Annotated in this window: 44 protein-coding genes and 1 pseudogene (1 of these 45 cut by a window edge); 28 read left to right on the top strand and 17 right to left on the bottom strand. The window is 69.0% G+C overall.

Going from position 1 to position 43,208, the window contains the following annotated elements; all coding sequences use genetic code 11:
• The 6 genes from ACIBTM_RS03900 to ACIBTM_RS03925 all read left to right on the top strand — a co-directional run.
• A protein-coding gene (locus ACIBTM_RS03900) for a lipid droplet-associated protein (protein WP_395875046.1) crosses the window boundary here: on the top strand, nucleotides 1-516 show its 3' portion. It extends 150 nt beyond the left edge of the window; 516 of the gene's 666 nt are visible here — the last part of the coding sequence; the start codon falls outside the window, past its left edge; its stop codon occupies nucleotides 514-516.
• Nucleotides 513-1,778, top strand: coding sequence for an exodeoxyribonuclease VII large subunit (xseA, locus tag ACIBTM_RS03905; RefSeq protein WP_395875047.1), 1,266 nt, complete (start codon nucleotides 513-515; stop codon nucleotides 1,776-1,778). The genes ACIBTM_RS03900 and xseA overlap by 4 nt, the downstream gene beginning before the upstream one ends.
• Nucleotides 1,775-2,176 carry a hypothetical protein gene (locus ACIBTM_RS03910; RefSeq protein ID WP_395875048.1) on the top strand — a complete coding sequence of 134 codons (402 nt, stop codon included), beginning with the start codon at nucleotides 1,775-1,777 and terminating at the stop codon, nucleotides 2,174-2,176. Before xseA ends, ACIBTM_RS03910 begins: the two co-directional genes overlap by 4 nt.
• Nucleotides 2,173-2,406 carry an exodeoxyribonuclease VII small subunit gene (locus ACIBTM_RS03915; protein ID WP_240599782.1) on the top strand — a complete coding sequence of 78 codons (234 nt, stop codon included), beginning with the start codon at nucleotides 2,173-2,175 and terminating at the stop codon, nucleotides 2,404-2,406. The genes ACIBTM_RS03910 and ACIBTM_RS03915 overlap by 4 nt, the downstream gene beginning before the upstream one ends.
• Nucleotides 2,407-2,490: 84 nt before the next feature.
• Nucleotides 2,491-3,561: a class II fructose-bisphosphatase gene (gene glpX, locus ACIBTM_RS03920; RefSeq protein WP_395875049.1), complete on the top strand. Its 1,071-nt coding sequence runs from the start codon at nucleotides 2,491-2,493 to the stop codon at nucleotides 3,559-3,561.
• A 9-nt stretch (nucleotides 3,562-3,570) separates the two neighbouring features.
• The gene (locus ACIBTM_RS03925) at nucleotides 3,571-4,341 is read left to right on the top strand and encodes a S1 family peptidase (protein WP_395875050.1); all 771 of its coding nucleotides are present in this window, start codon (nucleotides 3,571-3,573) and stop codon (nucleotides 4,339-4,341) included.
• 63 nt (nucleotides 4,342-4,404) lie between these two features.
• On the opposite strand, the gene ACIBTM_RS03930 is transcribed toward ACIBTM_RS03925, so the two are convergent.
• The gene (locus ACIBTM_RS03930) at nucleotides 4,405-5,394 is read right to left on the bottom strand and encodes an NAD(P)/FAD-dependent oxidoreductase (RefSeq protein ID WP_395875051.1); all 990 of its coding nucleotides are present in this window, start codon (nucleotides 5,392-5,394) and stop codon (nucleotides 4,405-4,407) included.
• A gap of 114 nt (nucleotides 5,395-5,508) precedes the next feature.
• Between ACIBTM_RS03930 and ACIBTM_RS03935 the strand changes: the two genes are divergently transcribed.
• Nucleotides 5,509-6,906 carry a class II fumarate hydratase gene (locus ACIBTM_RS03935; protein ID WP_395875052.1) on the top strand — a complete coding sequence of 466 codons (1,398 nt, stop codon included), beginning with the start codon at nucleotides 5,509-5,511 and terminating at the stop codon, nucleotides 6,904-6,906.
• On the opposite strand, the gene ACIBTM_RS03940 is transcribed toward ACIBTM_RS03935, so the two are convergent.
• The gene (locus ACIBTM_RS03940) at nucleotides 6,903-7,484 is read right to left on the bottom strand and encodes a TetR/AcrR family transcriptional regulator (protein WP_395875053.1); all 582 of its coding nucleotides are present in this window, start codon (nucleotides 7,482-7,484) and stop codon (nucleotides 6,903-6,905) included. The genes ACIBTM_RS03935 and ACIBTM_RS03940 overlap by 4 nt on opposite strands.
• 43 nt (nucleotides 7,485-7,527) lie before the next feature.
• On the opposite strand from ACIBTM_RS03940, the gene ACIBTM_RS03945 reads away from it, so the two are divergent.
• The gene (locus ACIBTM_RS03945; RefSeq protein ID WP_395875054.1) at nucleotides 7,528-7,983 is read left to right on the top strand and encodes an SRPBCC family protein; all 456 of its coding nucleotides are present in this window, start codon (nucleotides 7,528-7,530) and stop codon (nucleotides 7,981-7,983) included.
• Here ACIBTM_RS03945 and ACIBTM_RS03950 read toward each other — a convergent pair.
• A pseudogene (locus ACIBTM_RS03950) lies at nucleotides 7,981-8,940 on the bottom strand (DMT family transporter); the annotation flags it as partial. The gene ACIBTM_RS03945 and the pseudogene ACIBTM_RS03950 sit on opposite strands and share 3 nt — an antisense overlap.
• Between ACIBTM_RS03950 and ACIBTM_RS03955 the strand changes: the two are divergent.
• Both ACIBTM_RS03955 and ACIBTM_RS03960 read left to right on the top strand, forming a co-directional pair.
• Nucleotides 8,939-9,781, top strand: a complete 843-nt coding sequence (locus ACIBTM_RS03955) for a helix-turn-helix domain-containing protein (RefSeq protein WP_395875055.1) — start codon at nucleotides 8,939-8,941, stop codon at nucleotides 9,779-9,781. The pseudogene ACIBTM_RS03950 and the gene ACIBTM_RS03955 overlap by 2 nt on opposite strands.
• A gap of 37 nt (nucleotides 9,782-9,818) precedes the next feature.
• Nucleotides 9,819-11,330, top strand: a complete 1,512-nt coding sequence (locus ACIBTM_RS03960; RefSeq protein ID WP_395875056.1) for an ATP-dependent DNA ligase — start codon at nucleotides 9,819-9,821, stop codon at nucleotides 11,328-11,330.
• Nucleotides 11,331-11,400: 70 nt separating this feature from the next.
• On the opposite strand, the gene ACIBTM_RS03965 is transcribed toward ACIBTM_RS03960, so the two are convergent.
• The 3 genes from ACIBTM_RS03965 to ACIBTM_RS03975 form a co-directional block, all read right to left on the bottom strand.
• Nucleotides 11,401-11,778 carry a hypothetical protein gene (locus tag ACIBTM_RS03965; protein WP_395875057.1) on the bottom strand — a complete coding sequence of 126 codons (378 nt, stop codon included), beginning with the start codon at nucleotides 11,776-11,778 and terminating at the stop codon, nucleotides 11,401-11,403.
• A complete protein-coding gene (locus ACIBTM_RS03970) occupies nucleotides 11,775-12,212 on the bottom strand; it encodes a hypothetical protein (protein WP_395875058.1) in 438 nt (145 codons plus the stop codon). The genes ACIBTM_RS03965 and ACIBTM_RS03970 overlap by 4 nt, the downstream gene beginning before the upstream one ends.
• Nucleotides 12,213-12,296: 84 nt before the next feature.
• Nucleotides 12,297-13,124 carry an NBR1-Ig-like domain-containing protein gene (locus tag ACIBTM_RS03975; protein ID WP_395875059.1) on the bottom strand — a complete coding sequence of 276 codons (828 nt, stop codon included), beginning with the start codon at nucleotides 13,122-13,124 and terminating at the stop codon, nucleotides 12,297-12,299.
• 117 nt (nucleotides 13,125-13,241) lie between these two features.
• Between ACIBTM_RS03975 and ACIBTM_RS03980 the strand changes: the two genes are divergently transcribed.
• A complete protein-coding gene (locus ACIBTM_RS03980) occupies nucleotides 13,242-13,958 on the top strand; it encodes a Pr6Pr family membrane protein (protein WP_395875060.1) in 717 nt (238 codons plus the stop codon).
• On the opposite strand, the gene ACIBTM_RS03985 is transcribed toward ACIBTM_RS03980, so the two are convergent.
• Together ACIBTM_RS03985 and ACIBTM_RS03990 are read right to left on the bottom strand one after the other, a co-directional pair.
• On the bottom strand, nucleotides 13,902-15,131 hold the full coding sequence (locus ACIBTM_RS03985) for an NADH:flavin oxidoreductase/NADH oxidase family protein (RefSeq protein ID WP_395875061.1): 1,230 nt from the start codon (nucleotides 15,129-15,131) through the stop codon (nucleotides 13,902-13,904). The two genes, ACIBTM_RS03980 and ACIBTM_RS03985, sit on opposite strands and share 57 nt — an antisense overlap.
• A gap of 227 nt (nucleotides 15,132-15,358) precedes the next feature.
• Complete coding sequence (locus ACIBTM_RS03990) at nucleotides 15,359-15,829, bottom strand: DUF309 domain-containing protein (RefSeq protein WP_395875062.1); 471 nt, start codon at nucleotides 15,827-15,829, stop codon at nucleotides 15,359-15,361.
• Between the two features lie 35 nt (nucleotides 15,830-15,864).
• On the opposite strand from ACIBTM_RS03990, the gene ACIBTM_RS03995 reads away from it, so the two are divergent.
• Genes ACIBTM_RS03995 through ACIBTM_RS04005 form a run of 3 tightly spaced genes read left to right on the top strand, consistent with a single transcriptional unit; the run spans nucleotide 15,865 to nucleotide 19,975 of the window.
• On the top strand, nucleotides 15,865-17,304 hold the full coding sequence (locus ACIBTM_RS03995) for a GuaB1 family IMP dehydrogenase-related protein (protein WP_395875063.1): 1,440 nt from the start codon (nucleotides 15,865-15,867) through the stop codon (nucleotides 17,302-17,304).
• A 32-nt stretch (nucleotides 17,305-17,336) separates the two neighbouring features.
• Nucleotides 17,337-18,380, top strand: a complete 1,044-nt coding sequence (locus tag ACIBTM_RS04000; protein ID WP_395875064.1) for a glycosyltransferase — start codon at nucleotides 17,337-17,339, stop codon at nucleotides 18,378-18,380.
• Nucleotides 18,377-19,975, top strand: coding sequence for an alkaline phosphatase family protein (locus ACIBTM_RS04005; RefSeq protein WP_395875065.1), 1,599 nt, complete (start codon nucleotides 18,377-18,379; stop codon nucleotides 19,973-19,975). The genes ACIBTM_RS04000 and ACIBTM_RS04005 overlap by 4 nt, the downstream gene beginning before the upstream one ends.
• A 61-nt stretch (nucleotides 19,976-20,036) precedes the next feature.
• Here ACIBTM_RS04005 and ACIBTM_RS04010 read toward each other — a convergent pair whose 3' ends face one another.
• Complete coding sequence (locus tag ACIBTM_RS04010; RefSeq protein ID WP_016337181.1) at nucleotides 20,037-21,323, bottom strand: PhoH family protein; 1,287 nt, start codon at nucleotides 21,321-21,323, stop codon at nucleotides 20,037-20,039.
• Nucleotides 21,324-22,052: 729 nt separating this feature from the next.
• On the opposite strand from ACIBTM_RS04010, the gene ACIBTM_RS04015 reads away from it, so the two are divergent.
• The gene (locus ACIBTM_RS04015; RefSeq protein WP_395875066.1) at nucleotides 22,053-22,298 is read left to right on the top strand and encodes a hypothetical protein; all 246 of its coding nucleotides are present in this window, start codon (nucleotides 22,053-22,055) and stop codon (nucleotides 22,296-22,298) included.
• 60 nt (nucleotides 22,299-22,358) lie between these two features.
• Here ACIBTM_RS04015 and ACIBTM_RS04020 read toward each other — a convergent pair whose 3' ends face one another.
• Nucleotides 22,359-23,135, bottom strand: coding sequence for an isoprenyl transferase (locus ACIBTM_RS04020; protein ID WP_037306485.1), 777 nt, complete (start codon nucleotides 23,133-23,135; stop codon nucleotides 22,359-22,361).
• An 86-nt stretch (nucleotides 23,136-23,221) separates the two neighbouring features.
• Between ACIBTM_RS04020 and ACIBTM_RS04025 the strand changes: the two genes are divergently transcribed.
• The 3 genes from ACIBTM_RS04025 to ACIBTM_RS04035 all read left to right on the top strand — a co-directional run bounded on the left by ACIBTM_RS04025 (nucleotide 23,222) and on the right by ACIBTM_RS04035 (nucleotide 25,320).
• Nucleotides 23,222-23,908, top strand: coding sequence for a hemolysin III family protein (locus tag ACIBTM_RS04025; RefSeq protein ID WP_395875067.1), 687 nt, complete (start codon nucleotides 23,222-23,224; stop codon nucleotides 23,906-23,908).
• Between the two features lie 177 nt (nucleotides 23,909-24,085).
• Nucleotides 24,086-24,535, top strand: a complete 450-nt coding sequence (locus ACIBTM_RS04030; protein ID WP_395875068.1) for a pyridoxamine 5'-phosphate oxidase family protein — start codon at nucleotides 24,086-24,088, stop codon at nucleotides 24,533-24,535.
• A gap of 38 nt (nucleotides 24,536-24,573) precedes the next feature.
• Nucleotides 24,574-25,320: a potassium channel family protein gene (locus ACIBTM_RS04035; protein WP_395875069.1), complete on the top strand. Its 747-nt coding sequence runs from the start codon at nucleotides 24,574-24,576 to the stop codon at nucleotides 25,318-25,320.
• Here ACIBTM_RS04035 and ACIBTM_RS04040 read toward each other — a convergent pair.
• The 3 genes from ACIBTM_RS04040 to ACIBTM_RS04050 all read right to left on the bottom strand — a co-directional run bounded on the left by ACIBTM_RS04040 (nucleotide 25,277) and on the right by ACIBTM_RS04050 (nucleotide 29,214).
• Nucleotides 25,277-27,163, bottom strand: coding sequence for an acyl-CoA dehydrogenase (locus ACIBTM_RS04040; RefSeq protein WP_395875070.1), 1,887 nt, complete (start codon nucleotides 27,161-27,163; stop codon nucleotides 25,277-25,279). The two genes, ACIBTM_RS04035 and ACIBTM_RS04040, sit on opposite strands and share 44 nt — an antisense overlap.
• Nucleotides 27,164-27,228: 65 nt before the next feature.
• Entirely contained in the window at nucleotides 27,229-28,584 is a 1,356-nt protein-coding gene (locus tag ACIBTM_RS04045) for a glycoside hydrolase family 28 protein (RefSeq protein WP_395875071.1), read from the bottom strand.
• A gap of 69 nt (nucleotides 28,585-28,653) precedes the next feature.
• Nucleotides 28,654-29,214, bottom strand: coding sequence for a hypothetical protein (locus ACIBTM_RS04050; RefSeq protein WP_395875072.1), 561 nt, complete (start codon nucleotides 29,212-29,214; stop codon nucleotides 28,654-28,656).
• 155 nt (nucleotides 29,215-29,369) lie between these two features.
• Here ACIBTM_RS04050 and ACIBTM_RS04055 point away from each other — a divergent pair, with 155 nt between their 5' ends.
• Nucleotides 29,370-29,873 (top strand): hypothetical protein, encoded by a 504-nt coding sequence (locus ACIBTM_RS04055; protein WP_395875073.1) that lies wholly within the window; start codon nucleotides 29,370-29,372, stop codon nucleotides 29,871-29,873.
• Here ACIBTM_RS04055 and ACIBTM_RS04060 read toward each other — a convergent pair.
• A complete protein-coding gene (locus ACIBTM_RS04060; RefSeq protein ID WP_395875074.1) occupies nucleotides 29,854-31,872 on the bottom strand; it encodes a thioredoxin domain-containing protein in 2,019 nt (672 codons plus the stop codon). The two genes, ACIBTM_RS04055 and ACIBTM_RS04060, sit on opposite strands and share 20 nt — an antisense overlap.
• Nucleotides 31,873-31,935: 63 nt before the next feature.
• On the opposite strand from ACIBTM_RS04060, the gene ACIBTM_RS04065 reads away from it, so the two are divergent.
• The gene (locus ACIBTM_RS04065; protein WP_395875075.1) at nucleotides 31,936-33,303 is read left to right on the top strand and encodes a 3' terminal RNA ribose 2'-O-methyltransferase Hen1; all 1,368 of its coding nucleotides are present in this window, start codon (nucleotides 31,936-31,938) and stop codon (nucleotides 33,301-33,303) included.
• Nucleotides 33,300-35,792 (top strand): polynucleotide kinase-phosphatase, encoded by a 2,493-nt coding sequence (locus ACIBTM_RS04070; RefSeq protein WP_395875076.1) that lies wholly within the window; start codon nucleotides 33,300-33,302, stop codon nucleotides 35,790-35,792. Before ACIBTM_RS04065 ends, ACIBTM_RS04070 begins: the two co-directional genes overlap by 4 nt.
• A 72-nt stretch (nucleotides 35,793-35,864) precedes the next feature.
• Here ACIBTM_RS04070 and ACIBTM_RS04075 read toward each other — a convergent pair whose 3' ends face one another.
• Entirely contained in the window at nucleotides 35,865-36,194 is a 330-nt protein-coding gene (locus tag ACIBTM_RS04075; RefSeq protein WP_395875077.1) for a hypothetical protein, read from the bottom strand.
• Nucleotides 36,195-37,088, bottom strand: coding sequence for a mycothiol conjugate amidase Mca (gene mca / locus ACIBTM_RS04080; RefSeq protein WP_395875078.1), 894 nt, complete (start codon nucleotides 37,086-37,088; stop codon nucleotides 36,195-36,197).
• 146 nt (nucleotides 37,089-37,234) lie between these two features.
• Here mca and ACIBTM_RS04085 point away from each other — a divergent pair, with 146 nt between their 5' ends.
• The 3 genes from ACIBTM_RS04085 (at nucleotide 37,235) to ACIBTM_RS04095 (ending at nucleotide 39,285) form a co-directional block, all read left to right on the top strand.
• On the top strand, nucleotides 37,235-37,690 hold the full coding sequence (locus tag ACIBTM_RS04085; protein WP_395875079.1) for a DUF4307 domain-containing protein: 456 nt from the start codon (nucleotides 37,235-37,237) through the stop codon (nucleotides 37,688-37,690).
• Between the two features lie 199 nt (nucleotides 37,691-37,889).
• Nucleotides 37,890-38,390 (top strand): transcription elongation factor GreA, encoded by a 501-nt coding sequence (gene greA / locus ACIBTM_RS04090; RefSeq protein ID WP_016337198.1) that lies wholly within the window; start codon nucleotides 37,890-37,892, stop codon nucleotides 38,388-38,390.
• 91 nt (nucleotides 38,391-38,481) lie between these two features.
• Nucleotides 38,482-39,285, top strand: coding sequence for an MBL fold metallo-hydrolase (locus tag ACIBTM_RS04095; RefSeq protein WP_395875080.1), 804 nt, complete (start codon nucleotides 38,482-38,484; stop codon nucleotides 39,283-39,285).
• On the opposite strand, the gene ACIBTM_RS04100 is transcribed toward ACIBTM_RS04095, so the two are convergent.
• Entirely contained in the window at nucleotides 39,282-39,755 is a 474-nt protein-coding gene (locus tag ACIBTM_RS04100; RefSeq protein WP_038508367.1) for an Lrp/AsnC family transcriptional regulator, read from the bottom strand. The two genes, ACIBTM_RS04095 and ACIBTM_RS04100, sit on opposite strands and share 4 nt — an antisense overlap.
• A gap of 122 nt (nucleotides 39,756-39,877) precedes the next feature.
• On the opposite strand from ACIBTM_RS04100, the gene hppD reads away from it, so the two are divergent.
• The 4 genes from hppD to ACIBTM_RS04120 form a co-directional block, all read left to right on the top strand.
• Complete coding sequence (gene hppD / locus ACIBTM_RS04105; protein WP_395875081.1) at nucleotides 39,878-41,077, top strand: 4-hydroxyphenylpyruvate dioxygenase; 1,200 nt, start codon at nucleotides 39,878-39,880, stop codon at nucleotides 41,075-41,077.
• Nucleotides 41,078-41,287: 210 nt separating this feature from the next.
• The gene (locus tag ACIBTM_RS04110) at nucleotides 41,288-41,845 is read left to right on the top strand and encodes a YbaB/EbfC family nucleoid-associated protein (protein WP_395875082.1); all 558 of its coding nucleotides are present in this window, start codon (nucleotides 41,288-41,290) and stop codon (nucleotides 41,843-41,845) included.
• A 33-nt stretch (nucleotides 41,846-41,878) separates the two neighbouring features.
• The gene (locus ACIBTM_RS04115) at nucleotides 41,879-42,193 is read left to right on the top strand and encodes a type VII secretion target (protein WP_395875084.1); all 315 of its coding nucleotides are present in this window, start codon (nucleotides 41,879-41,881) and stop codon (nucleotides 42,191-42,193) included.
• Nucleotides 42,193-43,208 (top strand): WXG100 family type VII secretion target (locus ACIBTM_RS04120; protein ID WP_395875085.1); only part of this gene is annotated, 1,016 nt, incomplete at its 3' end. The genes ACIBTM_RS04115 and ACIBTM_RS04120, both read left to right, overlap by 1 nt.

Below are 43,208 nucleotides of genomic sequence, written 5' to 3' on the forward strand. Positions count from 1 at the left end.
GTCACCGAGCTCGCGATCAAGGGCGACGACGCGCTGTCGGGTCTCCGCCCGGTCGAGGACACGCCCAGCTGGGCGACCTTCGACGAGGATCTCCCGCCGGACCTGGGCGAACGCCGGTACGAACGCGACTCGTGCGTCATCCCGCTGCGGGACGACCGGGAAGACCCTGAGGTTCCCGAGCCGCGCGCCGAGACCAACGGCCACCTGCACGACCTCGAAGCGCTCACCGAGGACCCGTGGGCCGAGGAAGAGCGCGCGCTCGCCGAGGAGCACGCCGACGGCGAGTTCGACAGCGCGAGCGCGCCCGTGACCTCTGGTCCTGCCGGGCTGGACGACTACGACACGCTCACCTTGCCGCAGCTGCGCGCCCGCCTGCGCCGGTTCGACCTCGCACAGCTGGAAGAGCTGCTGACCTACGAAAAGGCGAACGCCGACAGGGCGTCGTTCGTCGGCATGCTCGCGCGGCGCATCGGGAACGTGAAGAAGGCCGACGGCGACAGCGCGGAAGGCCAGTGAGCGCCGAACCCACCTCCGCGGCGGCGGGTCCGTCCACCACCGCCGAAAACCCGTGGCCGGTCCGCACGGTCGCCCGCAAGGTCGGCGAATGGATCAACCGCCTCGGCGCGGTCTGGGTCGAGGGCCAGGTCACGCAGATCTCGGCCCGGCCCGGCACCAACACCGCCTTCCTGACCCTGCGCGACCCGTCCGCGGACGTCTCGATGTCGGTGACCTGCCCGATGGGTCTGCTGCGCACGATCGAACCGCCGCTGCGCGAGGGCGCGAGCGTCGTGGTGCACGCGAAGCCGACGTTCTTCATGAACCGCGGTTCGCTGAGCCTGCGCGCCAACGAGATCCGCGCGGTCGGCATCGGCGAGCTGCTCGCGCGGATCGAGCGGCTGCGACGGCTGCTGGCCGCCGAGGGCCTGTTCGCGCCGGAACGCAAACGCAAGATCCCGTTCCTGCCCAAGGGAATCGGGCTGATCACCGGACGCGCGTCGGCCGCCGAACGTGACGTGCTGGTGAACGCGCAGGCCCGCTGGCCGCATGTCGCGTTCAAGGTGATCAACACCGCCGTCCAGGGTTCGCTCGCCGTCCCGCAGATCCTCCAGGCACTGTCCAAACTGGACCGTGACCCGGACGTCGACGTCATCGTGATCGCGCGCGGCGGCGGCAGTGTGGAGGACCTGCTGCCGTTCTCCGACGAAGCGCTGTGCCGCGCCGTGTCCGCCGCCGAGACGCCGGTGGTCAGCGCGATCGGGCACGAGCCCGACACCCCGCTCCTCGACCACGTCGCCGACCTCCGCTGTTCGACGCCGACCGACGCCAGCAAGCGGATCGTGCCCGACGTGCGCGAGGAGACCCAGCGCGTCCACCAGATGCGCGATCGCGGCCGCCGCGCCCTGCACGGCTGGGTGGACACGCAGGTCAGGCTGCTGAACCAGATGCGCAGCCGCCCCGTGCTGGCCGATCCGCTCGGCCCGATCCAGCGGCGCTCGGACGACGTCGAGATCCACCGTGAACGCGGGCGCCGCGCGATGCTCACGCTGCTCGCGAAGGACCAGGCCGAGATCGCCAGCGCCCGCGCGCGGCTGACCGCGCTCGGCCCGGCGGCGACCCTCGAACGCGGCTACGCCGTGGTGCAGTACACCGATTCCGAAGGCAACCTCCAGGTACTCCGGTCCGTCTCCGAGGTCGTGGACGGCGCGAAACTGCGCGTCCGCGTGGTCGACGGCGCACTCGGCGCCGTCGTCTCAGGAGAGCCGGAGGAGGGGCGTTGACGGCGAGTTTCCTGCCTTTGACCATCGACGCCGCGAGACGGGCCGACGCGCCCGGGGTACTGCGCAACGCGCTGCTGACCGACCGCGCCGCGGCCGAGTGCTGGACGGTGCTGCTCGCTGGCTGCGAGTTCTCCACCAAACGCGGTCTCGACACCCAGCTGCGCAAACTCTCCGAAGCGACGGCCGAGCACGTCGGCACCCGATGGTGGTTCGCGGACGGTTCCGTGCACCGCAAACGGGTGGCGCGCGCCCAGGAGAACCTCGTCGCCGCGATCGCGGAGGGTGACGGACAGGAGTTCGCTCTCGCCTTCGTGGGTTACGACAACGCCATGGCCGGCGCGGTAGTGTGCGCGGGTATCGGCAAGCACCGACGTCCGGTAGAAGGAAGCACAGCGTGAGCAAACCCGGTGGCGAGACCGCCGAACTCGGCTACGAGCAGGCCCGCGACAGGCTGGTCGAGGTCGTCCGCGAGCTCGAAGCGGGCGGGCTGTCCCTGGAACAGTCGCTCGCCCTGTGGGAGAAGGGCGAGCAGCTGGCGAAGGTCTGCGAGCACCACCTCGAGGGCGCGCGTGAGCGGATCGAGGCCGCGCTGTCGTCCGTCGAGGACGAGGCCGGCGACGGTCAGTGACGTTCACCATGCTCCTGCGCCACCGAACCACCGTGGCCATCTGAGAGACTGGGACCCCGCCGAGTTCCTGACCCGGGAGGCCGCATGCCCACCCCCACCTCGTCCGCCAGCTCTTCGCGACGTCCCGAAGCCCCCGACCGCAACCTCGCGATGGAACTGGTCCGCGTGACCGAAGCCGCCGCGATGGCCGCGGGACGCTGGGTCGGCCGCGGGGACAAGATCGGCGGGGACGGTGCCGCCGTGGACGCGATGCGCCAGCTGGTCTCGACCGTGTCGATGCGCGGTGTCGTCGTCATCGGCGAAGGCGAGAAGGACGAAGCCCCGATGCTGTTCAACGGGGAAGAGGTCGGCAACGGCGACGGGCCGGACTGCGACGTCGCGGTCGACCCGGTCGACGGGACGACCCTGATGGCCAAGGGCATGCCGAACGCGCTGGCCGTACTCGCGGTCGCCGAACGCGGCGCGATGTTCGACCCGTCCGCGGTGTTCTACATGGAGAAGCTCGCCGTCGGCCCGGACGCCGCCGGCAAGGTCGACCTGGCCGCCCCGATCGCGGAGAACATCCGCCGGGTCGCGAAGGCCAAGAACTCCAGCGTCTCCGACGTCACCGTGTGCATCCTCGACCGGCCGCGCCACGAGCAGCTGATCAAGGAGGTCCGCGAGGCGGGCGCCCGGATCCGGTTCATCTCCGACGGCGACGTCGCGGGCGCGATCGCCGCGGCCCGGCCGACCACCGGCGTCGACATGCTGCTCGGCATCGGCGGCACCCCCGAAGGCATCATCGCGGCCTGCGCGATGAAATGCCTCGGCGGCGAACTGCAGGGCCGCCTGTGGCCGAAGGACGACGCGGAGCGCGAGAAGGCGCTGGCCGCGGGCCACGACCTCGACCGCGTGCTCGGCAACGACGACCTCGTCCGCGGCGACAACGTGTTCTTCTGCGCCACCGGCGTCACCGACGGCGACCTGCTGCGCGGCGTGCACTACCGCGCCGGCGGCGCCACGACCCAGTCGATCGTGATGCGGTCGAAGTCCGGCACGGTCCGGATGATCGACGGCTACCACCGGCTGACCAAGCTCCGCTCGTACTCGTCCGTCAACTTCGACGGCCACCTCGACGACACTCTGGAAGACGACGTCGTTCCCCCGCTCCCCTAAGGAGAAACCGTGCTCAAGCGCGTGCTCGTGGTCCTGCTCGCGGCGATGGTCCTCACGCCGGCCGGGCAGGCCACGGGCGCGGGCGACCTCGTCGGCGGCAGAGAGGCCGACGAGCCCTATCCGTTCATCGTTTCGCTGCATTCGGCCTCCGGTAAGGCTTTCTGCGCCGGAACGCTGATCGCGGCGGACTGGCTCGTGACGGCGGGGCACTGTGTCGAGGGCAAGAACCCGGCGAACCTGGGCGCGCGGATCGGCAGCAGCGACAACACCCAGGGCGGTGAGATCGCGAAACCCGCCGAGATCATCGTGAATCCGTCCTACAACCCCGAACCCGAGCACGCGGGCGGCGATCTCGCGCTGGTGCGGCTGGCCGCCCCGGTGAAGGCGGCGCCGATCACGATCGGTGCCGTCGTCGCGCCCGGGACGCCGACACGGCTGCTCGGCTGGGGCCAGACTTGCCCGACTTCGGGCTGCGGCAAGGGTCCGGCGAAATTGCAGCAGCTGGACACGAAGATCGTCGAAGGCACGCGCTGCACCGCGAAGTTCGACGGCGCCGTCGAGTTGTGCACCGACAACCCCGGTGGGAACACAGGTTCGTGCTACGGCGATTCCGGTGGACCGGAGATCGCCAAGGTCGACGAGAAATGGGTGCTGCTGGGCACGATCAGCCGGCCGGGCAACGCGGATCCGGTGTGCGCGACCTCGCCGTCGATCGCGACTTCGGTGGTGGCGTACGCGCAGTGGATCGCCGAGAAGATCACGCCGCCTACGCCCGCCTGAGAGATGCTATGAACGGGACGTTCCTTGCAAATTTCGCAAGGAACGCCCCGTTCATGGCACGCGCTACTCCGCGTTGCTCGAGTGACCGGGGAACAGATGCGCCTCCGGGTTCAGCGCCACCGCGATGTTGTTGACCGCCGTCGCCGCTTCCCCGAATCCGGTCGCGATCAGCTTCACCTTCCCCGGATACGCCGCGACGTCGCCCGCCGCGTAGACCCGCTCCCGCGGGGTCGCCATGGTCGAGTCGACGGCGATCGCGCGGTGGTCGATCTGGAGTCCCCAGCTTTCGATCGGCCCGAGATCCGCGGTGAAGCCGAGTGCGGCGACCACCGTGTCGGCGCGCAGCACCTCGGGCTCGGCTCCCTTGACCTGGACCTCGACCTCCGCCAGCACGCCGTCGCGGTCGCGGAAACGGGTGACTTCGGCGTCGGTGACGATCCGGACGCCGAGTTCCCGCGCCTGCCGCACGATCGACTCGGCCGCGCGGAACTTCGCGCGCCGGTGCACGAGGGTGACGCTCGCGGCGACCGGATGCAGGGCGAGCACCCAGTCGAACGCCGAGTCCCCGCCGCCGACGACGACCACGTGCTGCCCTTCGTGCGCCTTCAACGAGGGCACGAAATGGACCATGCCGCGGCCGAGCCAGCCGTCGCCCGCGGGCAGCGGCCGCGGGGTGAACTCGCCGATCCCGGCGGTGATCAGCACCGCACCGGCGCGCAGGACCTGCCCGCCGTCGAGAGTGATGGTGACGCCGCCTTCGACGCTTTCGAGTTTCTCGGCCTTGCGCCCGAGCAGATACCCGGGTTTGAAGGGCGCCGCCTGGTCGAGCAGGCCCCGCACCAGATCTCGGCCACGGACCTCGGCGAATCCGCCGACGTCGTAGATCATCTTTTCGGGGTACATCGCGGTGACCTGACCGCCCGCCTCCGGCAGTGAATCCACGACGGCCATCGAAAGACCGCGGAATCCCGCGTAGTAGGCGGCGAAAAGACCCGTCGGACCCGCCCCGATGATGACGAGGTCGTACGACGTTTCCCCAGCGGACTCGCTCATTCGGCACTCTCCCCGGCCGGTGGTGGGCGGCGTGATCGAGAACACAATCGATCCTAGCCCTCGCGTGCCGAAAGACACGGAGCGCGCCGAGAGGCACTGCGCGAGACTTGGAGTATGGCTGAACAGGAATACCGGATCGAACACGACACCATGGGCGAGGTGCGCGTCCCCGTTGACGCCCTCTACCGCGCGCAGACGCAGCGTGCCGTCGAGAACTTCCCGATCTCCGGCCGGGGCCTGGAGCGCGCCCAGATCCGCGCGCTCGGCCTGCTGAAGGCCGCCGCGGCGCGGGTCAACGCGCGGCTTGGCGTGCTGGACGCCGAAGTCGCCGACGCCATCGCGAAGGCCGCGGACGAGGTCGCCGACGGCAAGCACGACGCGCACTTCCCGATCGACGTGTTCCAGACCGGCTCCGGGACGTCGTCGAACATGAACGCCAACGAGGTCATCGCGACGCTCGCGTCGAAGGCGCTGGGCCGCGACGTGCACCCGAACGACCACGTCAACGCCTCGCAGTCCTCGAACGACACCTTCCCGACGACGATCCACGTCGCCGCGACGGAGGCCGTCCTGTCCGACGTGATCCCGGCGCTGGAGTATCTGGCCGCCGCCATCGAGACGCGCGCGGGCGAATGGGCGGACATCGTGAAATCCGGCCGCACGCACCTGATGGACGCCGTGCCGATCACCTTCGGCCAGGAGGCGGGCGCGTGGGCGTCGCAGGTCCGGTTCGGGGTCGAACGGCTGAAGTCGGGCCTGCCGCGGCTCGGCGAACTGCCGATCGGCGGGACCGCGGTCGGCTCCGGACTGAACGCGCCGGAGGGCTTCGGCGCGGCGGTCTCGCAGGAACTGGCTTCGGTGACCGGTCTTCCGCTGACCGAGGCACGCGACCACTTCGAGGCGCAGGCGACGCAGGACAGCGTCGTCGAGACGTCCGGGCATCTGCGCACGGTCGCGGTGTCGCTGAACAAGATCGCGAACGACCTGCGCTGGCTGGGTTCCGGTCCGCGCACGGGGCTCGCCGAACTCGCGCTGCCGGATCTGCAGCCGGGTTCGTCGATCATGCCGGGCAAGGTCAACCCGGTGATCCCGGAGGCGACGCTGCAGGTGGTCGCCCAGGTGATCGGGAACGACGCGGCGGTCGCCTTCGCGGGCGCGGCCGGCAACTTCCAGCTCAACGTGAACCTGCCGGTGATCGCGCGCAACGTGCTCGAATCGGCGCGGCTGCTCGCCGCGGTCTCGCGGCTGCTGGCGGACAAGGTGTTCGCGGGCGTGACGGTGAACGCCGACCGCGCGCGCGAGTACGCCGAGGGTTCGCCGTCGATCGTGACGCCGCTGAACAAATACATCGGCTACGAAGAGGCCGCCGCCATCGCGAAGCAGGCACTCAAGGAGCTGAAGACGATCCGCGAGGTCGTGATCGAACGCGGTCACGTCGCGAACGGCAAGCTCACCGAAGCGCAGCTGGACGAGGCTCTCGACGTCCTCCGCATGGCGCGCGGAGGACGCTAAGCGCCGAGAGCGGCCACAGCCGCATGAAGCGGTGAGGCGAGCGAAGCCGCCAGCCCACCCGAAGGCGGTGTCTCGGTGAACAGGTGCAGCCAGGTCAGCACCGGACCGAGCAGGATCGCGTGGACGAGAGCCGGATCGGGCCGTCGCGAGAGTTCCCCTCTTGCGACGGCCCGATCCAGCATCTGGACCAGATAGCCGCGTTCACGGCCGAGGAAGACCTCGCCGAACCGGGCCTCCAGCACCGGATCCGCCCGGACGTCGGCGAGCAGCGACGGCAGCGCCTGCCGCAGTTCCACACTGTCCAAAGAGGACTGGATCACTTCGAGGACCGCCGCCACGTCACCCCGCAGCGAGCCCGTGTCCGATGGCGGTTCGAGCTCGACGGGATGGATCACCGCGGCGAACACGAGTTCCGCCTTCGAGCGCCATCGCCGGTACACCGCGGCCTTGCCGACACCCGCCCGCGCCGCGACCGCGTCGATCGTGCAGCGCTGGTAACCGGTTTCGGTCAGCAACGCCCGCACGGCCACCCGGACCGCGTCGTCGATTCCTTCTTCCCTCGGCCTGCCTCTCGCCATGACCAGAGTTTACGAGACTGCCAGTTCCGTATATCGTCCGGGTATGACCTGGACCAGAACCTCCCGTGAAATCCTTCCCTGCCCGCCGTCGGCGCTCTGGGCGCCGCTGGCCGACTTCACCCGATGGCCGGACTGGGATCCCGACCTCGCCGGTATCGAACTGCACGGCCCCGCCGAAGTGGGCTCCACCGGTTTCCTCGTACCGAACGGATTCCGCGGCCGCGTGCACTCACGAGTCGCCGAGCCGTTCACGATCACCTCCCTGGTCCAGCACCGCGAGATCGCCTTCCGCCAGCCGATTCCCTTGGGCGCCATGGAGCTCGTACTGAACCTGACCGAGGTCGACGGCGGGACGGAATTCGTCCAGAAGGTCACCTTCGGCGGGCCGCTGCGCTCGGTCATGGTCGCGATCATCGGCGGTGACGTCGTCAAGCATTTCGACGTCAAGTGCGCCAGGCTCGCCGAGCTCGCGGCGGCGCAGGCCGATCACGACGCCTGAAGACACCAGCGCGACCCCGATCACCTGCGAGAAGCGGAAATCCTGCATACCGAGCAGGAGCGAGACGGCGAGCCCGGAGACCGGCATCAACCCCACCAGCACCCCGGCCCGGTCCGCGCCCAGCACCGAAACCGCCGAGTACCAAAGAAGAAACGCGATCGCGGTGACGACGACCGTCAGGTAGCCGAGCGCGATCAGTTCACGCCCGTCCGGCCAGGCCCAGGCGCCGGACGGGTCGGCGATCGTCCCGGCGACCGCTCCGCCGGCGCCCGCGGCGAAACACCCCCAGGTCGCGGTCGCCAACGGCCCGAGCCTTTCGAGCACACCGACGGCGAGCAGCGTGAAGAGCGCTTCGCACACCATGGCCAGCGCGGCGAGCACCAGCCCTTGCCAGCGTGCCGCACCGCCGCCGGAGAGCACGGCGATCCCGAGCCCGGCGAGCACCGCCCCGGTCACCGGCGCCCACGATGGCCGTTTCCCCTTCGCCAGCGGGCCGGCGAGCGCGAGCACGAGCGGTGTGCCGCCGAGGAAGGCGGCGACGAGGCCGGGTTCGGCATAGCGCTGCGCGAACAGCAGGCACGCTTGGAACCCGATCATCCCGGTCGCCGCGAGGGCGATCAGCGACGGCAGGTCGCGCGCGCCCGGCAACGGCAACGGTCGCCCGCTCAGCCGGGCCCACGCCAGCAGGAGCACCCCCGCCAGCGCGTACCGCAGCGCCTGTCCGGTGATCACGGGGTAGCCGTCGAGCATTCCCGTCACCGGCACGGACGCGCCGACGATCAGCACCCCCAGTACGCCGATCGTCACGCCTCTTCTTTCGTCGTCCATGCCTTTCACGATGGCGACTTTTTGGTCCGAAGCGAAGGGCCAAATCAAGCCTTCCTCACTGGACCATAAGTCGCCTGGGTCTGTCAGGACCAGGCACGCACCCACACGGTCCGGGATACTTGTCGACATGACCGAGACGGCCGGACTGGGCGACTTCCTCAAGGCACGCAGGGCCGCGCTGGAACCCGCGGACCTCGGCCTGCCGTCGGGGATCAACCAGCGGCGGGTCGCGGGGCTGCGGCGCGAGGAGCTGGCGCAGCTGGCCGGGATCAGCGTCGACTACTACACACGCCTGGAGCAGGGCCGGGCGCGCAACGTGTCCGACTCGGTCCTCGATTCGCTGAGCCGGGCGCTGCGGCTGCATCGCGACGAGGACACCTACCTGCGCAATCTCGCCGCCCCGAAACGCAAACGCGTCGCGCGGCCGAGGGCACAGCGGATCCGGCCGGAACTGCAGACGATGCTGAACGCGATCCAGTCCCCGGCGTTCGTCTTCGGCCGCTATCTGGACGTGCTGGCCTGGAACTCGCTCGGAGCCGCGCTCTCCTTCGACTTCGCCGCCTGCCGTCCGGGAGAGCGGAACATCCCGAAGATGTTCTTCCTCGACGAGAGCGCCCGCGAGATGCACCCCGAGTGGGAAACCGTGGCGAAAGAGGTCGTCGCGAACCTGCGCTCCGAGAGCGGGAAGTATCCGGACGACCCGTACCTCGCCCAGCTGGTCGGCGAACTCTCCCTCGGCAGCGAGGAGTTCCGGAGGCTGTGGGCGAAGCACACCGTGCGCGAGAAGGCGCACGCGTGGAAGGTGATGATCAACCCGATCGTGGGAGAGCTGCGGCTGCGCTACGAGACGCTGCGGCTACCCGACGATCCGGACCAGGCGCTGGTGATCTACACCGCCGAACCCGGCTCCGACAGCGAGCGGGCGCTCGGCCTGCTCGCCAGCTGGGTCGCCGATCCCGCGCACGCTTGAAGGAGAAACTGTCGGTGCCCGGGTCCATGATGGATCCATGTTGCTCACCGCGGTGGTGACCGCGTCGGCCGAACTGGCCGCCACGAGGTCCAGGAAGGCGAAGATCGCCACACTGGCCGCGGTGCTGCGCGCGGCGGGCGAGCTGGAGCTGCCCGCCGTCATCGCGTTCCTCACCGGGCAGCTGACGCAGGGCCGCATCGGCACCGGCTGGCGGACGCTGGCCGCGTTGGACGCGGCCCCGGCCGCCGAGCCGTCGTTGACCGTGGCCGAGGTCGACACGGCTTTCGACACGGTGGGGGCGGCGTCGGGTTCGGGTTCGGTGAAGCTGCGCGCGGAGACGTTGCGGGCGTTGCTCACCAAGATGACGAAGGAGGAGCAGGAGTTCCTGTTCCGGCTGCTCACCGGCGAGCTGCGGCAGGGCGCGCTCGAAGGGATCATGGTGGACGCCATCGCGGCGGCGGCCGAGATCCCGGCCGAGGACGTCCGGCGGGCGTTCATGCTGTCCGGGCAGCTCCCGGTGACCGGCCTGGCGGCGATGAACGGCGGCCGGGAACGGCTGGCGGAGTTCAAGCTGGCCTTGGGCACGCCGCTCCGGCCGATGCTGGCTTCCCCGGCGGAATCGCTGGAGGAGGCGATCACCGAGCACGCCGAGGCGCTGGTCGAGTACAAGATGGACGGCGCGCGGATCCAGGTCCACCGCGAAGGCGACGAGGTGCACATCTACACGCGGACACTGCGGGAGATCACCGGCAGCGTCGGCGAACTGGTGGACCTGGTGCGTTCCCTGCCGTGCACGTCGGTGGTGCTCGACGGCGAGACGCTGGCCCTGACCGACGACGGCAGACCCCGGCCGTTCCAGCAGACGATGAGCCGGTTCGGCAGCAGCCGCGAGGAGCAGGTCAAAGCGCTGTTGCTGCGGCCGTACTTCTTCGACTGCCTGCACCTCGACGGCACCGACCTGCTGGACGCGCCGCTCTCCGAGCGGAACGCCGCCCTGCGCCGGGTCGCGGGTGAGCACGTCATCCCTGGCGAGCTCAGGCCGGCCTCGGCCGAGGGAGTGCTGGAAGCGGCGATGGCCGCCGGGCACGAAGGCGTGATGGTCAAGGACCTCGCTTCGCCGTACGCGGCGGGACGGCGAGGGCGCGCGTGGCTCAAGGTGAAACCGGTGCACACGATCGACCTGATCGTGCTCGCCGCGGAATGGGGGCACGGCAGGCGCACCGGCACGCTGTCGAATCTGCACCTCGGCGCCCGCGACCCCGACGGCGGCCCGCCGATCATGGTCGGCAAGACGTTCAAGGGTATGACCGACGAGCTGCTGGCCTGGCAGACGAAAACGTTCCAGGAGATCGAGACCCACCGCACGGACTGGGCGGTCCACGTGCGGCCGGAGCTCGTCGTCGAAATCGAACTCGACGGGGCACAGGTGAGCACGCGGTATCCAGGCGGCCTGGCGCTGCGCTTCGCGCGGGTCGTGCGCTACCGGCCGGACAAGGAGGCCGCGGACGCCGACACCATCGACACCGTGCGCGGCCTCCTCAAGCCCTGATTTCCCCGCATTCAGTCCTCTGAATGCGGTCCTTGCGCGTGCAACGACCGCATCCAGAGGACGAAACGCGTCAGTAGCAGCGATCCGAGGAGATCTTGTACGTGTAGTTGTTCGAGAGGTCGGAGGTCACCTCGAAGCGGATCTTGTGATACACCGGCGGCTCCCCGAGGACGCCGTGCTTCACGGTGCGCTCCTTGCCCGGCGCGATGGCCCCGCTCCAGAGCCCCTTGTCGAAGACGTCGTCGATGATCTGGACGAGCATTCCCCGGTAGTCGTGGTTGTGCACGGTGATGTCGATGCTCTGCCCAGCGCTCACCTCGACGACCTTCGTCTTCCCGCCCATCAACGGTCCGCCCTCACAGACCTTCGACGCCGCCGAAGCGGACGGTGCCATCAGCAGGGTGCCGGCCAGCGCGACCGGGACGACGGCGAACAGCTTCTTCTTCATCGGTTCCCCACAACGGTCTTGACGACATTGGACTGGACGGCCAGATCGAGGCCGATCTTCATGTTCCCCCCGCAATAGGCCTTCTCGCCGTTCTTGAAATGCACCGTCAGATCCCCGGCGCATTCGAACACCTTGACGTCCCAGGTGCGGGTGCCCGGCTTGAGGCAGATCGCATCCTTCCCGGCCCGGCGCATCCAGCCGTGATAGCCGGATTCGCAGGTAATGATCGGATCACTGCCCGAAGCGGGCGCCGGAGCCGCCTGTGCGGCGGTGACCGGCAGGAGCGCCACGGTGAGCGCGGCCCCGGCCAGTGCGGCGACCTTGACGTACGGACGCATGGATTCCCTTTCCGCAAATAATGTGAGAGTGTTTCGGAAAATCCCCGTCCGGAATTCCCGGACGCCGATGACGTTAAGGGCGCCGGAAGCCGCCACGGAAGCGATTCACGGCCGCGAAATGGCCATGGCCGAACGAATAATGTCCACGCAGGTCAGCGCTTTGGCCATCGGCCCGGAAAGTCAAATGACGCGGACCGAGAAGAACACGGCGCGGGCGTTCGGCAGCAGGATGTGCCCCTGTTCGTCGGCCATCTTCCAGTACACCTGGCAATGGCCGGGACGGTCGGGCGCACGCACCTCGACGGAGACGCGCACATGCTCGCCAGGCGCGGTCTGCGGGACGGGTACGCGTTCGGGCGTGCCGCATTCGCCGGGATTCCCGAACGAACCGGCGCGGACCAGATAGCGGCCGACCCATCCGACCGATCCCGCGTTGCGGAACTCCCAGGTCTTCACGAAGACCGACCCGGCCGCGACCTCGCTGCCGTCGGGCACGGTCACGTCGGCGACGAATTCCGACGCGTCACCGGCCGGCGCGGCGGGCTCGGAACCGAACGAGGCGGTGAAGACGAACACCAGCGCCGCGACGAGCACGAGCGCCACCGCCCCGGCGAGGACGAACGCCGTGCGGCGTGACCGCTCCGGCGCGGATCCGGGCAAGGGTTCGGCCAAGGCCCCGGCGGTCAGCGCGTCCCGCGCGCGTTCCCACTCGCCGCGCCATTCATGGCGGACCGCGTCCTCGTCACCGCCGAGCACCCCGGCGGCCAGCACCCGGACGAACTCCCATGAGGTTTCCCAGCTGGGCAGACGCTCTCCGCGGGCCGCGGCCGAAAGCGCCGATTTCGACGCGAGCGCGCCGTACTCGTCACGCATCCGGTCGTAGGAAGGGTCACCGGCGGCCCGTTTCAGCTCCCACAGCCGTCGCGCGAACCCGGCGATGGGTCCGCTGTCCTCCGCCGGACCCCGCGCGACCCGGCCGCGGCGTCCGGGCCTCCGCTCGACGTCCATCGCTTCCCACGATATGACCCGATGACCGGGAAGTCCCAGCGGCGTCCCGCCCCCGATCGAGTGGCGGCGTGCGGTGGTGACGGGACGTCCCCGACCGATCACCCATAAAGTGGGCGAATGCAGGCTTCCAAGATCGCGCGCGCCTGGTTCGGCGTGACGGCACTGGTGGTGATCGCCGGTCTCGCCGCGCAGATCCCGGTCTCCGCGGGCACCACCGGCGGCACGTTCCACACCCCGGCCGGCCGGGTGGCCAACCTGCTCGCGTTCTTCACCATCGACTCGAACATCCTGGTCGGCGTCGGCAGTCTCCTGCTCGCGCTCGGCGTCGCGGGCAAGTCGATCCTGTTCGGCGTGCTGCGGCTCACCGGGCTCGTCGGCATCACCGTGACCGGCGTCGTCTTCCAGGTCGCGCTCGCCGACCTCTACGAATTGCACGGCTGGGCGGTGTTCGCCGACACGATGCTGCACAAGGTGTCGCCGTTGATGTGCGTCGCGGGCTGGCTGCTGTTCGGGCCGCGCGGCCAGCTGTCGTGGCGGATCCTGTGGTGGTCGCTGCTGTACCCGCTGGCCTGGCTCGCCGTCACGCTGGTGCGTGGCGCGGTCATCGGGTTCTACCCGTACCCGTTCGTCGACCCGGGCATCAACGGCTACGGCGGTGTCGCGTTCAACTGCGTGCTGATCGGCGTGCTGTTCATCGGCCTCGCGGCGGCCGCGGTCGGCTTCGACCGCACCTTCAGCCGCCGGGACGAGGTGGACGACTACCTGGCCCCGGACCCGTCAGCCCCGGACCCGGCGGAAGGCGTTGAGCGGATCCGCGACGCCGGCACGTACTAGCGTCCGCACCGCGCCGAGCCGCCGGTCCACCGGTTTCCCGGCCGCCACCCGGTGCATCTGCTGGGTGTGCCACTGGATTTCGAGCAGGCTGTCGGCCAGCCGGATGCCGGTCTTCGGCGCCGTGCGCTGGGCACGGACCTCCTCACCGCCGAGCAGCCGCGAGGGCAGCGCCGGGTCGACGACCAGCGGCCTGCCGAGGCCGATGACGTCCAGCGCGCCGAACCGCAGCGCGTCCGCCATGCCCTCCGGGCTGGTGAAGCCGCCGGTCACCATCAGCGCGACGTCGGTGACCTGCCGCGCCTTCGCGGCGTAGTCGAGGAAGTACGCCTCTCGGCTGGCGGTGCTCGCCTTGCCGGAGCCCATCATGGCGGCCTTCTCGTAGGTGCCGCCGGAGACTTCCAGCAGGTCGATGCCCGCTTCGCCGAGTTCGCGGACGACTTCGAGCGAGTCCTCCTCGCTGAAGCCGCCGCGCTGGAAGTCCGCGCTGTTGAGCTTGACCGCGATCGGCACGGCGTCGCCGACCTCGCTCCGGATCCGGGCGACCACCTCCAGCAGGAACCGGCGCCGCCGGAGCGCGTCGCCACCCCAGCCGTCGGTGCGCTGGTTGGTCAGCGGCGAGAGGAACTGCGAGACGAGGTAGCCGTGCGCGCCGTGGATCTGGACGCCGGCGAATCCGGCGTCGACGACGGTCCGCGCGGCCACGCCGAACCGGTCGATGATCGCCTCGATCTCGTCGACGGTGAGCGCGCGCGGCGCCGCGAAGACCGAGCGGATGCCGCGGTCGCCGAACGGCACCGCCGACGGCGCGACCGGCTGACGGGACAGGAAACGCGGGCTCTGCCTGCCCGGATGGTTGAGCTGAACCCACAACCGGGTCTCGGTTCCATCGGCGGACCGTGCCCACGGCTTGAACTCGGTCGCGTCCGGTTCACGGGGCACCGCGACGTTGCGCGGTTCGCCGAGCGCGGTGGGATCGACCATGACGTTGCCGGTGATCAGCGTCCCGGCGCCGCCATGGGACCACGTCCGGTACAGCTCGGCCAGTTCGGCGGTCGGCCGGTTGCGACGGTCGCCGAGTTGCTCGCTGAGCGCGGCCTTGGCCAGCCGGTTCGGCAGGGTCGCGCCGCATCGCAGTTTCAGCGGCTCGGCCAGCAGTTCCTTGGGCTCGCTCATCGCGCTCTCTCCCGCCGTTACCTACTGATCAGTATCCCTACTCGAAGTAACATACTCGCGGTATGTCGAGTACTCAAGGCGTGGCGATGCCGAAGGAGTTGTCGATCACGTAGCGCCTGAGCCCGTCCTCCCCACGCTTCGCGACGTCGGTCACCGGCGACGTGCCCCTGGCGCGGCGTTGCCTTGATCGCCCGCTGCTGATCGAGCTGTACCGCTCGGGCTCGGCTCTACTGGCCCAGTAGGCGGGGCGCGACCGGCTCCACGCGAGCCCGCACCTTCACCTCTTCGGCCATCGCCCGCGCCCAAGCCTGCAGGCCCGGGATGTCGATCCCGTGCGGCCCGGCCGCACGGAACGGCTCGATGTTGTCCGCGCCGCGCCCCAGCAGTGAGGCCCCGCCGTTGCCGTTCCCCCTGGCCACGTGGGTCAGGCCCACGGCCAGTTGCGCGAGACCGCGCCACAGCTCCCGCTCGGGCCCGTCGGTGGACTTCCACGCGTCTTCGAACACCTCGTGCGCGTGAAACGGGCGGCCCGCGTCGAGCAGGCGCTGAGCCTCGGAGATGGTGTCCTCCGGGCTGCGTTCGATGCCCTCGGGCTGCCGTTCGACACCGTCGGCGCCGTACGGGAGCGGCCTGCCGAGACCGTCTCGCGGGCGCGCGTTGCGGGCTCGTCCGGCTTCGTCACGGTCCCGGTCCGTCATGCCGTCATTGTCCCACGCGGGTATCCTGGGGCCTCGTGCGCTTTCTCGACGGGCATCGGCCCGCTCACGACCTGACCTACGACGACGTGTTCCTCTTGCCGAACCGGTCGGACGTCGAGTCCCGCTTCGACGTCGATCTGTCCACTGTGGACGGCACCGGCGCGACGATCCCGATCGTGGTCGCCAACATGACCGCCGTCGCGGGCCGCCGGATGGCCGAAACGGTCGCCAGGCGCGGCGGGCTCGTCGTCCTGCCACAGGATGTCGACGTGGCCGCGGTCGCCGACATCGTCACCTGGGTCAAGAGCCGTCACACCGTGTGGGACACCCCGCTCGTGCTGACCGGCGGCGACGCGGTGGCCGACGCGCTGAACCTGGTCGGCAAACGTGCCCATGGCGCCGTCGTCGTGGTGGACGAAGACGGCAAGCCCGTCGGCGTCGTGGACGAAGCGGCCTGCGCGGGCGTAGACCGCTTCGCGCGGCTGGCCGACGTCGCGGAGCCCGCGGTCGTCACAGTCCCGCTGGACACTCCGCCCCGCGAGGTGTTCGAGCGTCTGCACGACCACGGCGGCCGCCTCGCGCTCGGCATCGACGAGAACGGCAGGCTCGCGGGCGTCCTGACCGAGATCGCGGCGCTGCGCGCGGAGATCTACACCCCGGCCGTCGACGACGGCGGCAACCTGCGTGTCGCCGCCGCGATCGGCGTGAACGGCGACGTCGCGGCGAAGGCCGAGGCCGTCCTCGCGGCGGGCGTCGACGTACTGGTGGTCGACACCGCGCACGGCCACCAGGAGAAGATGATCTCCGCGCTCAAGGCCGTCCGGTCGGTGAACCCGCGGGTCCCGATCGTGGCGGGCAACGTGGTCACCGCGGAGGGCACACGCGACCTGATCCACGCGGGCGCGGACGTCGTCAAGGTCGGCGTCGGCCCCGGCGCCATGTGCACGACCCGGATGATGACCGGGGTCGGACGGCCGCAGTTCTCCGCCGTCGCCGAATGCGCGGCCGCGGCGCGTGAGCTGGGCAAACACGTCTGGGCGGACGGCGGCGTGCGGCATCCGCGCGACGTCGCGCTCGCGCTGGCCGCCGGCGCGTCGGCGGCGATGGTCGGCTCGTGGTTCGCCGGCACCCACGAATCTCCCGGCGACCTGCGCTACGACGAGCAGGGCAAGCCGTACAAGGAGTCGTTCGGCATGGCGTCGAAGCGCGCCGTCGGCGCCCGCACGCGCACGGACAACGTCTTCGAACGAGCCAAGAAGGGCCTGTTCGAAGAGGGCATCTCGGCGTCGCGGATGGCCTTGGACCCGGCTCGCCCCGGCGTCGAGGACCTGCTCGACTCCATCGGCTCCGGTGTCCGTTCGGCCTGCACGTACGCGGGCGCCCGGACGCTGGAGGAGTTCCACGAGCGCGCGCTGCTCGGGATCCAGTCCGCCGCGGGCTTCGCGGAAGGGCGTCCGCTGCCGTCGGGCTGGTGATTCGGCGCACCTGAAGCACTAAGGTGCACCGGGTGAGACGGCTGAGACGCATCGTGGCGGCGGCGAGGGACGACCGCCGCCACGCGGAAAACGGGGAAATCGCCGAGCTGCGGTCCGCGCTCGCGGAGCAGGCGGCGGAGATCGAGCGGCTGCGCGCGGCGCTGGACCATCGCACCGCCTGGCTCGAAGATCACAGCAAGGCCCTGCGGGACGGCGACGCGCGCATCACCACCGTCGAGGACAGGCAGTCCGCCCTCGACGCACGGCAAGGCGCGCTCGACGGCTGGCTCAGCAGCCACGACGTCGCGTTCGAAGGCCTGCACCTCCGCACCGAAAGTCTCGAAGCCGCTCGTGACGTCCGCACGTTCACGCACTGGCTCGAACAGCACGAACTCCTTGCCTCACCGAAGATCTCGATCGTCCTGCCCACGCACGACCGGGCCGCGCTGCTGCCGCGCGCCGTCGCTTCGGTGCTGGCGCAGCGTTACGAGAACTGGGAACTGGTGATCGTCGACGACGCCAGTTCGGATTCCACGCCGAAGGTGATCGCCGGCTTCGAAGACCCGCGGATCCGCTCGATCCGGGTCGAGCACGGCGGTGTCTGCGCCGCCCGCAACGCCGGGCTGGCCGAGGTCACCGGCGACGTGGTCGCCTACCTCGACGACGACAACACCATGCATCCCTTGTGGCTCAAGGCCTTGGGCTGGGCGTTCGGCGAGCATCCGGAGATCACGGCGGCCTACGGCGGCTTCGTCATCGACGACATCGGCGGGCTGCCGACGTTGTTCCTGCGCCGCTACGACCGGAAGACCCTGGTGCAGGAGAATCTCTCCGACATCGGCGCCGTCGCGCACCGGGCGGGCCTTCGAGAGGCCCGGTTCGACGAATCGCTGGTCGAGATGGGCGACTGGGATCTGCTCCTGGCGCTGACCGCGGACCGCGCGCCCCTGGTCGTCCCGGCGATCTCCTGCTACTACACGACGACTTCCGAGGACCGGCTTTCCCACGGGCCGACCTACGACGACGACTTCGCCGCCATCCGCCGCAAGCATTCAGGACCGGAGCACCGATCATGACCGAGCCCGCCAAGATCCTCGTGGTCGCACTCGACGCGTGCGATCCCGGCACGATCCGCGATCTGGCCGCCGCCGGCGAAGTTCCGACGCTGGCGCGCCTGCTCGAAACCAGCGCTTCGGCGACCACGCACAATCCCTACGGCCTGTTCGTCGGCTCGCTGTGGAGCAGCTTCTTCACCGCGCGCACCGCCGCGCGGACCGGATTCCACTGCTGGGAAGAGGTCGACACCAAGACCTACGAACGGCGGCTGACCAGCCCGCTGGAGATCCGGGGGACCCCGTTCTGGGAGACACTTTCCGACGCCGGGAAACGGGTCGCCGTGCTCGACGTCCCGCATTCCCGTGCGGACAAGCCGATCAACGGGGTCATGGTGAGCGAATACGCCTGCCACGACCGGCATTTCGGCTTCCACACTTCGCCACCGGAGCTGGCGAAGGAGATCGAGGCCGACTTCGGGCTCACTCCCATCCTCACCGCCGAGCCCGACCTGGTCCGCGACTGGGCGCCGGACGACTATCTCCACCGCGAAGGCCCGCACCGCACGGCGGACGAGGAACGCGCGCTGACCCACGGGCTCGTCGCCGGGATCGGCCAGAAGACCCAGGTGTCGACGAAGTTGCTCGCCGAGGGCGATTGGGATCTTTTCCTTTCGGTGTACGGGGAATCCCACAGCATCGGCCATCAGCAGTGGCATCTGCACGACCCGGGGCACCGCGACCACGACGTCACGCTCGCCGCGGAACTGGATCCGATCCGCGCGGTCTACCGCGGCCTCGACAAGGCGATCGGCGAGCATCTCGCGCTGACCGGACCGGACACCACGGTCTTCGTGCTGCTGAGCCACGGCATGGGGCCACGGTACGAGGGAAGCCATCTGCTGCACGAAATCCTGCGGCTCCTCGACACGGTGGAGACCGAAGGAATGCGCGGCGGCGGCGCGATGACGACGGTCAAACGTGCTTACTCCGCGCTCCCCGGTCCTTTGAGGACGAAGCTCGCGTCGGCCGCGATGCCCTTGCTGCGCAAGCGGCTGGCGGCGGCCCCGCTGCCCGCGGTGCCGAACTGGGCGACCGCCGAACAGCGGTCGAAGCAGCGGTTCTACTTGTCTCCCAACAACTTCGTCTTCGGCGGGGTGCGGATCAACCTGGTGGGCCGCGAGCCGCACGGCGTCGTCCGGCCCGGCGCCGAATACGACGCGGTGTGCGAGCAGCTGACCGAAGACCTGCTCTCGCTGGTGAACGTCGCGTCGGGGAAACCCGTCGTGCGCGAGGTTTCCCGCACGAGCGACCACTACGACCGGGAAGCCGACGACACGCTGCCGGATCTGCTGATCGACTGGGCCCGCACCGGGCCGATCGAGACGGTCTGGTCGCCCAAGACAGGCGTCGTCTACGGCCCGGACGAGCACTGGCGCACCGGAGATCACCGGCCCGACGGGCTCCTGCTCGCCAGCGGGCCCGGTTTCGAACCGGGCGCGAAACTGCCGGATCTGGACGTCGTCGACCTGGGGTCGACCCTTTCGGCCATGCTCGGCGTCGAACTCACCGACGACGTGGACGGACGGCCGCTCCCCTGGGCGAAACCGGTCACCTAGCCGCCATGAACGGTCCGTTCCTTGCGAAATTTGCAAGGAACGGACCGTTCATGGCAGGTGCTCAGCCGTGGTCCTCCAGCATCTCGGTGACGAGCGCCGCGATCGGCGAACGCTCGGAGCGGGTCAACGTGACATGCGCGAACAGCGGATGACCCTTGAGTTTCTCGATCACCGCCGAAACGCCGTCGTGCCGCCCGACCCGCAGGTTGTCGCGCTGCGCGACGTCATGCGTGAGCACGACCCGCGAGGCCGTGCCAAGCCGCGAAAGCACGGTCAGGAGCACGTTGCGCTCCAAGGACTGCGCCTCGTCGACGATGACGAACGTGTCGTGCAGCGACCGGCCGCGGATATGGGTCAGCGGGAGCACCTCGAGCATGCCGCGATCGAAGACCTCGTCGAGGACGTCCTGGCTGACCAGCCCGCCGAGGGTGTCGAACACCGCCTGCGCCCACGGCTGCATCTTCTCGCTCTCGGAACCGGGCAGGTAGCCCAGTTCCTGGCCGCCGACCGCGTACACCGGCCGGAACACGACCACCTTGCGGTGCTGGCGGCGTTCCATCACCGACTCCAGCCCCGCGCAGAGGGCGAGCGCCGACTTACCCGTACCGGCGCGTCCGCCCAGCGAGACGATGCCGACGTCCGAGTCCAGCAGGAGATCCAGCGCCACCCGCTGTTCGGCCGACCGGCCGTGCAGCCCGAACGCCTCCTTGTCACCGCGCACGAGCCGGATCCGCTTGTCCGCGGTGACCCGGCCCAGCGCGCTGGAACTGCCGGCGAGCAGCCTCAGCCCGGTGTGGCAGGGCAGTTCACCGACCTCGGGCATCCCGAACTCCGCAGGATCCACCGAAGACCCGCTGAACAGCGCGTCGACGAGGGTCTGCGGGACGTCCACGTCCGCCATCCCCGTCCAGCCCGAGGGCGTCACCTCCTGCGCGCGGTACTCGTCGGCTTCGAGGCCGACGGCTCCCGCTTTGACGCGCAGGGGGATGTCCTTGGTCACCAGCGTGACCGACGCGCGTTCCGCCGCCAGATTGAGCGCGCAGGCGAGGATGCGGTGGTCGTTGGAGTCGGTGCGGAAGCCGACCGGGAGCACCGTGGGATCGGAGTGGTTCAACTCCACCTGCAGGGTGCCGCCGTGCTCACCGATCGGGATCGGCGCGTCGAGCCTGCCGTGCTGACGACGCAGGTCGTCGAGCATGCGGAGCGCTTCGCGCGCGAACCACCCCAGTTCGGGGTGGTGACGTTTCGCCTCCAGTTCACTGATGACGACCAGCGGGAGCACGACCGCGTGTTCGGCGAAACGAGTCACCGACCAGGGGTCAGAGAGCAGGACCGACGTGTCGAGCACGTAAGTGGACCGCTGGGATTCGGGCGAGATCGAGGCTTTCTCCGGGCCAGAGGCACCGGTCGAAGAACGGCCAGAGGCCTTGCGGGGTGAACGCTGCGCAGTCACGACGGCATCTCCCTCGTGGGCGTGGCACCACGCCCGCACTCGCTGGGCCGGGCACCTCCCTGGCTAACCGCTCCTTCTGACGCTCTCCGCGTCAGTCGGCACGGCCACGAGGGCCGGGTGCCGGCCCCCTCGTGCATCCACTGGGCGGCTGTGCCGCCCTGTCGACAACCGCCACGACCAGGGCCTCCCGCGAGAGTCCGCATGGGACGCGAACCCTCACTTCCGGAAGGTACCTGCGTCCGGCCGATCGCGCAGGCAGCCAGCACGGTGATTCGCCAAACCGTCATCTCACTGTCGGTCGCGTGACATCAACGCCTGGTTACCGTCACGGTGGGTAGTGATGATCTCGATTCAGGGACGCTCGTCGATGCGACCCGGATGGATTAACGCGACGGAGGGCGTTCACCTGATGGGTTCGAGGGTTCTACCACGCTTGGTAGCGGGCCGCATTTTGTGACCGAGACAGAGAACCGGACCGAGTGAAACGAACCTTTTTCGCCTCACACAATGGGCTTACGCGACGGTCACAAGTCCTGAATAGCGAGTAATTTTCTCACTGCGGGACACCCCCACCGGATTTCGGTGCCCCCGATCCCTGAATATCTCTACCAAGGAGTGTGCGAAGTGCTGAAGAAGGCTGGTTTCGTTTCCGCCGTCGCCGCGGGCATCATGATGGTCGGCGGGACCGCGTTCGCCGCCACTGGGGACACCTCCGGCACCCCGGACCCGACGTTCGGCGACGCCTACAACACCTTCATCGAGGGCGGCGGCGCACTGGGCTACGGTGCCGCTTCGCTGGTCGCCGGTGCCTACGCGGGCATCGCCACCACCCCGGCCCTGGTCCTCCACTCGCTGGAGCACAACCACTGATCTTCAGTGACGACGTCGAAGGCCCCGGAGTGCACGCCGGGGCCTTCGTCATGTCACCGGTCAGGAACCGAAGCGCCGGTGCCGCCACGCGTAATCGCGCATGGCGCGGAGAAAATCGACACGCCGGAATGCGGGCCAATAAGCTTCGGTGAACCAGAATTCCGAATGCGCCGATTGCCACAGCAGGAATCCGGAAAGCCGCTGCTCACCCGAGGTACGGATAATCAGATCCGGATCGGGCTGGCCCGAGGTGTACATGTGTTCGGAAATATGGTCGACGTCCAAAATCTTCGCGAGCTCGCGGATCGAGGTGCCCTCGTCGGCATGCTGGAGCAGGAGCTTGCGGACCGCGTCGGCGATCTCCTGACGCCCTCCGTAACCGACCGCGACGTTGACCTCCATCCCGGAGCGCCCCTCAGTGCGCTCCGCGGCCGCGCTGAGGGCCTTCGCGACCTCAGGAGGCAGCAAGTCGAGGGCTCCCACGATGCGGAGCCGCCAGGGCGTGTGCGGCGCGGCGAGTTCGTCGGTGACGTCGGTGATGATCTTCAGCAGCGGACTCAGTTCCTCGGCCGCGCGGCCGAGGTTGTCCGTCGAAAGCAGCCACATCGTGACGACCTCGACGTCGGCCTCGTTACACCAGCTCAGGAAGTCGGCGATCTTCTTGGCGCCGGCCCGGTGGCCGTCGGCGACGTCCGTGAAGCCCGCTTCACGCGCCCAGCGGCGGTTGCCGTCGAGCATGATGGCGATGTGGCGTGGATGGCGCCCCTTGGCCTGCTGGATCAGGCGCCTGCCGTAGGCGCTGTACACGACGTCTGACAAGAAGGACCGAAGACTCACGCCAGTGGAGAGTAGTCACCCCACGGGCCCCAGTGGGACGCGCCACGGACACTGGCGAAAAACCTACGGTGCCGTAACCTGAGTGAGTGAGCGTAGCGACCGAACCCCAGCCGTCCGGCCCCGCGCCCGTGGTGGACACGCGTCCTCGATTGCGTGGGCACATCCACTTCTGGTCCTTCTTCGGCGCTGTCGCCGGAGCCGCGACCCTCATCAGCCTCGCGGCGTCCACTGTGTCGGGTATCGCCGCTTTGTCCACTTCGGTCTACGGCCTGACCGTACTCGGCGTCTTCGGCGTCAGCGCTCTGTACCACCGTCGCTTGTGGAGCCCACGAGCATACGAATGGATGAAGCGCGCCGACCATTCGATGATCTTCCTGTTCATCGCCGGCACCTACACGCCGTTCACCCTTCTGGCCATGTCCCAGCCGACCGGGTACATCGTGCTCGCGATCGTCTGGGGCGGCGCGATCGGCGGCGTCACCCTGAAGATGCTGTGGCCGAACGCGCCACGCTGGCTGGGCGTGCCGATCTACATCGCACTGGGCTGGGTCGCCGTCTTCGTCCTGCCCGAACTGGCCACGCACGCCGGCGTCGCGGCACTCGTCCTGCTCTGCGTCGGCGGGCTGTTCTACACACTGGGCGCGGTGTTCTACGCGGTGAAGTGGCCGAACCACTTCCCGGACACCTTCGGGTACCACGAGTACTTCCACGCCTGCACGGTTCTCGCGGCCGTTTCGCACTATGTCGCGATCTGGCTGGCCATGTACGCCTAGCTGGGCTTTTACCGAAGTACATGAAGGCCCCCTTCCTTGCGCCTGGCGCAAGGAAGGGGGCCTTCATGTACTTCAGCGGGCTCGAACGCCGCTGACCAGGACGGACACAAGCGTGTTCCCTCTGGCACAAGAAAGTGCCTTCTTCCGCGCCCCCGCCGCACGAGCCATGATCACCACATGGCCAAGAACGCACCGCCCCGCCGCCTCGACGACGCGGCCCTCAGCGACTTCCTCGCGGAACACACCTTCGGCGCCCTCGCGACCGTCAAGCGTGACGGTCGCCCGCATCTCTCCACCGTCGTCTACACGTGGGACCCCGAGACGCGCGAGATCCGGATCAGCACGACCGAGGACCGCCTCAAGGTCAAGCAGCTCCGCAACAACCCGACCGCCTCCCTCTACGTCTCCAGCGCCGATCACTGGAGTTTCGCAGTCGTGGAAGGAAAAGCGGAACTCTCCGAAGTCACCCGGACACCCGGGGACACCGCCGGTCTCGCCTACCTGGCGGCGCAACGACAGAAGCCCGACGACGAGGCCGAGTTCCTCGAGACCATCGCGGCCGAGCGAAGGCTCTACATCACCCTCAAAGCCGACAAACTCTATGGAACCGCCCTCGACATCGCTTAACGTACGCACCTGGGAAGGGCCAGGTGAGGAGACGTCCGATGTGGGAAAAGCGGATGGAGTGGCCGCTCAACGCCACAGCCGTACTGTTCCTGGCCGCGTACGCCTGGCCGATCCTCCAGCCCTCGCTCGGGCACACCGGGCGGGTGTGGTGTGAGGTCGTCACCTGGCTCGCGTGGGCGGTCTTCGCCCTGGACTACGGCGTCCGCCTCCAGCACGCCGAGGACAAGCGCGCCTTCCTGAAGCACAACCTCTTCGACCTGCTGATCATCGTCCTCCCGCTGATCCGGCAGCTGCGGCTGCTCCGGCTGGTCATGGTGCTCAACGTCCTCAATCGCACCGCCGGCCTGTCGTTGCGCGGCCGCGTCGTGGTCTACACGGTGGGCGCGACGGCGCTCATCGTGTTCTGTTCGGCGCTCGCCGTGCTCGACGCCGAACGCAGCGCTCCGGACGCGCCGATCACCGATTTCCCGGACGCGGTGTGGTGGTCGGTCACGACGATCACCACGGTCGGCTACGGCGACCGCTATCCCGTCAGCGGCACCGGCCGGCTCGTCGCGGTCGGGCTCATGGTGGCCGGGATCGCCCTGCTCGGTGTGGTCACCGCGACGCTCGCGTCGTGGCTGATCCGCCGGGTGACCGAGGCCGACGAGAACGCGCAGGTCGTGACCCGCGAGCATCTCGACGAGCTGACCCGCGAGGTCAGGGCGTTGCGGGCCGAGCTCGCCGAGCAGCGCGCCGAGGTCAATCCCGCAACATCGGCGCCGCTAGGTACCGCTCGGGGATAGCGAAGGCGTCCACGAGGGTCCGCGCGTGCGGGCGCAGGGCGGCGCACAGCGCGTTCACCGCGGCGGTGACGGCCTTCGAGCGCCCGGAGGTCAGGCGTCCGTGTTCGAGGAACCAGCCCCGATCCGCCTCGATGTTCGCGAGCGCGTAGAGGTCGCAGACTCGCTCCAGCAGCTCACGGGCCTCGGCGTCGGCGCAGCGTTCGATGGCGTCGACGAACGCTTCCAGCACCACCCGGTCGACGTGCGCGCGGCCGGCGCGGAGCACGTGGTCCTGCGCGTCGTTGAAGACGCCGAACGGGTCCGAGCCCGCCTTACGCAGACGCTGCGCGACGCCGCCGAGCACGTGCTCTTCGCGGTCTTCGAACAGCTTCAGGTGCCATTCGCGTGAGTAGAGCACGTCGCCGTCGTCGGCTTCGGTGAGCCGCTCGACGACCTTGCGCGCGGACGTCCGTTCGATCACGGCCTCGACGAGCTGCTCCGCCACGAACCGAGCGGTCGCGAGCGGGCTGAGATCCTCGAAGTGGTCCTTGTAGCTGGTCAGCAAACCCTTCGCGACCAGTTGCAGCAGTACGGTGTTGTCACCCTCGAAGGTGGTGAAGACGTCCGTGTCGGCCTTCAGCCCGGCAAGCAGGTTCTCCGAGAGATAGCCGGAGCCGCCGCATGCCTCTCGGGCCGCCTGGATGGTCGCCGTCGCGTGCCAGGTCGAGACGGCCTTGATTCCGGCGGCGCGCGATTCCAGCTCTCGCTGCTCTTCCTCCGGCGCGTCGTCGGCGATGTCGTTCAGCTTCGAGACGAGCCCTTCCTGCGCGAAGTGCAGCGCGTACGACGTCGCCAGCGCGGGCAGCAGTTTCCGCTGGTGGGCGCGGTAGTCGAGGATGACGACCTCCTCGCCGTCCGGCCGCGCGAACTGCCGCCGCCGTTCGCCGTAGCGGATGGCCAGCGCCAGCGCGCGTTTCGTCGCGCTGCCGGCGCTGCCCGCGACGCTGACCCGGCCGCGGATCAGCGTGCCGAGCATCGTGAAGAACCGGCGGCCGTCGCTTTCGATCGGGCTCGTGTACGTCCCGTCCTCGGCGACGTCACCGAACCGGTTGAGCAACGCCTCACGCGGAATCCGCACCTGGTCGAACGTGAGCCGCCCGTTGTCGACACCGTTGAGGCCCGCCTTGCGCCCGCAGTCCTCGATCTCGACACCGCGCACGTTTTCGCCGCGGATCGGCACCAGGAACGCGTGCACCCCGCGCGACTCGCCACCGGTGATCAGCTGCGCGAACACCACCGCGAGTTCACCGTCGCGGGCGGCGTTGCCGATGTACTCCTTCATCGCGCCCCGGTCCGGCGTGTGCACGACGAACTCGCGCGTCACCGGGTCGTAGGTCGCGGTGGTGCGCAGATGCTGGACGTCCGAGCCGTGGCCGTGCTCGGTCATCGCGAAACAGCCGAGCAGCTCCAGATCCTTGATCTCGCGCAGGTAGCGCTCGTGGTGGCGTTCGGTGCCGAGCAGCTGCACCGCGCCGCCGAACAGGCCCCATTGGACACCGGCCTTCACCATCAGCGAGAGGTCGCCGAAGCCCAGCATCTCGAACGACGTCAACGCGCCGCCGACATCGCCGCCTCCGCCGTACGCCGGGTCGAAGCCGAGCCCCGGCCGATCGGTGCGGGCGAGCAGCCGGAGCCATTCGAGCACCTGGACGCGATGGGTTTCGGTATCGATGTCGACCGGATCCTCGAACACCTCCGCGGCCATCTGCGCACGCACCGCACTGCGGAGACCGGCCCACCGTCCATCGAGGACGGTGGTCAGCACGTCCGGGTCGATCTTCGCGGGAAGTCCTGGTGTGTCCACGATTCCTCCGATGCGGTGCGGTCTTCGCCAAGCCTGCCGCACCGCATCGGGAAGCGCAGGACGAATCAGACCGGTTTCCCGTTGATCGTCGTGTTCTCGAATCGCAGGTCGTCGACGTGTTTCAGGGTGTTCTCCGTGTTCGCGACGCCGTCGAAGCGGCAGTCGCTCACCCGTAGCCCCCGAACGTGTGAGTTGGGCAACCCTCGGACGTTGAACGCCGCTTGCCCGCATTTCGTGCCGGTGGAACGGCTGAGGGTGAACGGGCCGAACCGGGGGACGTACGCGCCGGTCTGTCCGTTGTAGTCCGGCAGGACGTACACGACCGAGCGGACGAACGTGCCGGAGACGCTGTCGAGGTTGACGTTTTCGGTGAACCCGCCGCGCAAGGTGTTCGACTTGACGTACAGCGCGTACTTCGTCTCGCCGGTGACGGTGAGCTTGTACGCGTAGACGTTCCGGATGCCGCCGGTCTGTTCGCTGCCGCAGGTGATCGCGCCCCAGTTCCCGTCCATCACGCAGTTCGCGACGACGATGTTCTGGCACGGCACGTCGATCCTGCGGCCGTCGGCGTCCCGGCCCGATTTGAGCGCGATGTTGTCGTCGTGCGCGCCGAGGTGGGAGTTCACGATCACGACGTGGTCGCAGGACTCCGGATCGCAGGCGTCGGTGTTGGAGTGCGCGGTGCTCGCGTCCGTGCGGACGCCGTCGATCGTGACGTTCCGGCAGAGCGTGGGATGCAGCTGCCAGAACATCGGGTTCTTCAGCGTGATCCCTTCGATGAGCACCGTGTCGCACGAGTACGGCTCGACGAACGTGGAGCGCATGGCGTGCCCGGAGCCGGGAATGATCCGCCGCTGGGGCGGGGTTCCCTTGGCCACCAGCGATTCCAGGTATTCGCGGTCCTTGCCCTTGTTCCAGGACGCCGTGCCGGCCGCGTCGAGGGTGCCCTTCCCGGTCACGGCGATGTTGGATTCCTTGTACGCGTAGATCATCGGCGACCGGTTCACGCACTCGATGCCCTCGTAGCGGGTGAGCACGTTCGGGAACTTCGAGGCGTCGGAACCGAAAGCGAGCACCGCGCCCGCCGCGAGATGCAGGTCCACGTTGCTCTTGAGGTACACCGCGCCGGTGACGAACTTGCCCTTCGGCACGACGACGTGTCCGCCGCCGCGCGCGTTGGCCGTCTCGATCGCCTTCCTGATCGCGGCGGTGTTGTCGGTCTTCCCGTCGCCCTTGGCGCCGAAGTCGAGCACCGAGAAGGTCCGGTCCGGGAAGACCGGCCGTTTCGTCCGCGCGACGATGTCTTCGGCCGCGGGCCAGGGAAGGGCCGGGGCCGCCGAGGCGGTGGGCGCGAGCAGTGGGCTCGCGGCCACCACGAGACCGCCCTTGATCAGCCAACGCCGGGAGATTCTGCCGTCCATGACGCCTTCTTTCGCAAGAGGACTTCGGTGAAGACGGCGGAATCCCGACTCTACGGGCGGACCCCGGCCTCAGGAAAGATCCGGTCCCTGTGAGCGGAGATCGTCGACCTTGGTCATCGCCTCCCGCAGCTCGGCCAGCCAGGCGTCCGCGTGTTCCCCGACCAGCCGGACCGCCCAGGCGAGCGCCTCCGACCGCGACCTGGCGACACCCGCGTCGACGAGGGTGTCGAGTACCAGCCGTTCCGGCTGCCGCAGCCTGGTCATGACCGGCGCCGAATGCGTGGTGAACAGGTGCCGTGTACCGCCGAGGCTCGCGCCCCAGGCGACCTTGCGCTGATAGCGGTGCTCGGCCTGGCGCGCGATCTCGATCCGCTCGTCGCGGGTCTCCTCACGGAACCGGCTGATCCGGCCGTCCTCGGCCGCCGCGCGGGCGGCGTCGTCGGTGTACTCGCCGGTGAGCGGCTGGAGTCCGCCGACGATGACGATCTCTTCGCGATCCACCGTGACCTCGGGGTCACCGGTGAACCAGCCGTCGGGCAGCCTGCCGCCGAACCACGCGGCCGCGTCGTCCGCCGCCGGGATGTCCGCCTGCTGCCAGCCGCCCCGGCTCCTCCAGCTTCCGCGTCCCATCTGACCCGCCTCCTCGATTACATGATTACAACGCTACCGACGCTACGCCCGCAACAGCTGATATTCACGCGTGTTCTCCCCCGGCGAACCCCAGGGCAACCTGATGACCTGCGCGGACGTGTAACCACCAGCAGTCGGCGAGGAAGGGGAACCTCATGCTCAAGAAGGCCATGATCGGTGCTCTCGTGCTCGGAGCCGCCCAGCTGGCGGTGATCGCTCCGGCCACGGCGGAAGCCAGGGACGTGTCCTGGTTCTTGGCTCCGACCGAAGTCGAACCCGGCGGGCAGATCTACGCCGAGACGAAGGCCGCGATGGGCGGTTGCGGACCGGCGACCCCGGTGACCTCGCCGGGGTTCGCGGCACCGCTTCAGTGGACGATCGGCGGCAACTGGGGGAAGGCCGCCGGCTACGGCAAGGTCGGCAAGACACCGGGCAAGTACACGGCGACGTTCACCTGCTCGGACGGCACGAAGACCTCCCGCGCTTTCACCATCATCGGAACGCCGCCCACCACGAAGCCACCGACGTCCACGAAGCCGCCGAAACCCACCAAGACCACGACGGTCAAACCGAAGCCGAAGCCACAGGTCGCGGTGAAACCGGTCGGCGCCCCGCAGACCGGTGGCGGCGCTTTCGCCCCTATGGCGTGGGACTGGTGAGCTGAGACCGCAGCTCCTCCACGGTGGTGGCCGGGCGCTCGCACACGTACCCGCGGCACACGTACGCGGCGGCGGCGCCGTCGACCAGCGGGCGATCGGCCAGCAACGGCACGCCGACGGCGTCCGGGGTCCCGCTCACGACGACGGCGCCGTCGGGCAACGACGCGACCGCCGCGGCCAGCAGATCCGCGCGTGAAGCGGTATCCGGCCCGACGACGGCGACCTGCACCGGGCCGGCCGCGGCGGCTTCGGCGACGGTGAGCCAGTGCCCGGCGAACCGCGGCGCGTGGGCGGCGAGCCGTCCCGCGCGGGCGAGCGCCTGCTCGGCCGCCTCACGGTAGCGGCCCACCCGGTCGTGCCCGGCCAGCACGGACGCGGTCAGCAGGGCGTTCGCCAAGGCCGACGCCCCCGACGGGCTCGCGTTGTCGGTCGGGTCGGAAGGCCGCTGCACCAGGACTTCCGCGTCGTCGGCCGTGTCGTAGTAGGCACCCGCCGCGTCCGGGACGCCGAAATGGGCCAAGGCCAGGTCCAGCAAGGTGACGGCGTCGGCGAGCCATCGTGGTTCCCCGGTCGCCTGGTGGAGTTCGAGCAGTCCCTCGGCGAGGCACGCGTAGTCCTCCAGCACCCCGGCCGTCGTGCCGACGACGCCGTCGCGGGAGGTCCGGCGCAGGCGTCCGTCCACGAAATGGGTGTCCATCAGGAAAGCCGCCGCGCGAGCCGCCGCTTCGATCCACTGTGGACGATCGAGCCGCGAGCCCGCTTTGGCGAGCGCGCCGATCGCGAGCCCGTTCCACGCGGCGATCACCTTGTCGTCGCGGGCGGGCTGGGGGCGTTCGTCGCGCGCGGCCAGCAGCGCACGACGGACTCGCTCATAACGCGTTTCGTCCTCTGGATGCGGTTCACGCAGTCGCAGTGTCGAAGCGCCGTGCTCGAAATTGCCCCGCTCGGTCACCTGGAACAGCTCGGCCGCCCAAGCACCGTCCTCCTCGCCGAGCACTTCGGCCAGTTGCGCGGGCGTCCAGACATAGGTGAGCCCTTCGACGCCATCGGTGTCCGCGTCGAGTGAGGCGGCGAAACCGCCTTCGGCCGTCCCGAGGTCGCGCAGCAGGAACTCCGCGGTCTCTTCGACCGCCCGCCGCGCGTACCCGTGCCCGGTCACGCCGTGGAACTGCGCATAGAACCGCAGGAGCAAACCGTTGTCGTACAACATCTTCTCGAAGTGCGGCACTTCCCAGCGCGCGTCGACCGAGTAGCGCGCGAACCCGCCCGCGAGCTGGTCGTTCAGTCCGCCCAGCGCCATGGCCTCGGCGGTGTGCTCGACCATGGCGAGGTCGGCGCCGGTGCGCTCGTGGTGGCGGAGCAGGAAGTTCAACGCCATCGTCGGCGGGAACTTCGGCGCTCCCCCGAATCCGCCGTTCCCGGTGTCGAACTCCTTGCGCAACGTGGTGACCGCGGCGTCCAGCGCGGCACCGTCCACAACGGACTCGGGCAGCGGACCGCTCTTCTCCGTGAGATGGGCGATGATCTGCCGGGCGCCGGAACGCAGCTCGTCCGGGCGCTCACCCCAGGCCTCGGCGACCGCGACGAGCAGCTGCGAGAACGACGGCATCCCCGGGCGCGGCGACGGCGGATAGTAAGTGCCGCAATGGAACGGCTCGCCGTCCGGGGTCAGGAAACACGTCATCGGCCAGCCACCCTGACCGGTCATCGCCTGCGTGGCCGCCATGTACACCGAGTCGATGTCCGGGCGCTCCTCACGGTCCACCTTGATGTTGACGAAGTTCGCGTTCATCAGCGTCGCGGTGGCTTCGTCCTCGAAGGACTCGTGCGCCATGACGTGGCACCAGTGACAAGCGGCGTAGCCGACCGAAAGCAGGATCGGCACGTTCCGCCGTTTCGCCTCGGCCAGCGCTTCTTCACCCCAAGGCCACCAGTCCACCGGGTTGCCGGCGTGCTGCAGCAGGTACGGACTGGTCGCGGCCTTCAGGCGATTCGACATGTCACCAGGGTCGCATGCGGAAAAGCGGGCGCGCGGAACGGCCGCCTGCGCGACACTCGTCCGGTGCTCCTGACCATGACGACCACCCGGAACCCGGCCACCGACCTCGGCTTTCTCCTGCACAAGCATCCGGAGAAGGCGCAATCGCTCACGCTCTCGGCCGGGACGGCGCACGTCTTCTACCCCGAGGCGGCCGACGAGCGCTGCACGGTTTCCCTGCTGGTCGAGATCGACCCCGTCGACCTCGTGCGCGGTGGCGGCACGTCGCTGACCCAGTACGTCAACGACCGGCCGTACGCGGGCGGCTCGTATCTGGCGGTGGCGCTGCGGGCCGCCTTCACCACGGCGCTGGCCGGCCGATGCGCGAACCGGCCGGAGCTCGTCGACGAGCGCTTCCCGCTGGAGATCCGGGTCCCGTCGCTGACCGCGCGCGGCGGCGCCGAGGTGGTCCACAAGCTGTTCGAACCGCTCGGTTGGCAGGTCGAAGCGAAGACCATCCCGCTCGACCCGGAGTTCCCTCAGTGGGGCGATTCCCGCTACGTCGATCTCCGGCTGACCGGCACCCAGCGTGTGGTCGACGCCTTGCGGCACCTGTACGTCCTGCTGCCCGCCCTCGACGGCGACAAGCACTACTGGATCGGCCAGGACGAAGCCGACAAGCTGCTGCGCGTCGGCGAAGGCTGGCTCGCCGGGCATCCGGAACGCGACCTCATCACCAACCGGTACCTCGAACGACGCCGCCCGATCGTCTCGTACGCGCTCGACCGGCTCGCCGAAGCGGACGACGTGCCCGCCGAGGCCGAGGCCCGGGTCACCGAGCTGCCGGACCTGCCCGAACCGCTGGCCGTCCAGCGTCAGGGCAGTGTGCTCGCGGCGCTCCGGGCGACGGGCGCGCGGCGCGTGCTCGACCTCGGCTGCGGTGGTGGCGCGCTGCTGCGCGTGCTGCAGAAGGAGCCGTCGTTCACGGAAATCGTCGGTGTCGACGTGTCCGCGAGCGCGCTCGACATCGCCGAAAAGCGGCTGAAGGACAAGTCACGGATCACTCTGAAGCAGTCGGCGCTGACCTACGCGGATCCGTCGCTGGCCGGGTACGACGCGGCCGTGCTGATGGAGGTGATCGAGCACGTCGACGAGGAGCGCCTGCCCGCGCTGGAACACGCCGTGTTCGGGGTCGCCGCGCCGCGGACGGTGCTCGTCACGACGCCGAACGCCGAGTACAACCGGCACTTCGAATTCCTCGAAGAAGGCCGCTTCAGGCACGCCGACCACCGTTTCGAATGGACACGCGAACAGTTCCGCACGTGGGCCGAGGGTGTCGCTTCCCGGCGCGGCTACGACGTCCGGCACCTGCCGGTGGGACAGGAGTCCCAGGAATCAGGACCGCCGACCCAAATGGCGGTCTTCACGTCTCGAAAGGAGGCCGTGGCATGAAGTTGACCATTCCCGACATGTCCCTCGTCGTGCTCGTCGGCGCCTCCGGCTCCGGCAAGTCGACCTTCGCGCGGACGCATTTCGCACCCACACAGGTACTGTCCAGCGACTACTTCCGCGGCCTGGTGGCCGACGACGAGAACGACCAGAGCGCGTCGGCCGCCGCTTTCGACGTGCTCCACTACGTCGCGGCGAAGCGGCTCGAAGCGGGCAGGGTGACCGTCATCGACGCGACCAACGTCCAGCGCGCGTCCAGGGCGAGCCTGCTGAAGCTGGCGAAGGAGTACGACGTCCTGCCGACGGCGATCGTGCTGGATCTGCCCGTGAAGGTCTGTCAGGAACGCAACGCGGCCCGGCCGGACCGCGACTTCGGCGAGCACGTCGTCCGGCGTCAGCGCGGTGAACTGCACCGCTCGCTGAAGTCGTTGGAGCGCGAGGGTTTTCGCCGTGTGCACGTGTTGCGGAGCGAGGCCGAGATCGCCGAAGCGGAGATCGTCGTCGAGCCCCTGCGCAACGACCGCCGCGAGCTGACCGGGCCGTTCGACGTGATCGGCGACGTCCACGGTTGCCGTGAGGAACTGGACGAACTGCTCACCGAACTGGGGTACGTCGACGGCGTGCACCCGGCGGGGCGGACCGCCGTGTTCGTCGGCGACCTCGTCGACCGCGGACCCGACACGCCGGGCGTGCTGCGGCGGGTGATGGCGATGGCCGAGGCGGGCAGCGCGCTGGTCGTCTGCGGGAACCACGAACAGAAACTGGTCCGCGCGCTGAACGGGCGCAACGTCAAGACCACGCACGGCCTGGCGGAGTCGCTGGAGCAGCTTTCCGCGCAGGACGAGGAGTTCCGCGCGAAGGCGCACGCCTTCTGCGAAGGACTCATCGCGCACTACGTCCTCGACGGCGGAAACCTCGTCGTCGCGCACGCGGGCCTGCCCGAGAAGTTCCACGGGCGCGCGTCCGGCCGGGTGCGGAGCACCGCGCTCTACGGCGACACCACCGGCGAGACCGACGAGTACGGCCTGCCGGTCCGGTTGCCGTGGGCGCGCGACTACCGAGGGCAGGCGATGGTCCTTTATGGACACACGCCGACGCTGGAACCGGAGTGGATCAACGGGACCATGTGTCTCGACACGGGCTGTGTCTTCGGTGGCAAGCTGACCGCTTTGCGTTACCCGGAGCGGGAAGTCGTCTCCGTGAAGGCGAAGAAGGTCTGGTACGAGCCGTCACGTCCGCTCGAACCGGCGCGGCCGCTGGGCGGACGCGAGCCCGCGGTGCTCGAACTGGGCGACGTCACCGGGAAACGGATCATCGAGACCCGGCACCACGGCCGGGTCGGGGTCTCCGCCGAGCAGTCGGCGGCGGCACTCGAAGTGATGAGCCGCTTCGCCGTCGACCCGCGCTGGCTGCCGTACCTGCCGCCGACCATGGCGCCGTGTTCGACGTCCGCCACGGACGGCTACCTGGAACATCCCGAGGAGGCGTTCGCCGAGTTCCGCGCGGCGGGCGTCGATCATGTCCTGTGCGAGGAGAAGCACATGGGTTCGCGGGCCGTCGTGCTCGTGTGCCGTGACGACGACGTGGCTCCCGCGCGGTTCGGGATCCAGGGGCCCGGCGCGGTCTACACCCGCACCGGGCGGCCGTTCTTCACCCCGGACCAGAACGCTCGGCTGCTCACCGGTGTGCGGGAAGCGGCGACGGAACTGTTCGAGGAACTGGACACCGGCTGGCTGCTGCTCGACACGGAACTGCTGCCGTGGAGCGCGAAAGCGGGTTCGCTGATTTCCGGCCAGTACGCGGCCGTGGGCGCGGCGGCGCAGTCCGTGCTGCCCGCCGCCGTCGCCTCGCTGGACGCGGCCTCGGCTCGCGGGATCGACGTGTCGGAACTCTTGGCGCGCACCAGGACTCGCGAGTCCACTGTGGACGCGTACCGGCAGGCGTACCGGCGGTACTGCTGGCCGACCGACGGTCTCGACGGCGTCCGGCTGGCGCCGTTCCAGATCCTGGCGTCGGAGGGACACACGTACCACGACCGGCCGCACGACTGGCACCTCTCGCGGCTGGACCGGCTGACCGGCGACCTGTTCACGCGCACGCGGACACTGGCCGTCGACACCACCGACCCGGCGTCGGTGGCACGCGGCGTCGAATGGTGGCTGGAGCTGACCGGCGCGGGCGGCGAGGGCATGGTCGTCAAACCGGCGGCGAACCTGACGCGCGGCGCGCGCGGGCCGGTGCAGCCGGGCGTGAAGGTGCGCGGGCGGGAGTACCTGCGGATCATCTACGGGCCGGACTACACGCTGCCGGAGAACCTCTCGCGCCTGCGCAAGCGGGGTCTCAACCGGAAGCGGGCGCTGGCGTCGCGCGAGTACGCGCTGGGGCTCGAGGCGCTGGAGCGGCTGGCGCGCGGCGAACCGCTGTGGCGGGTGCACGAGTGCGTGTTCGCGGTGCTGGCGCTGGAGTCGGATCCGGTCGACCCGCGCCTCTGACTCGCTTCCCGGATGCCATGAACGGTCCGTTCCTTGCAAAATTTGCAAGGAACGGACCGTTCATAGCAGCGCTCAGTCGGACTTGGCGGTCGGTTTCTCGACCTTCGCCGCAGGCTCCTCCGCGTCGGCCTTCGGAGCCTCAGGGGCCTCCGAGGCGGCAGGAGCATCCGTGGAGGCAGGCTCGTCGAAGCTCTCCGGCAGCCGCTTCAGGTGCTTGGTCATCGACCGCACCAGCAGCGCGACGGCGATCAGGAACAGGATCAGGATCAGGAAACCCACCGGCGACGACTTGCCGAAGTCCTCACCTTGGCCGCCGTTGTCGCCGTTGCCGGGCTGCTGCGCCAGGAACTGCGACGACACCGTCACCGGAACGACGGCGAACGCCGGCACCACGAAACTCATCTAGCCCTCCTTCAAGCCGGCGAACAGATCGTCCTCCGGCAGGGTGCTGTCCACCAGTGAGCGGACCAGCTCGTACTCCTCAGTCGGCCAGACCTCGCGCTGCAGGTCGCGCGGGACGGCGAACCAGCGGCTGTTCGGGTCGATCTGGGTGGCGTGCGCCTTGAGCGCTTCGTCACGCTGCTCGAAGTACTCGCCGCATTCGACGCGGGTGGTCACCCGCTCCATGACGTCGGCCTTGTCCGGGTCCCACGACTTGAGCCACTCCTCGTACGGCGACTCCAGGCCGCGCGCGAGCAGGCCCTCGTGGAACACGGTCATCCTGGCGCGCGAGAACCCGTGCACGTAGTACAGCTTCATCGGCTGCCACGGCTCGCCCGCCTCCGGGTACCGCTCCGCCTCGCCCGCGGCGTCGAAGGCCGCGACCGAGATCTCGTGCGTGCGGATGTGGTCGGGGTGCGGGTACCCGCCGTTCTCGTCGTAGGTGACGATCACGTGCGGACGGAACTCGCGGATGACCTTCACCAGGGCACCGGTGGACTCTTCGAGCGGGATGACCGCGAACGAGCCCTCGGGGACCGGGGGAAGCGGGTCACCCTCGGGCAAGCCTGAGTCGATGAACCCGAGCCAGGTGTGACTCACGCCGAGGATCTTCGCCGCGCGGGCCATCTCCTCCCGGCGGATCTCGGTCATGTTGGTCAGTACTTCGGGACGGTCCATGGCCGGGTTCAGCACACTGCCCGCTTCGCCGCCGGTACAGGTCACGACCATGACCTCGTGCCCTTCGGCGGCGTACTTGGCCATGGTGGCGGCACCCTTGCTCGACTCGTCGTCGGGGTGCGCGTGCACCGCCATCAGGCGGAGGCGTGACTTCGGCGGTTCATTGGCTGACACCATGCTCCGAACGTCCCCTTCTCGTTCCCTATTCCCCTCCAGACCCTGCCTGACGGCCCGCCCGGTCGGGCGCGGATACTCGAAGGGAACCACTCGCATACGACCCCATTGTCCCTGCGAGCACGACGACACCAACCGGGAGGCCCGGGTTGAGCACGGGACAGGACGCTCCCACCGCGGAAAGCACCCGGACGGACGTGCCCGAAGGCCGGTACGGCAAGACCCGTGCCACGAAGCCCGCCCGCTGGCGGCGGCTGGTGTTCGGCGTGATCGCGCTGCTGGTCAGCGGCGGGATCGCCTATGTCGCGTACACGAACTTCGGCAGCGCGCCCATCGAGGGCGAACGCGTCTCGTTCGTCGAGAAGCCGGGCGACGCGATGGAGATCACCATCAACGTGACCAGGGACGATGTGAACCGTCCCGGCGTGTGCGTCGTCCGGGTCCGTGACAAGGCCGGCGCGGAAAGCGGCCGTAAAGAGGTCCTCATTCGGCCTGGTTCGAAGAACAGCCGGGTGACGACCACCATCAAGAGCATCGGAAAGCCGGTCACGGCTGATATCTTCGGATGCTCATACGACGTACCACGGTACCTGTCAAGGCCATAGCGGCCAACGGGGTGAAACAGGCGCCCAACGCCGAGGCGCGACCGAATTCCACCGGCGGCGATACCTCGCGCCGTGTTACTCTGATCTACCGGCACGGCCCAAGACGGGCCGTGTTTTTCCTTTATCTCAGCCAGGCCGGCGCGCCATGCCGGCCCGGTGGCCGGCTTGTACACCCAAGCCTGGCAGGCCCTACTAGGAGATGGTGACCGTGAGCGACACAAAGGTGACCTGGCTGACCCAGGATGCCTACGACAGGCTCAAGCAGGAACTCGACCACTACATCGAGCTCCGCCCGGTCATCGCTGCGAAGATCAACGACAGCCGGGAAGAGGGCGACCTCAAGGAGAACGGCGGTTACCACGCCGCCCGTGAGGAGCAGGGCCAGCACGAGGCCCGCATCCGCCACCTCCAGGAGCTCCTCCGCTCGGCCAAGGTGGGCGAGCCGCCCGCCAATGACGGCAGCGCCGGACCGGGCAAGGTCCTCACCGTGCGTTACGACGGCGACGACGAGGACGAGAACTTCCTCTTGGCGACCCGTGAAGAGGGCACCGAGGGCGACCTGGACGTCTACTCGCCGGAGTCCCCCCTCGGCAAGGCGCTGCTCGGCGCCAAAGAGGGCGAGACCCGTGAGTACGAGCTGCCCAACGGCAGCATCCAGAAGGTGACGCTCGTCAAGGCCGTGCCGTACACCGGCAAGTGAGCCGCAGGTCTCTCGAAGCGTGTCCGGCCCGATATGGCCGGGCGCGCATATGAGCCGTTAGCGTGACCTCCGGAGAATTCTGGAGGGAACGATGAGCGAACTACCCATCTGCGTCGCCTGCGGCATGCAGTACGCGGAGCCCCGGTCCGACTGCCCGATCTGCGAGGACGAACGTCAGTACATCCCGCAGGCCGGACAGCGGTGGACCGATCTGAACACCGTCCGCGCGAGCGGCACGTATCAAGCACGTATCGAGGAGCAGGGGCCCGGCCTCATCGGGGTCGGGTCCACTCCCAACTTCGCCATCGGCGAGCGCGCACTGCTGGTCAAGGCCGAATCCGGCAACTTCCTGTGGGACTGCGCGGGCTTCATCGACGACGACCTCGTCGCCAAGGTCCGCGAACTCGGCGGGATCACCGGCATCGCGATCAGCCACCCGCACTACTACACCACCATGGTCGAGTGGGCCCACGCCTTCGACGTGCCGGTCTACCTGCACGAGGGCGACCGGCAGTGGATCGGCAGGCCGGATCCGGCGATCAAGCTGTGGAGCGGGACGACCCTCGACGTCGCCCCCGACCTGCGGCTGATCAACCTCGGCGTGCATTTCGCCGGCGGCACCGTGCTGCACTGGCCGGGCGGGGAGAACGGCCGCGGCGCGGTGCTCTCGGGCGACATCCTGCAGGTCATCCCGGACCGCCGCTTCGTCGGCATGATGTACAGCTACCCGAACCTGATCCCGGAGCGTCCCGAGGTCGTCCGCCGCGCGGCCGAACTGCTCGAACCGTATGAGTTCGAGGCGATCTACGGCGCCTGGTGGGACGCGATCATCCGCACGGACGGGCACGAGGCGGTCCAGCGGTCGGCGAAGCGGTACCTGAGCCAGGTGGGCTAGCTCCTCGCCAGCCGTTCCAGCAGCGGCCGTACGCGCGGCGGAACCGGCGTCGACAACGCGATCGACGTCGACGTCCGCCGCACGTACGGCGCGCCGACCACCTCGTCCACCACCCGCTGCAGGTCGTCGTTGTTGCGCGCCACCATCCGCACGAAGAGGTCGCCCTGCCCGGTCGTCGCGTGGACTTCGCAGACCTCGTCGATGGCGGACAGCGCCTCCGCGACCTCGGCCCGGCGGCCCTGCGCGATCTCCAGTACGGCGAACGCGGTGAGGCCGTATCCCATCGCCGCGAGATCGAGTTCGGGCGGGAACCCGCCGAGGATCCCGCGTTCGGTCAACCGGTCCAGCCTCGCCTGCACGGTGCCCCGCGCGACGCCGAGACGGCGGGCGCATTCGAGCACGCCGAGACGGGGCGAGTCGGTGAGCAACAGCAACAGCCGCGCGTCCAGTGCGTCGAGGGCTTCCGACATCGGGCCTACCTCCTGAACAGGTTGTCCGCTTTGACCGCGCATACCACTCTTCCACTGGTCATAGTGCACAGTGAAATCTTTGACCGTTGCACATTTTGTCATGCACTCCGATGCTTCATGGCATGACGCACACAGTGGAACCCCAGGGTGCTCTTGACGACGTGAGCTACGACCAGCTGCGTCAGCTCGTCGGCCTCGTCGATCACGACTCTTCGACCGACCCCTTCCCGGTCAAGTCGATGGACGCGGTGGTGTTCATCGCGGGCAACGCCACGCAGACCGCGTGGTTCTACCAGGTCGCGTTCGGAATGCGGCTCGTCGCGTACTCCGGCCCCGAAACCGGGAACTTCGAGCGCAAGTCGTTCGTGCTGAAGTCGGGCTCGGCCCGCTTCGTCATCACCGGCGGCGTCAAACCCGACTCCCCGCTCCTCGACCACCACCGCCGCCACGGCGACGGCGTCATCGACCTCGCGCTCGAGGTCGCCGACGTCGACCGGTGCATCGAGCACGCCCGCTCGCAGGGCGCCACCGTCCTCGAGGAGCCGCACGACATCTCCGACGAGCACGGCACCGTGCGCGTCGCCGCGATCGCGACCTACGGCGAGACCCGCCACACGCTGATCGACCGGTCCAAGTACACCGGCGTCTACCTGCCCGGCTACCAGCCGCGCGAAAGCAGTGTCGTCCGTCCGGAAGGCGCGCCGAAGCGGCTGTTCCAGGCCGTCGACCACTGCGTCGGCAACGTCGAGCTCGGCAAGATGGACTACTGGGTCGACTGGTACCACCGCGTCATGGGCTTCGTGAACATGGCGGAGTTCGTCGGCGACGACATCGCGACCGAGTACTCGGCGCTGATGAGCAAGGTGGTCTCCAACGGCAACCACCGCGTCAAGTTCCCGCTCAACGAGCCGGCGATCGCGAAGAAGAAGTCGCAGATCGACGAGTACCTCGAGTTCTACGGCGGCGCGGGCTGTCAGCACATCGCGCTGGCCACCAACGACATCGTCGCGACGGTGAAGGCGATGCGCGCGGCGGGCGTCGAGTTCCTCGACACCCCGGACTCGTACTACGACGACCCGGAGCTGCGCGCGCGGATCGGCGAGGTGCGGGTGCCGATCGAGAAGCTCAAGGAGCACCGCATCCTGGTCGACCGCGACGAGGACGGCTACCTGCTGCAGATCTTCACCAAGCCGATCGGCGACCGCCCGACGGTGTTCTACGAGCTCATCGAGCGGCACGGTTCGCTCGGTTTCGGCAAGGGCAACTTCAAGGCCCTGTTCGAAGCCATCGAGCGCGAGCAGGAGCGTCGCGGCAACCTCTGACCCCGGCAGTTCGCAGGGCGTGAAAGGGCTCTTCATCGCACTTCGTGTGGTGAGGGGCCCTTTCGCTGCGTGACGAGGCCGACTTTGTCGTCCCGGGGTGGTACACCGGACGAGCACTAGGCTGTTCGACGAAATACGCGAACACCGGAACCGGTGGCGTCTTCGGACCGTCAATGTGAAGACGTCAGCACGCAGCTTGGAAGGGTCCCGATGCCGGACAACGTCGACGCCAGCGAACGAATGGTGGACAACTGGACGAAGCAGATCCAGGAGACCGCCGCGCGCTATCAGGCGATGGCCGCCCGCATGCAGGGCCAGACGGTGACCGAGCGGTCGAAGGACAACACCATCGAGGTCACGATCGACTCGAAGGGCCTCCTCAAGAACCTCGTCATCTCCGAAGCCGCGAGCGGCAAACGGATGGCGGAGGTCTCGTCGCAGGTCATGCGCCTCGTCCAGCTCGCGCAGTCGCGGATCCCGGAACTGCTGCAGGCGGCGATGGCCGAGACCGTCGGCACGGCCGACGAGACGGCGAACAGGGTGATCACGGAAGCGCAGAGCACCTTCCCGGAGGCTCCGCCGGAGGAGAACCTCGCGCCGCCGGAGCCCGAGCGGCACCACCGCTTCGGCCCGGAGGAGGACGAGCCCTCGCCGCCGCCCGCGCAGGCGAACCCGCCTCAGAATCCACCTCAACCGAAGCCGATCCCGCGCCGCCGCCGCACGCAGGACGACGATGACGACGATTTCGGCGGCAGCATCCTTTCGTAGACGTTCCATCCGGCCTGGTAGAGGGGAGAAACCATGGCAGGCAAGGGTTTTGAGCTCGGCGCCGACCTCGACGCGCACGCCAAGCAGATCGACGGCATCGCCGATGGCCTGCGCACGGCGGTCGACGCCGCGCAGCAGGTGAGCATGCCGACCGACGCGTACGGCATCATCTGCCAGCCGTTCCGGATGATGCTCGACCCGGTCGAGGAGTTCGGCATCAACGCGCTGAACAAGGCCGTCGAGGCCGCGACGGCGGTGGCGAACAACGTGCGGTCCGCGTCGAACGCCTACCAGACGCAGGACGAGAACTTCGCCGCCGAGTTCAAGAACGTGCAGGTGCCTGACTGATGCCCGAGGGAAACCCGCTCGTCGCGAAGGCGCCGACGGATGGCGACGGCCCGGGGCCGCTGACGGCCGGGAACAGCGAGTACGGCTACGCGGCGGGCATCGGTGTCGCCGAGTCGGCCATGGACGCCTTCAACGGCATCTCGAACGGCGACTGGATCGGCGGCGGGCTCGGCGTGCTGAGTCTCGCGGGCGAGCTCGCCAGCGCCGCGATCGACCCGTTCGGCTACCTGATGTCGTCGGTGGCCTCGTTCCTGATGGAACACATGCAGCCGCTGAAGGACATGCTGGACGCCGTCGCCGGCGATCCGCCGGTCATCCAGTCGTACTCCGAAACCTGGGGCAACGTCGCCAAGAAACTGGAAGACACCCAGGTCGAATTCTCGAACGCGGTCAAGAACGGCACGACCGGCTGGACGGGCGAGGCGGCCGACCAATACCGCAAGCAGGCCGCGGAACAGGCCGAAGCGATCAGCGGCGCGGCGACGGTCGCGGGCGCGATCAGCACCGTCGTGATGATCTTCGGCGAGATCGTCGCGTTCGTCCGCGAATTCATCCGCCAGCTGATCGCGGACGCGGTCGGCAAGCTCATCGCGTGGGTCATGGAGACGGTGTTCTCCCTCGGCTTCGGCACGCCCGTGGTGGTCGCGCAGGCCGTCACCGCGATCGCCAAGTGGGCCGCGAAGATCGCCGACAAGCTCAAAGAGCTGTGCGACGCGATGCGGCGGGTCTCCCCCCTGCTCGGCAAACTGGCCGACGTCTTCGAGAAGATCATCAAGATCTTCGGCAAGATCGCGGGCAAGGTCACCGGCCTGGACGTGATCAACACCAAGAACATCAAGACGGGCGGGTTCATCCAGCGCGGCGGCAGCGGCGGTGGATCCGGCGGGTCCGGCGGCGGCTCTGGTTCAGGCTCCGGGGACGGTCCGGACGGTTCCGGCAGCGGCGACGGGTCCGGCAGCGGCTCCAACGGCGACAACTCCGGGGGCAACTCGGGCGACACCAACAGCGGCCCCAC

It is taken from the genome of Amycolatopsis sp. NPDC049868 (assembly GCF_044461365.1).
Classification (GTDB): Bacteria; Actinomycetota; Actinomycetes; order Mycobacteriales; family Pseudonocardiaceae; genus Amycolatopsis.

Excerpts from the sequence above, each read along its gene's own strand:
- ACIBTM_RS03990 (WP_395875062.1), bottom strand. The coding sequence starts at position 15,829 with ATGACGGACCGGGACCGTGACGAAGCCGGACGAGCCCGCAACGCGCGC.
- ACIBTM_RS03985 (WP_395875061.1), bottom strand. The coding sequence starts at position 15,131 with ATGAGCGAGCCCAAGGAACTGCTGGCCGAGCCGCTGAAACTGCGATGC.
- ACIBTM_RS04055 (WP_395875073.1), top strand. The coding sequence starts at position 29,370 with ATGCTCAAGAAGGCCATGATCGGTGCTCTCGTGCTCGGAGCCGCCCAG.
- ACIBTM_RS04045 (WP_395875071.1), bottom strand. The coding sequence starts at position 28,584 with ATGGACGGCAGAATCTCCCGGCGTTGGCTGATCAAGGGCGGTCTCGTG.
- ACIBTM_RS03980 (WP_395875060.1), top strand. The coding sequence starts at position 13,242 with ATGCAGGCTTCCAAGATCGCGCGCGCCTGGTTCGGCGTGACGGCACTG.
- hppD (WP_395875081.1), top strand. The coding sequence starts at position 39,878 with ATGACGCACACAGTGGAACCCCAGGGTGCTCTTGACGACGTGAGCTAC.
- ACIBTM_RS03935 (WP_395875052.1), top strand. The coding sequence starts at position 5,509 with ATGGCTGAACAGGAATACCGGATCGAACACGACACCATGGGCGAGGTG.
- ACIBTM_RS04060 (WP_395875074.1), bottom strand. The coding sequence starts at position 31,872 with ATGTCGAATCGCCTGAAGGCCGCGACCAGTCCGTACCTGCTGCAGCAC.
- ACIBTM_RS04100 (WP_038508367.1), bottom strand. The coding sequence starts at position 39,755 with ATGTCGGAAGCCCTCGACGCACTGGACGCGCGGCTGTTGCTGTTGCTC.
- ACIBTM_RS04075 (WP_395875077.1), bottom strand. The coding sequence starts at position 36,194 with ATGAGTTTCGTGGTGCCGGCGTTCGCCGTCGTTCCGGTGACGGTGTCG.
- ACIBTM_RS04050 (WP_395875072.1), bottom strand. The coding sequence starts at position 29,214 with ATGGGACGCGGAAGCTGGAGGAGCCGGGGCGGCTGGCAGCAGGCGGAC.
- ACIBTM_RS04115 (WP_395875084.1), top strand. The coding sequence starts at position 41,879 with ATGGCAGGCAAGGGTTTTGAGCTCGGCGCCGACCTCGACGCGCACGCC.
- ACIBTM_RS03930 (WP_395875051.1), bottom strand. The coding sequence starts at position 5,394 with ATGAGCGAGTCCGCTGGGGAAACGTCGTACGACCTCGTCATCATCGGG.
- ACIBTM_RS04005 (WP_395875065.1), top strand. The coding sequence starts at position 18,377 with ATGACCGAGCCCGCCAAGATCCTCGTGGTCGCACTCGACGCGTGCGAT.
- ACIBTM_RS03960 (WP_395875056.1), top strand. The coding sequence starts at position 9,819 with ATGTTGCTCACCGCGGTGGTGACCGCGTCGGCCGAACTGGCCGCCACG.
- mca (WP_395875078.1), bottom strand. The coding sequence starts at position 37,088 with ATGGTGTCAGCCAATGAACCGCCGAAGTCACGCCTCCGCCTGATGGCG.
- ACIBTM_RS03975 (WP_395875059.1), bottom strand. The coding sequence starts at position 13,124 with ATGGACGTCGAGCGGAGGCCCGGACGCCGCGGCCGGGTCGCGCGGGGT.
- ACIBTM_RS03940 (WP_395875053.1), bottom strand. The coding sequence starts at position 7,484 with ATGGCGAGAGGCAGGCCGAGGGAAGAAGGAATCGACGACGCGGTCCGG.
- ACIBTM_RS04110 (WP_395875082.1), top strand. The coding sequence starts at position 41,288 with ATGCCGGACAACGTCGACGCCAGCGAACGAATGGTGGACAACTGGACG.
- ACIBTM_RS04070 (WP_395875076.1), top strand. The coding sequence starts at position 33,300 with ATGAAGTTGACCATTCCCGACATGTCCCTCGTCGTGCTCGTCGGCGCC.
- greA (WP_016337198.1), top strand. The coding sequence starts at position 37,890 with ATGGTGACCGTGAGCGACACAAAGGTGACCTGGCTGACCCAGGATGCC.
- ACIBTM_RS04030 (WP_395875068.1), top strand. The coding sequence starts at position 24,086 with ATGGCCAAGAACGCACCGCCCCGCCGCCTCGACGACGCGGCCCTCAGC.
- ACIBTM_RS03945 (WP_395875054.1), top strand. The coding sequence starts at position 7,528 with ATGACCTGGACCAGAACCTCCCGTGAAATCCTTCCCTGCCCGCCGTCG.
- ACIBTM_RS03955 (WP_395875055.1), top strand. The coding sequence starts at position 8,939 with ATGACCGAGACGGCCGGACTGGGCGACTTCCTCAAGGCACGCAGGGCC.
- glpX (WP_395875049.1), top strand. The coding sequence starts at position 2,491 with ATGCCCACCCCCACCTCGTCCGCCAGCTCTTCGCGACGTCCCGAAGCC.
- ACIBTM_RS03965 (WP_395875057.1), bottom strand. The coding sequence starts at position 11,778 with ATGAAGAAGAAGCTGTTCGCCGTCGTCCCGGTCGCGCTGGCCGGCACC.
- ACIBTM_RS04035 (WP_395875069.1), top strand. The coding sequence starts at position 24,574 with ATGTGGGAAAAGCGGATGGAGTGGCCGCTCAACGCCACAGCCGTACTG.
- ACIBTM_RS04095 (WP_395875080.1), top strand. The coding sequence starts at position 38,482 with ATGAGCGAACTACCCATCTGCGTCGCCTGCGGCATGCAGTACGCGGAG.